General features: G+C 36.6%; 50 protein-coding genes (1 of these 50 running past the window's edge). 25 read left to right on the top strand and 25 right to left on the bottom strand.

Translation table 11 applies throughout. The annotated features are described in order from the left end of the window. A partial coding sequence (locus J5J03_RS00315) for a carbohydrate kinase family protein (protein ID WP_231710532.1) occupies positions 1–1,132 on the top strand: 1,132 nt, incomplete at its 5' end. A gap of 89 nt (positions 1,133–1,221) precedes the next feature. On the opposite strand, the gene J5J03_RS00320 is transcribed toward J5J03_RS00315, so the two are convergent. Beyond that, entirely contained in the window at positions 1,222–1,368 is a 147-nt protein-coding gene (locus J5J03_RS00320; RefSeq protein ID WP_208585557.1) for a BH0509 family protein, read from the bottom strand. Positions 1,369–1,649: 281 nt separating this feature from the next. Here J5J03_RS00320 and J5J03_RS00325 point away from each other — a divergent pair, with 281 nt between their 5' ends. After that, positions 1,650–2,933, top strand: a complete 1,284-nt coding sequence (locus J5J03_RS00325; protein ID WP_208585558.1) for an NCS2 family permease — start codon at positions 1,650–1,652, stop codon at positions 2,931–2,933. Between the two features lie 114 nt (positions 2,934–3,047). Here the strand turns inward: J5J03_RS00325 and J5J03_RS00330 are convergent, their stop codons facing one another. Further along, on the bottom strand, positions 3,048–3,962 hold the full coding sequence (locus tag J5J03_RS00330) for a VOC family protein (protein ID WP_208585559.1): 915 nt from the start codon (positions 3,960–3,962) through the stop codon (positions 3,048–3,050). 158 nt (positions 3,963–4,120) lie between these two features. Between J5J03_RS00330 and J5J03_RS00335 the strand changes: the two genes are divergently transcribed. Next, complete coding sequence (locus J5J03_RS00335) at positions 4,121–4,966, top strand: metallophosphoesterase family protein (RefSeq protein WP_208585560.1); 846 nt, start codon at positions 4,121–4,123, stop codon at positions 4,964–4,966. A gap of 86 nt (positions 4,967–5,052) precedes the next feature. On the opposite strand, the gene codA is transcribed toward J5J03_RS00335, so the two are convergent. Both codA and codB read right to left on the bottom strand, forming a co-directional pair. Continuing rightward, entirely contained in the window at positions 5,053–6,309 is a 1,257-nt protein-coding gene (gene codA / locus J5J03_RS00340) for a cytosine deaminase (protein ID WP_208585561.1), read from the bottom strand. A gap of 3 nt (positions 6,310–6,312) precedes the next feature. Continuing rightward, positions 6,313–7,566, bottom strand: coding sequence for a cytosine permease (codB, locus tag J5J03_RS00345; RefSeq protein ID WP_208585562.1), 1,254 nt, complete (start codon positions 7,564–7,566; stop codon positions 6,313–6,315). 769 nt (positions 7,567–8,335) lie between these two features. On the opposite strand from codB, the gene J5J03_RS00350 reads away from it, so the two are divergent. The 6 genes from J5J03_RS00350 to J5J03_RS00375 all read left to right on the top strand — a co-directional run bounded on the left by J5J03_RS00350 (position 8,336) and on the right by J5J03_RS00375 (position 12,286). Continuing rightward, on the top strand, positions 8,336–8,599 hold the full coding sequence (locus J5J03_RS00350; RefSeq protein WP_208585563.1) for a hypothetical protein: 264 nt from the start codon (positions 8,336–8,338) through the stop codon (positions 8,597–8,599). Positions 8,600–8,672: 73 nt separating this feature from the next. Beyond that, positions 8,673–9,440 (top strand): ATP-binding cassette domain-containing protein, encoded by a 768-nt coding sequence (locus J5J03_RS00355; RefSeq protein ID WP_208585564.1) that lies wholly within the window; start codon positions 8,673–8,675, stop codon positions 9,438–9,440. A gap of 556 nt (positions 9,441–9,996) precedes the next feature. Next, positions 9,997–10,809 (top strand): hypothetical protein, encoded by an 813-nt coding sequence (locus J5J03_RS00360; protein WP_208585565.1) that lies wholly within the window; start codon positions 9,997–9,999, stop codon positions 10,807–10,809. Then, the gene (locus tag J5J03_RS00365) at positions 10,806–11,201 is read left to right on the top strand and encodes a metalloprotease family protein (protein WP_208585566.1); all 396 of its coding nucleotides are present in this window, start codon (positions 10,806–10,808) and stop codon (positions 11,199–11,201) included. The genes J5J03_RS00360 and J5J03_RS00365 overlap by 4 nt, the downstream gene beginning before the upstream one ends. Continuing rightward, the gene (locus tag J5J03_RS00370; protein ID WP_208585567.1) at positions 11,185–11,463 is read left to right on the top strand and encodes a hypothetical protein; all 279 of its coding nucleotides are present in this window, start codon (positions 11,185–11,187) and stop codon (positions 11,461–11,463) included. The genes J5J03_RS00365 and J5J03_RS00370 overlap by 17 nt, the downstream gene beginning before the upstream one ends. Positions 11,464–11,893: 430 nt before the next feature. Then, complete coding sequence (locus tag J5J03_RS00375) at positions 11,894–12,286, top strand: PTS sugar transporter subunit IIA (RefSeq protein ID WP_208585568.1); 393 nt, start codon at positions 11,894–11,896, stop codon at positions 12,284–12,286. A 213-nt stretch (positions 12,287–12,499) separates the two neighbouring features. Here J5J03_RS00375 and J5J03_RS00380 read toward each other — a convergent pair whose 3' ends face one another. The 7 genes from J5J03_RS00380 to J5J03_RS00410 form a co-directional block, all read right to left on the bottom strand. After that, a complete protein-coding gene (locus J5J03_RS00380; protein ID WP_208585569.1) occupies positions 12,500–14,020 on the bottom strand; it encodes a CehA/McbA family metallohydrolase in 1,521 nt (506 codons plus the stop codon). Between the two features lie 15 nt (positions 14,021–14,035). Further along, entirely contained in the window at positions 14,036–15,298 is a 1,263-nt protein-coding gene (locus J5J03_RS00385) for a hypothetical protein (RefSeq protein ID WP_208585570.1), read from the bottom strand. Between the two features lie 20 nt (positions 15,299–15,318). Further along, on the bottom strand, positions 15,319–16,155 hold the full coding sequence (locus J5J03_RS00390) for an ABC transporter permease (RefSeq protein WP_208585571.1): 837 nt from the start codon (positions 16,153–16,155) through the stop codon (positions 15,319–15,321). After that, positions 16,152–17,297, bottom strand: coding sequence for an extracellular solute-binding protein (locus J5J03_RS00395; protein ID WP_208585572.1), 1,146 nt, complete (start codon positions 17,295–17,297; stop codon positions 16,152–16,154). The genes J5J03_RS00390 and J5J03_RS00395 overlap by 4 nt, the downstream gene beginning before the upstream one ends. Continuing rightward, positions 17,284–18,357: an ABC transporter ATP-binding protein gene (locus J5J03_RS00400; RefSeq protein ID WP_208585573.1), complete on the bottom strand. Its 1,074-nt coding sequence runs from the start codon at positions 18,355–18,357 to the stop codon at positions 17,284–17,286. The genes J5J03_RS00395 and J5J03_RS00400 overlap by 14 nt, the downstream gene beginning before the upstream one ends. Before the next feature lie 15 nt (positions 18,358–18,372). Beyond that, entirely contained in the window at positions 18,373–19,194 is an 822-nt protein-coding gene (locus J5J03_RS00405; protein WP_331460392.1) for an ABC transporter permease, read from the bottom strand. A gap of 225 nt (positions 19,195–19,419) precedes the next feature. Continuing rightward, on the bottom strand, positions 19,420–20,133 hold the full coding sequence (locus J5J03_RS00410; protein WP_208585575.1) for a GntR family transcriptional regulator: 714 nt from the start codon (positions 20,131–20,133) through the stop codon (positions 19,420–19,422). 230 nt (positions 20,134–20,363) lie between these two features. Between J5J03_RS00410 and J5J03_RS00415 the strand changes: the two genes are divergently transcribed. The 7 genes from J5J03_RS00415 to J5J03_RS00445 all read left to right on the top strand — a co-directional run bounded on the left by J5J03_RS00415 (position 20,364) and on the right by J5J03_RS00445 (position 31,029). Next, positions 20,364–21,179, top strand: a complete 816-nt coding sequence (locus J5J03_RS00415; RefSeq protein WP_208585576.1) for a ZIP family metal transporter — start codon at positions 20,364–20,366, stop codon at positions 21,177–21,179. Positions 21,180–21,401: 222 nt separating this feature from the next. Then, the gene (locus J5J03_RS00420) at positions 21,402–22,721 is read left to right on the top strand and encodes an extracellular solute-binding protein (protein WP_208585577.1); all 1,320 of its coding nucleotides are present in this window, start codon (positions 21,402–21,404) and stop codon (positions 22,719–22,721) included. 114 nt (positions 22,722–22,835) lie between these two features. Further along, a complete protein-coding gene (locus J5J03_RS00425) occupies positions 22,836–24,647 on the top strand; it encodes a sensor histidine kinase (RefSeq protein WP_208585578.1) in 1,812 nt (603 codons plus the stop codon). Next, positions 24,619–26,130, top strand: coding sequence for a response regulator transcription factor (locus J5J03_RS00430; RefSeq protein WP_208585579.1), 1,512 nt, complete (start codon positions 24,619–24,621; stop codon positions 26,128–26,130). Before J5J03_RS00425 ends, J5J03_RS00430 begins: the two co-directional genes overlap by 29 nt. Before the next feature lie 84 nt (positions 26,131–26,214). Next, entirely contained in the window at positions 26,215–27,090 is an 876-nt protein-coding gene (locus tag J5J03_RS00435) for a carbohydrate ABC transporter permease (RefSeq protein ID WP_208585580.1), read from the top strand. Further along, positions 27,090–27,962, top strand: a complete 873-nt coding sequence (locus J5J03_RS00440) for a carbohydrate ABC transporter permease (RefSeq protein ID WP_208585581.1) — start codon at positions 27,090–27,092, stop codon at positions 27,960–27,962. The genes J5J03_RS00435 and J5J03_RS00440 overlap by 1 nt, the downstream gene beginning before the upstream one ends. A 13-nt stretch (positions 27,963–27,975) precedes the next feature. Next, a complete protein-coding gene (locus tag J5J03_RS00445) occupies positions 27,976–31,029 on the top strand; it encodes a beta-galactosidase (RefSeq protein WP_208585582.1) in 3,054 nt (1,017 codons plus the stop codon). A gap of 286 nt (positions 31,030–31,315) precedes the next feature. Here the strand turns inward: J5J03_RS00445 and J5J03_RS00450 are convergent, their stop codons facing one another. Continuing rightward, the gene (locus tag J5J03_RS00450) at positions 31,316–31,513 is read right to left on the bottom strand and encodes a hypothetical protein (RefSeq protein WP_208585583.1); all 198 of its coding nucleotides are present in this window, start codon (positions 31,511–31,513) and stop codon (positions 31,316–31,318) included. A 292-nt stretch (positions 31,514–31,805) separates the two neighbouring features. On the opposite strand from J5J03_RS00450, the gene J5J03_RS00455 reads away from it, so the two are divergent. After that, complete coding sequence (locus tag J5J03_RS00455) at positions 31,806–34,316, top strand: rhamnogalacturonan lyase (protein WP_208585665.1); 2,511 nt, start codon at positions 31,806–31,808, stop codon at positions 34,314–34,316. 303 nt (positions 34,317–34,619) lie between these two features. Here J5J03_RS00455 and J5J03_RS00460 read toward each other — a convergent pair whose 3' ends face one another. The 5 genes from J5J03_RS00460 to J5J03_RS00480 form a co-directional block, all read right to left on the bottom strand. Beyond that, a complete protein-coding gene (locus J5J03_RS00460; RefSeq protein WP_208585584.1) occupies positions 34,620–35,087 on the bottom strand; it encodes a UPF0158 family protein in 468 nt (155 codons plus the stop codon). A 540-nt stretch (positions 35,088–35,627) separates the two neighbouring features. Further along, positions 35,628–36,707, bottom strand: coding sequence for an MBL fold metallo-hydrolase (locus tag J5J03_RS00465; RefSeq protein WP_208585585.1), 1,080 nt, complete (start codon positions 36,705–36,707; stop codon positions 35,628–35,630). Continuing rightward, on the bottom strand, positions 36,707–38,359 hold the full coding sequence (locus J5J03_RS00470) for an ABC transporter permease (RefSeq protein ID WP_208585586.1): 1,653 nt from the start codon (positions 38,357–38,359) through the stop codon (positions 36,707–36,709). The genes J5J03_RS00465 and J5J03_RS00470 overlap by 1 nt, the downstream gene beginning before the upstream one ends. Positions 38,360–38,398: 39 nt before the next feature. Continuing rightward, positions 38,399–39,415: an ABC transporter substrate-binding protein gene (locus J5J03_RS00475; RefSeq protein ID WP_208585587.1), complete on the bottom strand. Its 1,017-nt coding sequence runs from the start codon at positions 39,413–39,415 to the stop codon at positions 38,399–38,401. Between the two features lie 3 nt (positions 39,416–39,418). Beyond that, positions 39,419–40,387, bottom strand: coding sequence for an ABC transporter ATP-binding protein (locus J5J03_RS00480; protein ID WP_208585588.1), 969 nt, complete (start codon positions 40,385–40,387; stop codon positions 39,419–39,421). Between the two features lie 147 nt (positions 40,388–40,534). Here J5J03_RS00480 and J5J03_RS00485 point away from each other — a divergent pair, with 147 nt between their 5' ends. Beyond that, positions 40,535–41,428: a LysR family transcriptional regulator gene (locus J5J03_RS00485; RefSeq protein ID WP_208585589.1), complete on the top strand. Its 894-nt coding sequence runs from the start codon at positions 40,535–40,537 to the stop codon at positions 41,426–41,428. Positions 41,429–41,519: 91 nt separating this feature from the next. Here the strand turns inward: J5J03_RS00485 and hpaB are convergent, their stop codons facing one another. Continuing rightward, positions 41,520–42,947, bottom strand: a complete 1,428-nt coding sequence (hpaB, locus tag J5J03_RS00490; RefSeq protein ID WP_208585590.1) for a 4-hydroxyphenylacetate 3-monooxygenase, oxygenase component — start codon at positions 42,945–42,947, stop codon at positions 41,520–41,522. Positions 42,948–43,262: 315 nt separating this feature from the next. On the opposite strand from hpaB, the gene J5J03_RS00495 reads away from it, so the two are divergent. The 3 genes from J5J03_RS00495 to J5J03_RS00505 are packed head-to-tail and all read left to right on the top strand — an operon-like array spanning position 43,263 to position 46,932. Next, complete coding sequence (locus J5J03_RS00495; protein WP_208585591.1) at positions 43,263–44,126, top strand: helix-turn-helix transcriptional regulator; 864 nt, start codon at positions 43,263–43,265, stop codon at positions 44,124–44,126. A 60-nt stretch (positions 44,127–44,186) separates the two neighbouring features. Next, positions 44,187–46,475, top strand: coding sequence for an Ig-like domain-containing protein (locus tag J5J03_RS00500; protein WP_208585592.1), 2,289 nt, complete (start codon positions 44,187–44,189; stop codon positions 46,473–46,475). A 31-nt stretch (positions 46,476–46,506) separates the two neighbouring features. Further along, entirely contained in the window at positions 46,507–46,932 is a 426-nt protein-coding gene (locus tag J5J03_RS00505) for a sulfatase/phosphatase domain-containing protein (RefSeq protein ID WP_331460395.1), read from the top strand. A 212-nt stretch (positions 46,933–47,144) separates the two neighbouring features. Here the strand turns inward: J5J03_RS00505 and J5J03_RS00510 are convergent, their stop codons facing one another. From J5J03_RS00510 to J5J03_RS00520, 3 genes are all read right to left on the bottom strand, one after another. Then, entirely contained in the window at positions 47,145–47,450 is a 306-nt protein-coding gene (locus J5J03_RS00510; protein WP_208585593.1) for a nucleotidyltransferase domain-containing protein, read from the bottom strand. Further along, complete coding sequence (locus tag J5J03_RS00515; RefSeq protein WP_331460394.1) at positions 47,414–47,692, bottom strand: nucleotidyltransferase substrate binding protein; 279 nt, start codon at positions 47,690–47,692, stop codon at positions 47,414–47,416. Before J5J03_RS00515 ends, J5J03_RS00510 begins: the two co-directional genes overlap by 37 nt. Positions 47,693–47,842: 150 nt before the next feature. Continuing rightward, positions 47,843–48,691, bottom strand: a complete 849-nt coding sequence (locus tag J5J03_RS00520) for a CvfB family protein (RefSeq protein ID WP_208585595.1) — start codon at positions 48,689–48,691, stop codon at positions 47,843–47,845. Positions 48,692–49,264: 573 nt separating this feature from the next. Here J5J03_RS00520 and J5J03_RS00525 point away from each other — a divergent pair. Both J5J03_RS00525 and J5J03_RS00530 read left to right on the top strand, forming a co-directional pair. After that, a complete protein-coding gene (locus tag J5J03_RS00525; RefSeq protein ID WP_208585596.1) occupies positions 49,265–50,593 on the top strand; it encodes a S8 family peptidase in 1,329 nt (442 codons plus the stop codon). A gap of 253 nt (positions 50,594–50,846) precedes the next feature. After that, positions 50,847–51,284 (top strand): GNAT family N-acetyltransferase, encoded by a 438-nt coding sequence (locus J5J03_RS00530; RefSeq protein ID WP_208585597.1) that lies wholly within the window; start codon positions 50,847–50,849, stop codon positions 51,282–51,284. A gap of 743 nt (positions 51,285–52,027) precedes the next feature. Here the strand turns inward: J5J03_RS00530 and J5J03_RS00535 are convergent. Together J5J03_RS00535 and J5J03_RS00540 are read right to left on the bottom strand one after the other, a co-directional pair. Continuing rightward, entirely contained in the window at positions 52,028–52,450 is a 423-nt protein-coding gene (locus J5J03_RS00535; RefSeq protein ID WP_208585598.1) for a CotY/CotZ family spore coat protein, read from the bottom strand. A 73-nt stretch (positions 52,451–52,523) separates the two neighbouring features. Next, complete coding sequence (locus J5J03_RS00540; protein WP_208585599.1) at positions 52,524–53,756, bottom strand: ATP-grasp domain-containing protein; 1,233 nt, start codon at positions 53,754–53,756, stop codon at positions 52,524–52,526. A 410-nt stretch (positions 53,757–54,166) separates the two neighbouring features. On the opposite strand from J5J03_RS00540, the gene J5J03_RS00545 reads away from it, so the two are divergent. Both J5J03_RS00545 and J5J03_RS00550 read left to right on the top strand, forming a co-directional pair. Beyond that, positions 54,167–55,381, top strand: a complete 1,215-nt coding sequence (locus J5J03_RS00545) for an ATP-grasp domain-containing protein (RefSeq protein ID WP_208585600.1) — start codon at positions 54,167–54,169, stop codon at positions 55,379–55,381. 27 nt (positions 55,382–55,408) lie between these two features. Further along, positions 55,409–56,434 (top strand): YheC/YheD family endospore coat-associated protein, encoded by a 1,026-nt coding sequence (locus tag J5J03_RS00550; protein ID WP_208585601.1) that lies wholly within the window; start codon positions 55,409–55,411, stop codon positions 56,432–56,434. Between the two features lie 249 nt (positions 56,435–56,683). Here J5J03_RS00550 and clpP read toward each other — a convergent pair whose 3' ends face one another. Both clpP and J5J03_RS00560 read right to left on the bottom strand, forming a co-directional pair. Beyond that, on the bottom strand, positions 56,684–57,268 hold the full coding sequence (gene clpP, locus J5J03_RS00555) for an ATP-dependent Clp endopeptidase proteolytic subunit ClpP (RefSeq protein WP_208585602.1): 585 nt from the start codon (positions 57,266–57,268) through the stop codon (positions 56,684–56,686). 16 nt (positions 57,269–57,284) lie between these two features. Beyond that, positions 57,285–57,671, bottom strand: partial view of a sigma-70 family RNA polymerase sigma factor gene (locus J5J03_RS00560; RefSeq protein WP_208585603.1) — the 3' portion only. It continues 261 nt past the right edge of the window; the window shows 387 of its 648 coding nt (coding positions 262–648); the start codon falls outside the window, past its right edge — the gene reads right to left on this strand; the stop codon is at positions 57,285–57,287.

Here is a 57,671-nt window from a genome sequence, read left to right on the forward strand (position 1 = left end):
GCGAAGTGGGCAAGCCGAAGCGGTTGTTACGACTATTAATCATGTCAAAATAACTACTTTGAACAGGACCGGGTGGGTTTTCCCGGTTTTTCTTAAGTATGGAACCTATTTAAACAAACTAAATAAACTTGTAAAAGCGAAAAATATGCTAGAAGTTGGTGAAATAATGGTAGATGTAACAGCATTAGGTGAGATGATAGTAGATTTTACACCAAACGGAGTTAGTGAGCATGGGTATCCAATATTTACAGCCAATCCAGGAGGAGCTCCTGGTAATCTATTGGTTGCGTTATCTCGATTAGGTAAAGAAACATCATTTATTGGCTCGGTTGGGAATGATCAGTTTGGAAATATGCTTAAAAATACATTGTATGAAAATCGGATTATTACATCTGGGATGGTTTTTTCCGATATACATACTTCACTCGCGTTTGTTCATATAGATGAAAATGGCGAGCGTGCATTTAGTTTTTGCAGAAATCCTGGAGCTGATACCATGTTATCAAAAGAAGATCTAAAACCTGAATCGATTGCTCAAACGAAGATATTGCATGTGGGATCTCTTTCTATGACGAACGAGCCATCTAGAGAAGCTACGCAAACAGCTTTAAAAATAGCTAAGGAAAATGAAATAATCATTTCATATGATCCGAATCTTAGACTTGATTTATGGGATTCTTTAGAAGCGGCAAAAAAGAGAATAGTAGAATTATTATCTTATGCAGATATAGTAAAACTATCAGATGAAGAATTAACTTTTATTACAGGTACGAACAATGTGGAGAAAGGTGCTAAATTGATATTTCAGCAATATGGTGTAGCTTTACTTTTTATTACGGCTGGTAGTTCAGGGAGTTATTGTTGTAAAAGGGATTCTACTTTGTTTGAACCAGGATTATCGATAACTGCTGTAGATACAACTGGATGTGGAGATGCTTTCTTTGCGGGGGTTCTTTACAAGATATTAGAAAACAACATGCAATATCAAAGAATTTCAGAAAAGACTATGAGTGAATTACTTCTCTTCGGAAACGCTATGGGTGCATATGTTGCTCAAAAACAAGGAGGTATTCCAGCGCTTCCAAATTTTTCGGAAATAAATAAGTTTATATCAGAGTTAAAAGAAAAGTAATTACTTAAGCTAGTGGGACACTGAATTTTTGTCATTTAAAAACAGCTCTCAGAATTAACCAACTAAGAGCTGTGTACATTAAACTAATATCACATTAAATCATATACAGATTCCTCGAAATAGAGCCAGTGAAAATATTCTATTTGTTCGTCTGTCATGTTGAAGATTGTTTCTTCAGTGAATTTATTTTTCTCTAGTAGTTGTTCTATTTTGTCGTTTCTTTCTAATTGGCTCATATGAAGTCCTCCTCATGCTCTTGTTTCAAAGAGTTATGCATTAATGAAGCGTTTTCATGTTGTTATCTTTATTGTAAATCGCAATTCGAGATAATACAAATATCAATTTGAGAACGATTGGACATGAAGTGATGCGAGGTTGTTATAGTTAAGAGAATTCCTGTGATTACTAGGCCAATTGACAAATTAGAGTTGACAACTTTTCTAAATTTAATACAATATAAGTTGGCTCTTTTATTAGAGCGGGTCGGGAGAGGGATAATTGAATAGAAGGAATTACATTGAGAAAAGATATTTTTCAATTAAAACAACATGAGACGAGCGTAAAGCAAGAATTGTCTGCAGGATTAATCGGGTTTTTCACGATTGCATACATTATTGCAGTGAATTCCTTGATTTTATCAGAAGCAGGTGTTCCTTTAGAGGGAGCGGTACTAGGAACAATTCTTACTTCTTTTGTCGGTTGTCTGATAATGGGGCTATATGCTAATGCGCCAATTCTAGTTGTTCCGGGAATGGGTATCAATGCGATGTTTGCCTACACGCTTGTACAGTCCATGGAGCTAACGTGGCAGCAAGCTCTCGGAGTTACCACTGTGTCTGGTCTTGTTTTCACGCTGATTGCCTTTTCATCGCTGACAACGGTGATAAAAAATGCGATTCCGGAATCGATTAAGCTGGCGATCAATATCGGAATTGGACTATTTCTTATGTTGATCGGCTTAGAGAAGGGGCATCTAGTTGAGCGAGGCGATCAATCTATTATTGCCTTAGGAGACTTCAGTGAGCCTGCTGTTTTTGCGACGATTCTTACGTTTATCATTGCGTTAGTATTATTTGTTCGCAATGTCAAAGGTAACTTCTTATGGACAATTCTGTTTGGAACTGGAATTGCTTTTTTATTAGGAGTACTACCTTCTAAAACAAATGAGTCATTCTCGTTGCAAGGATATCAGGAAGTATTGGGGGCTTTTTCTTTTACCGGTTGGTCAACATTACCCTATTTAGTTGCGGTATTTTCGATTACTATGGTTGTGTTATTTGAGAATGTTGGTTTAACGTATAGCCATGTAGTTGCAACGAATCGCCCAGAGAAGTTTAAAAAAGCTTTTCAAGCAAATGGAATCTCGGTAATGTTATCTGGTCTTTTTGGCTCGAGTCCGACCGTATCAACTGCGGAAACAACCGCAGCTATTACTGCAGGTGGCCGTACAGGATTAACGACGATTACGACAGGATTCTTGTTTTTAATTGTTACGTTTTTTATTCCATATATCCAAATGATTCCTTCCAATGCGATTGCACCGGTGTTGATGATCATCGGGGGACTTATGATTCAAGATATAAAGAAATTAGATTTACGTGATCTAAGTGAGTCTTTCCCTGCGATTTTTATTATTGTGATGATCCCTTTCACCTATAGCATTGCAGATGGAATTGCGATTGGATTTATTCTTTATGTGATTTTGAAATTAAGTACAGGGAGTGCACGAAAGGTATCCTTCACACTTTACGTGATCGCTTGTCTGTTTTTACTTCATTTCATTATTCACTTTGCTGTTTGAGTCTTTGAATTTTCAAAGGCTCTTTTTTTATAGTAGAAAGCATTACTATAGTATAAAAAAAGGAAGGCTATTCGCTATGCTTAACGATAAGCCTTCTTTTTCTTATGGATATTGTTACCTCGTATACGCTTTTTGCAACTCCACCAGATCAAGCTTCTTCATTTTAAGTGTTGCTTGATTAACACGGTCAATTTGTTCAGGTTTGCCTTTTCTCATGATTTCGTCCATTTCTGTTGGCACTATCTGCCATGAAATTCCGTACTTATCTTTTAACCATCCGCATTGTTCGGATTCAGGAACCGCAGACAGTTTGTCCCAGTAGTAATCAATCTCATCTTGTGTGTCGCAATATACCATGAATGAGACTGCTTCATTGAAGCTGAATGCATGATCTAGGGCACTGTCCATTGCTGCAAACCAATTATTTTCAAGCATGAAGTCAGCAAACATAATTGTTCCTTCCTTGTCAGGCTCCATCCCTCGAGGATAGCGGGCAATTTGACCCTGCCGTGAATGTTTAAATAAGGACAAATAAAAATGAATCGCCTCTTCTGCTTTTCCGCATTTATCTCCAACAAACATTAGCGATGGAACTATTGTAGGGCGCTCTTCACTTACTGGATCGGAAAGGATTAATTGCCAAGATAAACCATACTTGTCTTGAATCCAACCATATTTCTCGCTAAATAGATATTTATCAAGTGGCATTAATATGGTGCCACCTTCGGACAATTGGTTCCAAACCTCATCTAATTTTTCACTCGCGTCCTTCACGCTTGAAGGATCAAAATTAACCATGAAAGACACCGACGGGTTGAATGTGAAATAAGGCCCCGCACTAATTGCCATGAATTGGTGTCCCCACAGCTCAAATGAGACTAAATCAGCGTCACCTGATGGTGTGTCTTTAAGCACTACACGATTCGTAATTTTGGAGTCAGGAAAAATGGTAGTATAAAATGCTGCTGCTTCATTCGCTTCTTTGTCAAACCATAAGTGGGGAACGATGCTTTGATATGGTATCGTCATACTGAACCCTCCTTTTTTTTGTTTAGTTTACCATCTTGATTTTATTTAGGTTTCTTATATATTGCTATATACAACAGGTCTTAAATTTACGTTTTTCTTACTAAATGTTCATGTTGCATTAACATTAGTAAGTTATCCTTAGCGTAAGGAGGGATTAGATGAAATTTGCTGTAATAGGTGACTTGCATTTTCCAAAAGTTGATTCGAGTGTTGAAGGATTGGAAGAAGCGAAGGGGGATTTCTATCGTTCTTTTCTAGAACTTTTTCTTGGTAATGAAGCGGATCTACATATTTCACTAGGTGATTTAACCCATTATGGTACTACAGATGAGCTTGAAGATGTTTATCAGATCATCAATAGTCAAGGTAGAAATTTCTATCATGTATTAGGTAATCATGATTTGTATGCACAATCTATTGAAAATGTCTTAAAAATAACTGGTCAGCCATTATATCATACCATTGCTAAAGGAAATGCGGTTTTTGCCTTTTTGAATACTGCCAAAGAAATGGACTATGAGGACTGGGGTGGTTCGATCAATCAAGAGCAATTGGCTTGGCTGGAAGAAGTCGTCGAAGCATCTGGAACAAAACCACTATTTGTCTTTGCACACCATCCGGTATACAATACAACCTCCCGCTCTGATATCGATAAATTATCTATCGACTCCAACATAGATATGTGGCGTGTCTTAGAAAAGAAAAAAGGGCAAGCTGTTTACTTTAATGGTCATAATCATCAAAACTCTATAGTGCACCAAGGTAATTGGACATTTGTTCAAATTGCGGCATGTTTAGATGAGCAAGCATGGCGCGCGGTAGAGCTCACAGATAATTACATCATCATTTCCCATCATAAAGTCTCTAATCCTCTAATGTCGAACCAAGCAGCATTTGTGTCCGAGCATATGAATTATTTTCATCCTTCCTCGGAAGCGGCAGGTACAGAGAAAGATATACAATGTGTACTTCCTGTTCATACAGTTAGTGAAATAACATCTTAACATGTATAAATAATATATAGTGCTAGTTAAAAGGGATTGTCCTAGGTCTATCAAAGGCTTAAGACAATCCCTTTACACGGTGCACATTATCTTTCGAAATCGATTGTTTCTTCTGTATCTAAATAAATAGCAGTTTCTCTTGGTTTCGTGCCTGCTAGTTTTACACCATTTCGATAAGATGCTAACACTTCTGCTTGTTTTCGAACCGCATCATAAATATTGTTAGCATTTAGGATGATGAAATTAGCTGGTTTGCCAACTTCCATTCCGTATTTATCTTGGATATCTAATGTTACCGCACTATTTTCGGTAATGAAATTAAAGGCATCTATAATCTGATGGTATCCCATTAAATGTGTCACATGTATTCCCATATGTAATACTTGTAGCATATTCCCTGTTCCAAGAGGATACCATGGGTCAAAAATATCATCATGCCCAAAACTAACGTTAATTCCTGCTTCCGTTAATTCTTTCACACGCGTTATACCACGTCGTTTTGGATAATCATCAAAGCGCCCTTGTAAGTGAATGTTAACAAGTGGGTTAGCAATAAAATTAATATTAGCAAGCCCAAGAAGCTTCATCAATTTCGATACATATGCACTATTATAGGAATGCATAGCAGTTGTATGGCTAGCTGTAACTCTACTGCCTAAGTTACGTTTATATGCTTCTGCAGCGACAACCTCAATAAATCGAGATTGCTCATCATCGATCTCATCACAATGAATATCGACTAAACGATTATATTTTTCTGCTAAATCGAACGCAATTTTCATCGATTCCACACCATTTTCACGAGTGAATTCAAAGTGTGGAATGCCACCAACGACATCTGCACCCATTCTTAATGCTTCCTCTACAAGCTCAGCACCATTTGGATAAGATAGATAGCCTTCTTGAGGGAATGCAACCAACTGAAGGTCAATGTATTCCCTCATTTCCTCTTTTACTTCCAACAATGCTTTCATCGCAGTCAACGATGGATCACATACATCGACATGTGTTCGAACATGCTGGATACCTTGTGCAATTTGCCATTTTAATGCTTTTGTCGCTCTTGCTTTGACGTCTGCAATAGTTAGTGATTTCTTTCGTTCAGCCCAAGTAGAAATCCCTTCGAAAAGTGTACCACTTTCATTCCATTTGGGCTCACCTGCTGTTAATGTCGTATCAAGGTGAACATGGGGTTCAATAAAAGGAGCACTCACTAATTTACCCTCTATATCTAGTGCGCCTTCTATGTCTTTTGCTTCTTCTATTTTCGAAAACTTTCCATTTTCGATATAGATATTCCATAGCCCTTCTCGTTTTGGCAATGTTGCATTTTGAATAATCACAATTTATACCTCTTTTCCTAACACTATACTTTTCTCTGTTTTAAATACTTTCTCTGTGACTAGTGTCAAACCTACATATAACATAATTGCACCGATAATACCATTTAATGGTGGGATTCCTGGTAACCATTGTGCTGCTACAAATCCACCTATCCAAGCAATAATAGCAGGCCAACGAATCACTTGAAACGTCATTTCTTCTATTGCCGGATAGCGACCTTTTCTTAATAAGAAGAAGTCAGCTAATAGTATAGCACCAATGGGTGGAAGTGCTGCTCCAAGTAAGGTTAACCAACCAACAAAATTATTATATAGCCACATCGCAAAGATAGTCCCGACAATTCCATTGAAGATGACTACTTTACTTTTCTTAATTTTTGTTATATTGGAAAAGCCTAGGCCTGAAGCGTATAAGGAATTATCGTTTGTTGTCCAAATATTTAATCCTAATACGATAATGGCTGGTACAATTAAGCCTTGGACAAACATTACTTCTGATATATCACCGAGACCAGTTGAAATGGCACCTACCGCACCGAAGAGAAACATTAATGAGTTACCGATAAAAAAGGCGATTAAGGTTGTGATAACTGCAGTCTTTTTTGTCTTAGCAAAGCGAGCAAAGTCTGGTGTTAATGTCCCACCACTTGCGAATGATCCTACACAGATTGTAAGTGCTGCAGCTAAGCTTATCGTTGCTTCCGGTTGATAGGCAAATAATGCAGATAGCCCACCTAAATCATTTATCGCAATACCAACAGACACACTTCCAAGGATCGCAATTGCTGGAACTGCGATCAAGCTTAGAATGGCTAATGCCTTCATTCCAAAGAAAGCAGAAAAAGTCATGACAATTCCCGAAATAATGATTAATGTTAACATATCAATTCCAGTTACTTTATTAACTGGTACGGCAAACATAGCTAATCCAACACCAAACCAGCCTACTTGTGTGGTACTTAATAAAAAAGAAGCTAGATAAGATCCTTTCTCACCAAAGGCATAACGTGCAAGTAAGTGAGTAGATAAGCCTGTTTTAGCGGCTATATAAGCGAGTCCACCTGTATATAATCCGAGAATCAGGTTTCCAAGTAAAACCATCCATATAAATTCTACCATCGTTAAACCAAGTCCTAATTCTCCGCCAGAAAGCATACTTGCAGAGAAGAAAGTAAACCCGAGCATCACGACAAACATTTTTAAAAAGCCATTTCGATAGGATTGTGGTACAGCTTGAAGTGAAAATTCTTTATCCATTATAAGTTCCCCCTTGTCCTGTTACTGGTACCAGCGTCGAGCAGTTAATTCGATAATAAGCTAAGTGGAATTCTCATACTAGTAGTTTGGAAGATTTCCGACCAAGCTTCATATCAAAAAAAGCTTCCTGCCCGACTGACAAGAAGCTTTTGACAAATAGATACGTGTGTCTTGTAAATATATACACATGTAGCCTATTTTCAAATCCGTTGTCCTTGTCAGCCTCACGGGACTGAATTAAAGGTACCAATATTTAATTGCAGTTATTATCTCAAGATTGTCGAGCTTTGTCAATAACAGAGAATCATGGATTATCCAGATTGCTGATCCGTATCATCATGTTCTTAGTTCATGCTATGTTTGTCTGCATGCTATAATAAAATCATAAAATATAAACGCTAAATAAAATCTCCAGCATTGAAAAGTTATACCGACATTAATAGTGTTTTTACATTTTTTACCGAATATTAATGTTGAATTAATATAACTGTGGTATCCTATGAGTAAGAATAAATGAAAGTAGAGCGCGTCCAACGTCAAAAACTTATCACCCCGAGATATAAAAACTTCCAATAAGAAATAACTTCATAACATTGATTTGTTCCTTCTCTAGAATGTCAATCCTTTGTCATGACATAACACAATTCTTATTTACTTTTTGTTTACATCCTAAACTTAGGGTGTGACAATAGATGGTTCCATAAATAAACAACAGGGACTACAAAAGATATATGGAACTTTCAATTAATGAAGAAAGGAGGGTTGCATTATGACTACTGCTATAAACAAATCATCTCTATTATTATTTACTGTATTATTGGATTTTATTGCTAGAGTATTAAATGTAGGTCAAGAATTAGCTGCTTCAGATAAGGTTCAAAAAAATGCAGGCTGGTGGGTTGTTGTCTACATGGTTGTTGCAATTGTAGGTATAGCACTTTTAATGTGGGTATGTCAAACATATGGTAATGGTGCTGATTATGGTGGAAAATTCAAGATAGGTCCGGTATCCCTTTCAGTGTGGTGTAAGTAATCCACCAGAGAGGCTAACTATTGACTTTATATAGTTAGCCTCTTTCCAAATTACCGCATTAGGAGTGTAAAATATGATTTCTTTATATATTAAGAAAAAAAAATACAATGCTTTTGAACTAAATGATATATCAATGGAAATTATACCTGGAAACATTAATCTATTGTTAGGACATAATGGTGCAGGTAAAACTACTATTATTAAATCATTGTTTGGTCTTATTGAGTTTGACGGGGAGCTTATAGTAGATAATCGTCAATTTTCCTTTGATTCTCAAGAAGATGTAAATTATTTTAAAAGTCAAATTGCCTATTTACCGGATAATATTTCTTTGTTAGATTATTTAACACCGACGGAATATTTCCAATTAATGAAATCTTCAAATGGAGTTGAAACCACTAATGAGTACTTAGAAAATTTAATTGAAATTTTTAATTTAGAAAAGTACATGAACGTTCCAATTAGGAACCTTTCACATGGAAATAAAAAGAAAACACAAATTGTATCTCAATTGTTTAGAGGAACTAATTTTCTAGTTTTTGATGAACCGACAAACGGTTTGGATCCTGATATGATCATCACACTAAAGCGGGTATTAGATAAACTTAAATCTCAAGGGGTAGGCATTCTCATCTCGACACATGATTTGAATTTTGGTAAAGATTTATTTGATCATATTGTGATATTAAGAGATGGGATGATGAAATTAAACAGTACGAAGGAAGAAGTAAAAAGTAAGTTTGGTAATATTATGCTAGAGGATTTATACACAAAAGTAAATAAAGACTATTACAAATATATTGAGAGGTTATTAGATGAACTTAATATATCAGGTAGTTAAGAATGTCGAAGTTAAGAAAATTACTGAAAAGGTAAGATCCTTCATAATCAATAATCCATCCCATTCGCTATTAATAGCTTTAGGTTTAATCCTACTCTACGCAATATACGGGGCGGCATCATTACAAATAATCACACATCTGGAATTAGAGCTAAAAGTAATTTTTATTAATTTAGTTAAGATAAGTTTAATCGTAAGCACATTCTTTGTCATTATATTTAGAAATATATTTAAAACAAATGATTTTGTGTTTTTCTATTTAAATACAAGGATAAAAGCTTATCAAATTATATTAAGTAGGATCCTATTACCATCCGTTTTCTACTATATTTTATTAGTTTTGGCCTCACTACCAGTTATGATCAGTGTGATTATCAAAGACTACACTATTGATCTTGCCTACTTATTATTGTTACTCGTAATATTTATTATTAGCTATTTTCTTTGCTTTACAATTTGGATGGTTGTCAATATTTTTATTGTCAAGTTCACGGGTGTGAAGGAAAGGTTTTGGTTAAATACTTTTATAAAAGTAGCTGTAATAGCGGGTCTAATTATGATCATTAACCCTTTAGAAGTATTATTAGGGGGAAATTCATTACTTCATTTCATTGTAATCATTTTGTTAGGCATCAGCGTTTCTTTTTTATTCGTTAAACTCTCTTTAAAATTTTTAAATAATTGTTTTATGCAAAAAGATGCAGGCACCCTTTCACCAAAATACACTCCAAAGAAATTAGACTATAACAGTAAGTTCCTACTTCAAAGCAAACTAGAAACAATACATTTCTTTCGTAATCAAGTTTTTGTGGAGCAAGGATTTTTCTTCATTATTTTAATGGTTCTGGTCATCGGTCTTTATTATAGTTTAGAATTAGTTAATTTTTCACTGATTTATTCAATGTTAATTAATTTTGGTTTGAAAGAAATCATGTTGCTGTTGCCGTTAACTATTGGAATTCATTTTAAAGAATATATGCAAGCAATTTATTCGTTGAATATCGGGAAGTATCAGTATTTTTTATCGAGATTATTGATCATTTATCTATTAAACTGCATCACTTACTTTCTATTTATAATGATTAGTTATACTGTTACTAGAATGGAAGTGTATGGGATACTTGAAACTTTTATTAGTATAGCGTTTATTACGATGTTATCTACTATGGTTGGTTTTGTAATCAAAATAAATGAACTAAACAAAGTATACGTCATCATTATATTATTAATTTCCGTAAATATTTTTGACATGTTTATAAAACAGTTATTGAATCATCCAATCCTTGTCCAGTTTACATATATATCACTTGCTGTAATGTTATTTCTTATCATCGAAACTGTCTATTTAAGGAGACCAATAGTGAAATGACGTTATTAACGTTTTTGATACAATTAATGCTTGCTACATTACTCGTGCTGATTGTACATGAAATAGGACATATTATTCCCATCATGCTATTTAATATTTTGGAAGGGAAGCCGTTCTATTACTTTGGTATTGAAATTAATCTTAAATATTTTTATGTTACTCACGAGAAGTTCGATAACATCATTAGAAATTTAATTGTAGCCATTTCGGGTTGTTTGTTTCCGATATTTGTAGCCATTTTATTGTTTAATATTATTGAAACACCTTTTACAAGTTTGTTCATATTATTAGCTTTTGGTAACTTGGCAATGCTACATCCTAATTTACCAGACGGAAAGAATATTATAAATATCTTAACAGAAATGAGGGATAATAGTGGCAAAAATATTTAAGGCTATATCGAGTGGGTTGAGTGTTACATTTTTATATGTTTTAGTTGTTTTTATTACACCGATTATTCTATTGTTACTAGAATCAAATGTCTCATCTAATCCTACAATTTTTGGCTTATCTCTTTATAATATTGAAGTAGAGGACACTACATTTACTACTGAAGCTACATTTTTTGGAATTTGTATATCCTTTTTATTAGGGTTAATCATTCACTTTGCAATACAGTATTTATTCGGATCTAGGAAGTCTGCAATAGAATAATTATTTAAGAGGATTGTCAGCGAACCGGTTTAAAGGGAGAAATATTGCATAACAGTGAGTCAAGGAGTTCAAGTCTATATTTAGAATAATAAATAAACAATAGCAAAATAGATAGCTCGTTTCCCCTGATTAATTCGTAAAAAGTTGAACAGGGGTTTTGTGTTTTCGTAAATCTACTAGGAGACAACGTTCGCTTTATTGATTAGTTATTTTTAAGACTAGTGTTCACTTAGTGAGTAGGAAAAGCATTATATCTATACTAGTCATTGTTTTGTATGTTCTTTACATAATCTATTTCGAGATTTTTTCCTTCGCATAACTTCTTCCTCCATATGAGGGTTATCAGCTTCACCAATACAATTTATCAAATATCGACTTTATTGTTAGTTCCATACCAATACCAGAAAAGCTACCAGTACAAGTAATAGAAGTGAATGCGATTTTAGGAGATCAAGATATAAGTAGAATTGAAAAGCTTGTGCTAGATGAGAACCAAATGGTTGATGCTTATATAGATGAACAGATGATATTTATTCAAAGACAAGATCTACAGACGAGGGAAGCAGTATTAGTGTATATGGCAGCACAATTAGATTCTATGGACTTGGTAGAGGAAGGATTTTTAGATGCCGTGTTAGAACGTGAAGAGATAGCGCCAACTTCATTTGGTAATTTGGTAGCAATACCACATCCAATTACTCCAAAAACAGATAAAACGTTTATCGCTATTTGTACATTAGAAAAACCGATAACATGGGTGAATAAACAGGTACAGTTTGTCTGTATGCTCTGTGTAAAGAAAGATAGTCAAGAAGATTTATAAGCGATGTATAAATGGTTAGAAAAAGTAATTGATAGCCGTTCTATCGTACAACGATTAGTAAAGGCGAAATCATTTGATGAGATATGAGAGATTTTGTTGTTTGATGATAAATAATGTTTCGGGGAATGAACTACCGGTAAAATAAGCTAGAGAAAAGCAATGTAAAGTATGTTCCATCCTTCTATTGTACTTCACATTGCTTTAATTGTGTTTTTATTGAAAATAAATCGGATTGGTGAATGCGATTAATTTTTCTTGCTTATTATATAATTCCCCGCGTATCCATGTAAGTGAATCAGCATCAAGTGGCATTTCCATCACATCTTTATTAAACTTTCCCTTCATGATTAATCCTTTATTAGAAACAAGCTTATACCATGCATGCTCAGGAGCTTCTTGCATTTCTAAGGATAATTTTAGTGGTGATGAATTCTTTCTCACAGTATCACCGATTGTATAAGTCGTTTGTGCTTGTTTGATTTTTAACATAAGTACCGCTTGATAGGAAATAGAGATTCTTCCTTCACGAATCGATTGTAAAAAGTCCTGGCGAAATGTATCCGAATTTTTGGGCATATGGACATATGTAATAGCGTAGTTTGCATAAGGATCATTGTTGTGGTGCCAATCGCGTCCCGCTGTTGCTGGCATACGGTATCCTTTGTTTAGGAGAGCTGTCCAAAAGTCGAGCGCTTTTTGATTATAGAAAGAAATACTCGGATGATTCCCATTCCAAACCTCCATAAAATCAAAATCATGGATATCTTCTATCTGAAACTCCCAATGACAGCCTGTTCCTATAGGGTTACCGATACGAAACGGATGAGCAATCCCAGCGATTGCCCCAAGGTTATGTATGTGTGCTAAACCTTTATGAACATCGGTTGGTCCGATTTTACGCCAATCTGTGTAGGTAAGCGTTGAATAGCCAAATGTTAACATATGACCGAAGAAAGTGGTCCACTCTAGCCCATATAGCAGTTGAAGCGAAGTTTTGTTTCGTTGCTCTTCCATTTCATGTAGGGGACTTGTTGTATTATGGTCAGTAATCGCAAGTACATCTAAGTTTTGTTGTTCTGCAATCTCGACCATCTCAGGAACGGTTTGCTGTCCGTCACTGTGAAAAGTATGGGCGTGTAATTCAGCTGCTACCCACTTATATTCTGATGCTTTATGATTGATTGATTCACCACTTTCTTGTACTAAATTCTCCGGAATATTGCCGATATGCATTGGATTCTGCCAAGGTATATGTATCGGGTTTGTTGATTGCCTTTTATCAGTCTTAATCGTTAAAGAAAATTGACACATGTCCGTGACAATGGCATGAACACTGATAGTAACTGACCATAACCCAGATGGTAAGGAGCCATTCAACATACCTGGAGAAGAAGCTTCTTGAGCAATCAAGACATGTTGGGTTGATGCATGACAATGCCTTGCACCGCGAAATCCATTTGAATCATCGACTGACAATGTAAGTAAGTTTTTTAATGGGCTATATTTATCAAAAAGCTCGTCTGTCTCATTTTGTTCTGGTAATAGGTTATAGCGTGTGAAAGCTTCTGAAATAATAGCTTTTTGTTTTGCCTCATTATTTTCCAATGTGTCAGGGGAGAAGTGAAAATCAATCGAAAGTGCTTCAGATTCTTCTGGTACATAAAAAGTATAGGTTAAATGGGAATGTATACTTGCTTGTGTAAGTTCTGCTTTCGTTTGAAATAAAATGGTCATACTAATTACTCCTAACTATCTGTGCCAAATATTATGTTCTGTTTGATGTTGATTAAGTGAATAGGTTTCCTGTTTATGAAGACATGTTTGTAATCCTGTTTCTTTGTGATAGGTAAAAACCTTTAACCCTTTGACAGTGACATTCTCTATTTCTTTATTAATAAGGCGAACATTGATTTTAGAAATCTGAGAGAAATCTACGATGAGTGGTAGATAGATTGCAACAGTAAAATGATGATCAGGACCTGTGTATGCCGCGTCAAAGGGTCCAAGCTTCATTTGATGATAGGAACTGCTATACCAATGATCGTCTCCTTCTAATTGACAAGCAAAATCAATGGTTACCTGTCCAAGTGGAACATCCCAAATGGATGATTGAATAAATAAGAAGGAAGACAATGTTTCTAACTGATTATATGGTGGCTGTTTATCTGTTAGCTGTCGTTTTGCTTCCCATTCCATCACATCATTCACATATGGAAAACGATCCATTACAAATTCTCTTGGTTCTTCTTTTGGCTTCCATTGTCTAGGCAGGAAGGAGAAGTGATATTGACTGGTAATTTCATCTGTAAAATTACCATTACCTGTAGCAGTTTGCATAATCGGGCGCTTTCCGTTCTTATAAGCTTTCGTATATTTTGTATCAATATGGTGTGCTCCTTGATAAATAGCATGGTCAATTGAATTATCTTCAAAGAGATATACTCTTATCATATATTCAATATCGAGCAGTCGGCCCCATTTAGCCATTAACATCATAGCAGGAGTTCCTTCATCTTCATGACTAAACACCATATGATATTCGATTATCTTTCCTTTCTCCCATTCGTCGATACGATAAAGCATTTCTAATGGAGTATCTGTATATAAATTGTCATATTTACCATAAATTTTCCTTCCATGCAAAATAGGGGCATGCTGAAGTGCAAGTAAGTCATTGCCTGTAGGTGTTAGCCTTTCTATTTCGATCGCTTCAATTAAAATCGTATGCTCTTCAGTGAAAGGTTCAACTTGAAGTTGATAACTTCCTGCTTGCCATTCCCCTAAATACCGTTCATATCGGAAACTTTCATGTCCATAAAAAAGAATAATGTCCTGGTGATGCAAATCATCGATCCATAACCGAACCATTGCTGCTTCATTTCCTTCCTCAGACCATGAAGTTGAACTACTAACGGTTAATGTTATAGAGTAGAATCCTGAATCAGGAAGATTAACAACAAAAGTCTGTCTTTCTGTTAATGGAGCAGGCCTATCAAGTAGTTGAATTGTCATAGTAACCTCCTAATAAACATTTACTTCATTTCTTTCTTGGATTCTTTTATATTACTGTAAATATAAAAGTAACCAACAATCGAACATAATAAAAACATAAACACGGCTAAACTGCTTGATTGCTCGATCTCGTTAAAAACAGAGAAATGTTGTTGCATAGAAACACCAAGCATTTGTGGCGCATTTTTATCAATTAAGAAAGGTGCTGTAAAACTTCCGACAATTCCCATAAATAAAAAGGTAAGTGCTACGAGCATCGTACGATAGGACAAAGGTAAAATAAAGTGCCAAAATAACCGCCATTGATTGGCACCAGCATCCTTTGCGCCTTCAATAATCGAATTTGGGATCGATTGTAAAGCTGAGATTAATAGCATCGTTGTAAAAGGGATATTAAACCAAATGTTAATCATTAATAGACCTTTCACATTATAAATAATAGTAGGCATATGTTCATCACCAATAATTCGAGCTACCCATCCATTATCTCGATAAAAGTTGATAAAGCCATATACAGCAATAACTCCTGGTATAAACATTGGAATCAAATATGTTTTGTTTATCCATTTCGCGACAGTACTTTGACTGAAACGCAAGTAGATGGCAATGGAATAAGCAATTATTAATACAAAAACACAAGAAAGGATTGTGACCGTTAAAGTATGGCGAATATTAGTTAAAATAAGTGGCTCTGTAAAAATATAAATATAATGTTCGAATGTAAACTGGCCGTCTTCACCTGTAAAGCTTGTTTTAATAGACGACCAAACAGGATACATCACAAGAATGAGCAAGATTAGGAAAGAGGGCATAACAAGCCCTATTCCTAATAATGTTGCTTTCCATTTCTTACTCATTGTGCAGCGACCTCTTTTTGCCATTGTTCGGTTAATTTACTACCAAGTTCGCCACCATTAAAAATACGATAACCATCCATCACATCAGCAAATTTCTCTTGATCTTCTTCAGATAAGAGATCCCATTTGATTCCTGGATATCCATACATTTGATCCATCACAATTTCTTGTACATCTAACGTTAGTACATAGTTTAAAAATTCTTCGGCAGCCTTTTTCCGTTCTTGATCATCGTTATTCGCTAGCATTAGATAAGCAGGGCCACCTGTAAAAGCAGGTTGTATTTGCTTTAATTTAATAGTTTCTGGTAAGAGCCCTTTGTTGATTTGTTCTAATGCCATGTCTGACCAAGCAGGAATCATATCTACTTCACCATTTGCCAATAAATCTAAGGTACCTTGATTTTTCTTCGGATAGACACCTTCTTGGTACATGTAAGGGCCAAGTTCATTTAACAAATCAAAGCCTTGATCCCAATCTTCCATAATACTTTCATCTTGAATATTCATAGCATCATCTTCTAGTTGGTTGTAGACAGTAGTTAACACAAATGAACTACCAGACCCCCCCGTAGTAGGGTCATTATATGCAAAACGACCTGGATGATCTTTAATCCATTGGTATAGCTCTTCTGCAGTATCTGGTACATCTGTCACTTTGTCTTCATTGTATGCAAGTACAACTGAAGAAGCGCGATAGGGAACAGCTAGATCATTTGCACCTGCTAGATTTTCTTCTTGAACATTGCTTAAATTTTCCACATTATGAGATGTTAAAGGATAGAAAATATCTCCCGTTTCCTTACCGCGCAGAATATCTTCAAGTGATCCTTCATAAATATCAACCTCAGAATCATTACCGGATTCTTTCGCTGCAAGGATTCGGTCCATTGTTGATTGTCCTCCTGTCCCTGAAGGAACAAAGACAAATTTCACATCAATATCGTCATGTTCTTCTTCAAACATCGGAACAACGGTTTCCCAGAATTCCTCCACATTCTTTGAACCTGAGCTGTATAAGGAGATTTCGGTTTTTCCTGATGCGTCTGCCTCATTCCCATTACTACAAGCAACTAATGATAATGCACTGAAACCAATGATTGCTCCTGCGGCTAACTGCTTTACTCCATTAAATATTTTCATATACTTCCATCCTCCTATTATTTAGTACTTCTCCCGTTTCCTTAAAAACTAAAAAGTTATTTAATTGAATGGGAATGGTACTTTTTAATACAAATTGCTCCATTTGTTGACGGTCTACGAACATCTTGAGTGAACCAATCATAGTCTTTAACGTTATTTCGGCAAAATGGCCAAGCATCATGATTTTGTCTATTTGTGCTTCGATATTCCTTGTATTGGCAGTGGCAAGTTGTATGTCTTCTGGACGAATGCCGATTGTGACATCTCCTGTATACGCATCATTATGGATAAAGGTTAAATCACCAATTTGTATCGTGTTATTTACCGACTTTCCTTTGATGAAATTCATTCTTCCAATAAATTGTGCAACAAATAAGGAATTAGGTGCATTATAGACTTCTTGTGGATTATCGATCTGTTCAATGTGTCCATTGTTCATGACGACAATTTTGTCCGAGATCGATAATGCTTCTTCTTGATCATGTGTAACAAAAAGCATCGTTAAATTTCGTTTTGATTGTATTTCTCTTAATTCTTCCCGGAGTTCATGACGTAGCTTTGCATCTAAGGCACTGAAAGGCTCGTCCAACAGTAATACTTCTGGTTCGAGTAATAGTGCACGTGCTAAAGCAATTCGTTGTTGCTGACCACCAGATAATTCACTAGGATATTTCTTTTCCATCCCTGTTAAATGAACAAGTGTTAATACTTCTTCTACTTTCATTTGTATTTCTTTCTTTTTTACTTTTTTTAATTTTAAGCTGAAAGCTAAATTATCGAATACGGTCATATGTGGCCATAAGTTATAACTTTGAAATACCATAGCACTTGGTCGTTTTTCTGAAGGTAAATGATGTACTTCTTTGTTACTGATTTTGATCGCACCACTCGTTGGATCAATAAAACCACCAACACTTCGTAATACGGTTGTTTTTCCACATCCAGAAGGACCTAATAGCGTAACGAGCTCACCTTCATTAACGTGAAAATCAATATTTTGAACACCTTCACCAGTAGGATAAATTTTAGATAAATTTTCGATTGATAGTTTGATAGTCAACCATCCATCACTCCTTTATTTCATTTTAAATCCATTTGCAAAAGTATCTGCACCAACAAAACGTCTTGCTGCAAATAATAGAATAATTGTTGGTAATGTCAGAATGACCGAGAAAACTGCCCCAGCTGTACTTGGATAATCGGCAATGATTGAATACATGATGACAGGCATTGTTTGATAGTTTGGAACCCCGACTAAAAATGTTCCTTCTGCTTCATTGAGTGAAGATAAGAAGGTGAATACGCATGCTACAATAATGCCAGGTTTAGCCATAGGCAAAGTAATGTGCCAGAAAACACGAATTGGTGAAGCACCAGCATCTCTTGCTGCTTCTTCTTGCGACTTATGTACATTTTCAAAAGCAGCGGAAGGTATCCATGTCATAAACATCAATGTGTTGATGATATGAATCAGAATAATTCCGGTGAATGTATTCATCAAATTCATTTGGTAGAAGAGTACTGCAATAGCAACATATAAGCCCATTTTTGGAAAAGCATTTGTTAACAAAAAGGAAAATAAGAAAAAACGGCGGAAAGGAAATTGGATCCGAGCAAAAGCGTATGCTGCTGGAATACAGATTATTAAGGAAATCAATGTGACAATTGCTGCGATAAGAAAAGATAACCACATGGATCGAACTAAAGAGTCATCCTGCAAAACGAATGACCACCAATCGAGCGACCATACTTTCGGAAGTATGTCAGGGTATTGCCATTCACCTGCAAATGCTAGCAAAAGAAGGTTGAGCAATGGTCCGAAGAAAAACAACATGAATAAACAAAGGAAAATAAACTCGATGATTTTTCGTTTGCCAAAAGTTCGTAAATACCACACGTCTACACCTCCTTTTAATAATAATAGATAAGAAGTATAGACTTTATAGGGGGATAATGGTTTCTGATGAAGGAAACCAATTGTATTTCTATTGAGAAGTCTATACATCTTATAGTGATACTTTAACATGCGATTATTAAGCGAAAATTATAGTATTGTATAAACTTTGTAAATTATAAAAAAGTAAAAGCCCCTCTATGAGCGGCTTTAACAAAAGAGAAGTAGTTAATTTTTGGTTCTCGTAATAAAAAATTTAAAGACATCATTGCGAAAATAATCCAATGAATAGAGAACGGGTGTATGATGCTGATCATAATGTATCTGTTTCAATAATAGAACTGTCGTAGCAGGGTGAATTAGTAGCTTTTGACAATTAGGATCAGTGTGTAACGGAACAACGATTTCGGTAGAAGCATTAGTAATTTCAATATTATGTACATTTTGTAAGTATTGAAAGAGTGAACCAATTGTTTCTTTTTTTAATATAAGATCTCCAACTAAATTGCTAGAAAGAACATTTTTGGAAAAAACAACAGGCTCATGATTCGCCGTTCTAATTCGTTCATGAACAATTACCTGCTCTTCTTGTTGTAGTTGTAACAATTCTTTCCATTCATCAGTAGGAATTTCTGTTCTTAGTTTTTCCCTTCTTTCGCCGTCCTCTAATCCAGCATGCATAATCATCGATGTTACACTCATAAGATTTTCTAAACTGTTTGGGAGTGAGGGGAGAGGATTGACTACAAATGTACCGACACCATGACGGACAACTACTCTGCCTTCTTGTTCAAGCAGTTTAATGGCGGAGCGAATGGTTTCTCTGCTTACTTTAAATTGCTTAGCTAAGGTCATTTCTGGTGGTAAACGCTCCCCAATTGGATATCTGCCGTCTTCTATAGCAGTTTTTAAAGATTCTTTAATTTCTTGATAAATCGCCATTGAAAATCCATCCTTTTAGAATATCTGTTGTCTAGACTTTATGTTTGATTATATCACAGTATCGACAACTGTCACTGATCGAATCGAAATTATTGAGAATGTAAAACAGTCTTAAAATAGAAAGTTTTCAACTACTTCCTTTTTAAAGAATTGTGTTATGCTCGTCATTGGTGGATAATGGAATTGTTGAAAATCTTACTTTATTTTGAGGATGGTGATCTTTCTTCATCATGATTGATTTTTTTCAGAATTTTAATCCAATCATACAAGCACTTATTGCTACTTTATTTACTTGGGGAATGACTGCATTAGGAGCGAGTCTCGTTTTTGCAACGAAAAGTATCAATCAACGATTAATGGATAGTATGTTGGGATTTGCTGGTGGTGTCATGATTGCTGCTAGTTATTGGTCTTTATTAGGCCCATCGATTGAATTATCTGAAGGAAACACTATTGGAGCATGGTTTCCAGCAGCTATTGGTTTTATGTTAGGTGGTGTTTTCTTATGGGGGATTGATAAGATTTTACCCCACCTACACCCTAATACCCCTGTTGAGGAAGCGGAAGGAATTCATCAGAAAAAAAGAAAAAGAAGTACACTGCTAGTTCTTGCGATCACGTTGCATAATATCCCAGAGGGTTTGGCAGTTGGTATTGCTTTCGGTGCCCTTGCAAATGGCGGAACAGAAGCTTCTCTAGCCGGTGCTATGACATTAGCACTTGGAATTGGTATTCAAAATTTTCCTGAGGGTGTAGCAGTTTCGATGCCATTAAGAGCAGAAGGCATGTCCCGAGCTAAAAGCTTTCAATATGGCCAATTTTCGGGAATGGTCGAACCGATTGCCGCTGTCATTGGTGCATTTGCTGTTTCCTTTATTGAACCGTTATTACCATACGCATTAAGCTTTGCGGCTGGTGCGATGATCTTTGTCGTAGCAGAAGAAGTGATTCCGAGTTCACAAGAAAAAGGTAATAAAGATTTGGCTTCGATGAGTCTAATGATCGGGTTTACATTAATGATGATTCTTGATGTGGCATTAGGTTAATTGATTCTTCCCCCAAGAACAGAAACACGAGCATCCATCTTGATGTTCGTGTTTTGTCATAGTTAGCATGCTATAGGAGCTTGTAATTTCGTTCTTATAGATGGATGTATTTTTTATGGATTATAAATTATTGGATATTATATTAACTTTGTTGGATTTTTTAGATTGATAGGATGTGAGATAATCCTTTTTGAAAGCGATAACAAAATGGAGGGTTGATTTATGAGAAAGTGGAGCAATCGTGTATTTTTAGGAATAGTTATTCTATTTATTAGCTTCTTAGCAGCATGTTCAGGAGATAGCGGAGAGGAAACGTCATCTGATGATGGAGATAGTAATGCAAATGGCGATGCTGTCGAATTGACATTTTGGAAGTCAGAAGATGTTGGTCGAGCAGATTACCAAGCATTTATGGATATCGTAGAAAAATTTGATGAAGAGCATCCGGACATTGATCTTCAGGTAGATACGACACCTAATGCAGATTACCGAACTCGCTTAAATACCCAGGCTGCTGGTGGACAATTACCTGATGTGTTCCAAGTATGGCCGGGAGCTGAGTTAGAGCCGCTTGTTGAGGGTGACGCCGTTCAACCCATTGATGACATTGTCAGCTATTGGACAGAAGAAACAGGATTATTGGATGAGGAGGATTTTGAAGACTTTTCGGTAGATGGTGCTCCTTATGCTGTACCTGCTAACACCAATCCAACACATATGATCTTTTATGATAAAGATATGTTAGCAGATGCTGGATATGAAGAGTTTCCAACAACATATGAAGAATTCCTTCAACTTATAGATGACCTAAATGCAAATGATATTACACCAATGGCATTAGGTAACTCAGATGCATGGGTCTTGCAATCGGTTTATATATCTACGATTGCTGACCGTTTTACTGGAAATGATTTCTTAGAAGGTGTGGCTAATGGTGAAAGAGCATTTACAGATTCTGATTTTGTGCAATCATTGGAAGTAATCGATGAACTAGTGAAAAAAGAAGCATTTAATGAAGATTTGAACACAATAGACAGTTCACAAATGATTGACTATTTCCTTCAAGGAAAAGCAGCCATGGTAATGGACGGTAACTGGGGGATTTCTGCCATTTTAGAAAATATGCCGGAAGATAAAAATGTTGGCGTTTCGATGATTCCTTTAAATGACAAAAAGACAATGTCAACGGTAGCGGGAACAGGTGTTGCGATCAACAGTGAGTTGGAAGGTGAAAAGTTAGAGGCGGCACATACATTCTTGCAATATGTTTACAATCAAGATTTGTGGGAAGAACTGATCAAGGTTGGACGTCCGATTATAGCAAATGTAGAGGTACCAGATGATGCAGAACTTCATCCACTACAAGAAGAGATGCTCGACTTAATTGCAGAGTCTGATCCAGCACCAGTTTATGATGCAACATTGATCCCTGCAGTGAACGATCAATTAGAAAATGAACTGCAATCGATAACGGTCGGTGGTTCGACTCCTGAAGAAGCAGCTGAAAATATTCAACGTGTACAAGAAAGTGAACAGCAGTAGTTGATAGCATGAGCAAATAAGTAGAGTGTCTTACGGGATACTCTACTTTTTGCGCATATGAAAGTGTTATACTCTACTTATTACTAACGATAGAGTAAATAGGAGCAATTAAACATGCAATTTATTGAATATATTAAAAACAGCTTAAAATGGAAATCGGTTATCATTTTTCTTTTGCTTGTCACCATTCCAAGTGGACTAATCGGATCAATTGTTCTCTATCAATCTAACAAAATATTAAAAGAACAGATAATCACGACGACTCATCGGAATTTGAATAATATGGAGTCCCAACTGAATAATGTGATCGATGAAGTGGAAGAAATTTCAAGGTATATGATTTACAGCCATGAATTTCGTGACTTTATGACGTCGCCGGCAGTTACAGGGGAAGACTATAACCACTTAAATCAAGTTCGTAGCAATCTCAATGGTTTTTTCGTTTTCCACCAATCGGAAAAAGATTACTTTCATTCTGTTGAAATTGAAGGGCAAAACAAGCAGGTGCTGTCCGTTGGTGAGACTGTCGAAGGAAATGAAGCTCGATGGATTGATCAAGCGAAGAAGAGAGAAGGAGAAATACTGTGGACCACACCTTATCCTTTGTATAATCAACGAATTAGTCAAGATGAAGAAGTGATCAGCCTCTATCGAGTTATTAACAATCTATATAATATTAGAGAACCGATTGGACTTATCCGCATCCGTCTTGATTTGCAATCACTATATCAACATGTGACAGACGGTTTTACAACTGAACAGCACCAAGCATTTCTCGTTCATAACCAGAAACAAAATATTACGTCTTCAGATATCGGACCGGAATTTAGCTATCAAGCATTTATAGATCATATTCATGCAGAAGGAGAAAGTTTCCAGCTAGAATCAAACGGTGATGTTTATTATGGTGTTTCAAGATTTATCGAGCCAATTGATATGCATTTGGTATCGGTAGTCAGTGAAACCTATATTTTATCAGAAATGAAAGAGATTCGCTCTACTTTTGGTTATATGATTTTGATCGCAGTGTTTATGGGATTAATGACATTTGCAGGGTTTGTATTCTTTGTCGTTCGTCCGATTTTGGAATTAACAAGAGAAACAAAACGGTTGGAGCTTGGCGACTTTACTGCACAGGTGAAAGTTCGATCAAAAGATGAGGTTGGTCAGCTAGGATATCGATTTAATTCAATGGTCGAGCAAATTCAGCGATTAATTGACAATAAATATAAGCTTGAAATTCAAAATAAACATTCAGAATTGAAAGCGTTACAAAGTCAGATTAATCCCCACTTTCTTTATAATACACTAGACATGATTCGTTGGACAGCTCGATTAGAAAAGGCACCGGAAACGAGTAAAAGCATTGAGGATTTATCGACGCTGTTTCGGATTACACTTAGTCAGGGCAAAGTATGGATTCCATTAAAGGATGAGCTAAAATATGTCCAAAGCTATATGGAGCTGCAAAAGAAACGGTTAGGTAATACTTTTCAGTATGCCATTTTTATCGAGGCAGGATTAGCCGATAGTATCGTTCTTAAATTAATACTGGAACCACTTGTAGAAAATTGCTTTAAACATGGTTTTCCTCAATCACAGGAAAATAAAAATATTACGATCCGTTGCTATCTGAACGATGATGTATTGATTGTTGACTGTTTAGATAATGGTAATGGAATAGATACGGAAAAGGTTAGGAAGTTGCTTCATGCGACAGAAGAACAAGACAGTTATGCTTTAAAAAATGTTCATGATCGTATAACCAATGCTTTTGGTCAGGATTACGGGATTGAGTTGATAGAAGTGCAAGTAGGTGCATGTGTCAGATTAAACCTTCCATGGATAAAAGATGAACGTATGTTGAACCAGCTAATAGAAGGAGATGACAGAAGAAATGACATTAAAGATGTTGATCGTAGATGATGAACCGTTAATATGCCAAGGATTATCCAATACGGTTCCTTGGGAGGAAGCGGGTATCGATGTGGTCGGGGCTGCTCATAATGGCAAGAAAGCATTGGAAATAATGGAGAAAGAGAAGGTTGATATCGTGATTACGGATGTCTATATGCCTGAAATGGATGGCCTCCATTTATCGAAAGCAATTGTTGATTGTTTCCCTGAAGTAAATATTATTATGATTAGTGGTTATGAGGAATTTGAGTATGCGCGTCAAGCACTTCGTATTGGGGTCCAGGATTATTTATTAAAACCGGTTGATATTGATGAATTAATGGCATTAGTCAAGCAGGTAAAACAACAATTGAAAGACATTAGAAAGGAGGAACAGGTCAAGCAAGAAACATTGTTAACCAACTATTTGACTCAGCAACTATTTCAGCTCCCGGATACCTATCATCTCACAGAAAAAATCCAGGACCAAGTATTTCCGTTTCGTCTGATGTTGCTTGAGACCATAAATTATTATAAAAAGAAGCAATCATTATTATCTTCAAAGCATGTAAAACATGTTATGGATAAATGGGAGGTTTCTTTTATTTCTATCGAGACACATGAAAACCAACTTTTCCTGTTTCTTTATGACGAAGAGGAAATCTCGGATCAAACAATCAACAATCTCACTTCTTCTATTATGGAAACCTTGGATAATGAAGTTTTCATGGCTATATCCTCTGGGTGTTATGATTTATATCAGGTATCCAATCTTTATCAAGAATTAAACAAAAGATTAAGCTATTATCGAGGGACAACCAGAAAATTAGTGACTGATTTAGAAGCTATCCCGTCTGAAAAAGATTACGATTTGAATAAACAATTAGTTGCAGAGATTAGCAATGCGGTTTTTCAACAGGACAAAGCAGAAGCAATGAAAAAGGCAACTCAGCTCTTTACTGAATTATCGCAACAACAATTAACCCATGGACAAATAAAGAAGGCATGTCTGGATCTGCTAGATTCTATCAAAGCAAAAGGTCAAGAGACTACCTTTGAGCAGCAGACTTTTAGGCTGAATAAAGAAATCGATTTACTTGTTTTTAATAGTGTAGAAGCTCTTCAAGCTTTATTATTAGAGGATTTAGGAGAAATGATCGATTATCTACAGAGTTGGTGCGACAATCACTGGATCATTCAACAAGCTAAGCAATATATCGAGAAAAATTATCAGAAGGATATTAAAGCAGTAGAAGTCGCGGAAGCTCATTATATTACCCCCAATTATTTCAGTATGCTTTTTAAACAAAAGACAGGTTACAATTACTCAGAATATCTCAATACAATCCGGATTAATAAGGCGAAAGAATTGCTCACCGAAACCTCTAACAAAGTGTTTGAAATAGCGGAGTATGTTGGCTACAGAGAGTATAAATATTTTGTTCAAGTATTTAAAAACTATGTCGGGATCACTCCTACTCAATTTCGTCGGCTCCATTCCATAGAAAAGTAGATATAATGTTAACTTTATAGGATTTTAGAAAAATGTAAGCCCTTTTATAATGGAGAAAAGTTAGTAGTTGCAGGGAGTGATTACATGCATTTATTAAAGAAACCGTGGATAATCGCGGTGGGTGTTATACCAGCTTTGACTATTTATTTGATTTTCAGCATTGTTCCAATCTTTATTTCTTTCTATTATTCGTTTATGTCATGGAATGGCTTTTCGGAAATGCAGTTTATTGGTTTAGCCAATTTTAAAGAAGTATTTCAGGATTCCGTTTTTTGGGTATCGGTACGGAACAATATATTAGTTGTCCTTGCGTCTGTATTTGGCCAAATTCCGATTGCATTAGCATTAGCGCTATTGTTAAATCGAAAAATTAAAGGTGCTAAATTTTTTCGAACGATCGGATTTATGCCAGTCGTTATTTCTACTGTTGTTATTTCGATTACCTGGCGTATGATCTACAATTCGGAATATGGTATGATTAATAATTTTTTGGAAGCAATAGGTTTAGGCTTTCTTCAGCAAAACTGGCTTGGTGATCCAACCTGGGCAATGGTTGCTGTTTGTATGACGATTATTTGGCAGTTTGTTGGTCTTTACTTTATTATTTTTCTATCTGCTTTGCAAACGGTGCCAAGCGAAATATTAGAAGCAGCCGATTTGGATGGTGCCTCCGAATGGCAGAAAACTATTCATGTGGTGCTGCCCTCGATATGGAATATTATTTTAATTTCGATCGTTCTGTGCATCAGCGGAAGCTTGAAAACCTTTGATTTAATTTTCGTAATGACTTCAGGTGGGCCAGCCAATTCAACAGAGGTCATGGCTACTTATATGTATGGCAAAACCTTTGAGGGGCTTCGTTATGGGTATGGTAGCGCGATTTCTGTATTAATATTTGTCTTTAGTATTGCCCTTATCCTGATAACAACTAAATTACTCCGTAGAAGAGAGGTGAGGTAATGCGTGAATCAGCGGTTCATTATGATACTGTTTCTAAACAGGCACGCAAGAAAAAAATCGTCAAACGCAGTACGATTTATTTGATTTTATTTTTGTTTACCATTGTCAATGCTTATCCGATATTTTGGATGATTATGAATTCGTTTAAAACAGGTCAGGAATTTTCTTTTGATCCATTTGGTTTGCCAGACGAGTGGGTGTTTACCAACTATGTGGAAGCATGGGTAACTGCCAACATTGGTTCATATTTCTTTAATAGTTTATTTGTCGGGATTGTCGCTTTACTTATTTGCATATTAGTGGGTGCATTTGCTTCGTACTTCTTGTCTCGCTTTCAATTTAGAGGAAGAAATATGTTATATGGTTTTTTTGTTGTCGGTTTATTAGTGCCCATTCATGCTACATTGGTCCCGATGTTTATCTTAATGCAAAAGCTCGGCTTCCTCAATACACATTTGGCACTGATTTTTCCTTATGTTGCATTTAATTTACCGATTACAATTTTTCTTTTAACTAGTTTTATGAGTTCATTTCCGAAAGAAATTGAAGAATCAGCAATTATGGATGGTTGTGGTCCTTTTCGAATTTTTTGGTCAATTATTTTGCCAATGAGTCGTCCCGCTCTAGCCACTGCTGTTATCTTAAACTTTATTAATAACTGGAATGAATTCTCGTTTGCCTTAGTATTGATTAATGATAAAGCCTTAAGCACATTACCACTAGGCTTAGCGAATTTTGCGGGTGAGTATACAACAAATTATACTGCACAAATGGCAGGGTTAACGCTCGTATTAATTCCAACGATTTTGTTCTATTTAATCATGGAAAAACAAATCGTAAACGGCATGACACAAGGAGCTGTGAAAGGTTAGAGGAGGATTATTGGTGACAAAGACATTGGTTTTTTATGATGAACGATTTCCATATGATGGTGTCAGACCTTCTAATAGATGGTTGCAACAATTAAATGATTCATTTGAGGTGGTAAATGCAAAGCAATTACCAGAAGCGTTAGGTGATCATCAATTCAATAGTTACGTGCATTTACATGGTCCATATTTTCCAAAAGAAGCATGGCCTAATTTATTTGCCTTTTTCAAAAAAGGGCATGGTTTACTTCATATCGGAGGTGCTCCGTTTCGTAAACCAGTTCATATATCAGAACAAGGAGAATGGGAAGTAGAAAGAGCACAAACAGCTTATCATCGACAATTACAAATACATGAAGTATTACCGGTTAATGATGCCCCCATTGAAAAATTAGCTGCTGATAAGAAAATACCTGTAATGGAAGGAAAAGAGTCACTTTTTTCGGTTGAGTCGACACATAATCTGATCCTACATGTAACACGTTATCGAGATCGACCAGAAGAGAATGGCTCCAGTGGCCCGATGGATGTTCATATTCACCCACTACTGAAAGGAATTTCTCAAGATAATCGAGAAGTAGCTGCACCGGTAGTATTATTAGAAAATACGAAGGGTGATTTTGCTGGGGGCAGGTGGTTATTGATTAATCAGACGGTTGACGATCGTTTCTGGCACAATGGTGGATTAGAAGCAATTGCAGAGTGGGCAACTTTCACTGAAAAAGGTGTAACAGAAATCTGGGTTAAACCAAATTATGCAACATATGAGCCGGGTGACAAGGCGTCCATTACGATTCAAATCGAAAGAATGGTTCAGCAAACAGAGGAATGGCAATTTGATATGACAGTCACACACGAATCAAAATTAGTCTGGTCAGGGAATGAAACAATAACAGCTACGGATGAGCTGCAATATTTGCGAATACCAGTAGATGTAGCTATTCAAACAGGACAGTACCTGATTGAATGTTTTGCTTCTTCTAAGTCAGGTGAGAAGCGTATGTATACACAAGGATTCTGGGGAAATGATTCAGAGTTATTACAACAGGGAAGTGTTATGGAAGCTAGAAGAGATTACTTTTGGAAAGATGGCAGACCTTTTCCGATTGTAGGGCAAACCTATATGACTTCTGATGTTGCACGTAAGTTTATCTTTATGCCGAATGTAGCGGCTTGGGACCAGGACATGGCCACTATGAAAGAGGCAGGGATTAACTTTATTCGCACAGGACTTTGGACGGCATGGCGCCACCTGATGTTTATCGATGGTCACCCATCTGAAGAGGTATTGCGGGCAATTGATGCTTTTCTACTTACTGCTAAAAAGTATGATATCGAAGTAACCTTTAATTTTTTTGCCTTTACACCAATTGCTTATGAGGGAGAGAATCCGTACCTTGATCCTCGTAGTGTAAAAGCACAGAAACGGTTTATTCGTGCATTGGTACTAAGACATGCAGAAACAACTAATGTGCAATGGGATTTAATTAATGAACCATCGATGTTTGATCCGAAGCGCTACTTCCAAGGCCCACGCTCGGCACAGGATCGTTTTGAGCATGCCGCATTTGTGAAATGGTTGCAAGAAAGGCACGAATCGATTACGAAACTTCAGGAACGCTGGGATAGGACACCAGAGGAATTACCGAACTTTGAGTCCGTTGTATTACCAGAGCAGGAAGAAATCAATTTTGACATCGAGGATATGAAGCAACCGAAGCAAGGTCTATGTTGGCTAGATTATACGTTATTTACGATGGATATGCATAATCAGTGGGCACAAGAATTAACAGCAACGATTAAGTCGATAACTTCCAAGCAATTAGTAACAGTTGGTCAGGATGAAGCTTTATACAGTCAACGACCAACCCCGTTTTTCTATCAGGAAGCTGTAGATTATACGACAGTCCATTCGTGGTGGTTGATGGATCAGCTTGTCTGGGATGGTATCTTTACAAAAACACCATTTAAACCGAATCTAATTCAGGAAACAGGTATTATGTATGTGGAAACAGCGGAGAGTAAAGCGAAACGTTCAGAAGAAGAATTGCGTAATATTTTGGAGCGGAAATATACCTACTCCTTTTCTACTGGTGGGGCTGGTGCTGTACAGTGGTTATGGAATACGAATTTTTACATGAATAATACCAATGAATCCAATATTGGTGCACTTCGAGCAGATGGCACACAAAAACCGGAAGCAGATGTCTCGTATGATTTTGGAAGGTTTATCGGTGAAATCCGTGATTTGTTTGTTAATCGTCAATTAGAAGAAGTTGCCGTCGTGTTTCCATATTCAAATGACTTTTCCAATCGTAAATTTGCTTTTGACGCTACTACAAAATTAACGAGAGTGCTTGCTTATCAAATGAATGTACCATTTCGAGCAATGGGTGAGTATCATCTGGAGGCATTGGAAGAACAGCCGCCGAAATTATTGATTGTACCTAGTGCCCATAATTTTAGCAAGGAAGCAGCAGGAGAAATATTTCACTATGTCAAGAAGACTGGCGCGACTCTTTTATGGACAGGACCATTAGGGCTTGATGAGTACTGGGAGCATTCACAGAAGTTAGGAGATTATCAGTTATCTAATGTAGTACGTGAAGAGATCTTAAAGATTGATGGCATCAATTATCCAGTTTCCTTTGGTGATCGTCGAATCGGGGAAGTAAATAAAGAAATAGTAGATAATAATTGTCTAATAGAAAGAGAACTGGGTAAAGGTAAATTGATTTGGTCTCCACTACCAGTTGAATTGAATGAACGTACTGATGTGTTAATAGCTTTATATCAAAAAGCAATTGCTAGTGCAGGTGTAAAATCGGAAATAGAATGGCTCGAAGGTGGCGATCTTCCGGGGATCTATGGAAGGAAATTGACTTTCCAAGATGGGTATCTGTATACATTTGTCTCTGAGTATGCCGTTGATAATCACGTAAAAATAAAGGAACCTGAAACTGGGCGAATATATCAGTTTACGTTGGAAAAAGAACGGTCTGTTTTATTTGCAACAGATAAGCAAGGTAATATTAAAGCATCCTATCGGGAATTGAAAATAAAGACTTAAAGTTAACGACCCCATCCTAGTGTAGGCTGGGGCCTTTTTATTATATAATAACGATTGAATAGTAAGATATTGTTGATAAACAGGGATAACCAACAAATCCAATAAGCAAGCGGTAAGATTTGTAGAATAAATGGAGATAACCAACAAATCTAATAAGCGAGCAGTAAGATTTGTAGAATAAATTAAGATAACCAACAAATCTAATTAGTAAGTACTAAGATATGTTGAATAAGTAGGAATAAACAACAAATCAAAGTGTTCTTCCTATGTTTTGTCGCAAAAATAACTAATCATTCTCTTTCTGAAAGACATTAGAAATAATGACTAGAATGATGCCAATGATTATCGCAGGTATAGAGAAGGAATACACACTCGCAGGAACATCTTGAATGATACCTAATGTTTCGTTAAACATAAAGCCTAGAATAAATATGAGAAAACCTAACCAAAAAAGTACTTTGCCGAACAGAGTATGTTTTTTCATCAAATTCTCCTTTATCATCGCAAACTCATGTCTAGTTTAACATATTTCGATGTATAAGAACTTGTCCTCTGTTTTTTAATCATTTTCCTCTGATATTTGGAATTACTGAATCTGTTTTCTCTGTTATAATCATGTTCACGAAGGGAGGCAAGTAGGTTGAGCTAAGTAAACTTTCTTACACCAAAAAAATGTAAGCGTTTACTATATGCTGTGAAAAGTTTCAAAAAATTAGAGGAGTGATTATTTGAGCAACCGATCGTTCACGAAAAAAGTATTTAGTTCAATCACAGCCATGACTTTACTTCTATCAGGTGCAGCAAGTGTATCAGCAAATGAACATAACCCAAACGAACAAACGAATGTAATGGAAGGTATTCAGCTAGAGAATTTAGACAGAGGATTAGTAGCTGCTTCTACCTCTGAAGGTGTGTTTTTAAGCTGGCGACTTCTAGCAAATGAAGTATTCGGATATTCAGATAATGGTTTAACAGGTGTGGATTTCAACGTTTATCGAAACGGTGAAAAAGTGGCAACTGTTGAAGATAGTACTAACTATTTAGATACAACAGGTTCCTCTGATGATCAATATGTCGTCCGTGCTACTGTAGATGGGGAAGAAATCGATGAGAGTGAAACAACTATACCTTGGGACGAAGGGTATTATGATTTACCTTTACAAAAACCAGCGGACGGTGAAACTCCGGTTGGGGAGTCATACACGTATCATGCAAATGATATGAGTGTTGGCGATGTGAATGGTGATGGTCAGTATGAATATGTCGTAAAATGGGAACCAAGCAATTCTAAAGATGTATCACAGGTGGGTTACACAGGCAGTACCTACTTAGATACGTACACTTTAGATGGAGAACTACTTTATCGAATTGATTTAGGCGTTAATATTCGCTCCGGAGCACACTATACGCAATTTTTAGTTTATGACTTTGATGGGAATGGAAAATCGGAAATCATGTTTAAAACCGCTCCTGGAACAAGGGTAATCACGTACGATGAAGATGGCGAGGTAGCTTCAGAAGAATATATTACCATGCCTGAAGAGGACATCGAAGCAGGATTTAGTCACAGTGACGATTATCGAATGAGTAGCGATGATTATTATGAGCATGTTGTTGAATTATTTATGAGCTGGCATGAGCAGGAAGAAGTTGAAAAAGGTGACTGGCCGGCTACATTGGAAGAAGCTTTTGACTTGGAACCGCAATATGATTATCCCTTATCTAGAGAGAATGCAGAAAGTTTAGCTGATTACTTTATGGATGAGTATGCCCCGTCACGAAGCGGTAATAATGATCTTAGAAACTTCGAGGGCTTTATTTTAGAAGGACCAGAATATTTATCCGTGTTTGACGGTGAAACAGGAGACGAGTTAGAAACGATTCATTATAAACCAGCACGTGAGGACGACGGCTTGCGATGGGGAGACTATGCGATGGCTAGAATCGAACCAGGAAATCGTGTTGATCGCTTTTTAGCTGGTGTTGCTTACTTAGATGGACAAAATCCTTCGGCAGTATTTGCAAGAGGCTACTATACTAGATCAACCATTATCACCTATAATTGGGATGGTGAAAGTTTAAGTGAAAATTGGTATGTAGATAGCGGATGGACACCAATGAGCAACCCATTTAATGATGGGCCTCATGGTGTAGATGGAACGGACGAAGAGTTTGGTACGATAACAACACAAGGTTTTCACTCTTTAAGTGCAGCAGATGTCGATGGAGATGGTAAGCATGAAATTGTTTATGGTGGTGCAACAATCGATCATGATGGATCATTGTTGTATAGTACGTTCGCTGAAATGCCAGAAGAAGGAGCAGCGGAAGGTATGGCACGATTAGGCCATGGTGATGCGATGCATGTAGCTGACATTGATCCAAATCGCCCTGGATTAGAAATGTTCATGGTATTTGAAGGTGGAGCTTGGGCGCCTTATGGCTATGCACTCCGTGATGCAGCAACTGGTGAAGTGATTTATGGTGGTTATACTGGTCGCGATACTGGTCGTGGTATGATTGGAGACGTTCTCCCTGATGAACCAGGATTAGAAACATGGGCAGTTGGCATGCATACAGCAGATGGAAGAGAAATTGCTGATAATTGGCGAGATATTCCGGGAACGAACATGAGTATTAGGTGGTCGGGAGATATGACAACACAAATTATTAATGGCTCCAGAGATCAAACACCAACAATCGACCACTGGCAAAAGGGAACGGTGCTAACTGCTGAAGGGACGAGAACGAACAATTGGACAAAAGGAAATCCGAGCTTAGTAGCTGATATATTTGGAGATTGGCGAGAAGAGTTACTTGTAAGAACAGAGGATAGCTCATCAATTCGAATCTACTTAAGTACGGAAGTGACGGATCGCAAGCTTTATACGTTAATGCATGATCCACAATATCGGGCAGAAGTGGCTAGACAAAATACGAGCTATAATCAGCCGGCATACACGAGCTTTTACCTTGCCTCTGACATGGATTGGTCTCAAGTACCAATAAGAGATATGTGGATGCCAACCGATACATCAGCTCTACAGGATTTAATGGATCGTTATATTGATTCAGGCGATTTAACAGGTCCATTAGCGAAGCTATTGACTAACACGTATCGCCAAGCAGTTCATCATTATGAAAAAGGTTCAATAGATCAAACAAGTAAGTTTATTGAAAAGTATTTGACTCAAATCGAGAAACGATCGATGCAGAAACATATAACAGCAGATGCTAAGAAGGTATTAGTGAAATCGGCTGAAACTTTTCTTGAGCGATTGAAATAGTAGAAGGAGATCGCTAGTGTCAACAGTTCTGCGGACATATATTCCGTTATTTCAGATAAAAATAATAATTTGAAGGTGTTCATGGACATCTGTTCCGTTATTTGTTTAAATAAGTGCTCATACAACGTTATTTGCACTTCATAACGGAATAGATGTCCGCTAAATTTTTCAATAAGCAAACATTAGGAGGAATAGCGTACTAAATGTCCGTAATGATTGCAGTAGGGGATGATAGATAGCTTCTATTTAGCGATATCCATCGGGAAAAGTTAGGAATTGTATACCATCAATTTTATACCTTCCTCAATCCTTATAATCAATATCAAACCTATCACAAAATTCAATTGCGTATTCCTTATAACACTGACTACGGTAATCATACCATTCTTGAGATAAGCCAAATGCTGAGATAGTATCTTTAAATCGGCGAAATGCACCACGACCTTTAATCTTATCTAGTAATACTTCTCGTTTTTGGGAATCTTTAACTTGCAAACAGAAATTTTCAATCATCTCGTATTCATCGATTTCAAATGAGGAAGGTAAAGCTATATACTTATCCTCTTCATCTTCTAAAATATCGATGGCGAGTTCGATTTGTTCTTGATGCCATTCAGGTAAATCATCATATTCCTCGATATTTTCAGCTTTACGGAAAAATTCGTTTAGTACAGAAACAACATTCCCACTCGATTTGTTGACGAAAAATCCCATTTCGTCAGAGTTAAACTCCAATACATCGACTAGCTCTTGTAACGATACTTTGCTCATCAAGTTATCCTCCTTTTTAATTCATTGCTCAGAGAGAATTTTGTTTTCTATCACGGTGCTGACCGTTCTATTAATGTAATCTTCACTCCATGATAACAATTTTATCGTGAACCTTTCCAATGATAATGAAAAAATGAATTACTTTGACTGAACCGTATCAATAAACGCGTTGACACTTCGCTTATTTTTTAATTTATTTCCAGATAACATCAATAAGGTATCTGGGAGAGTACAAAAGGAAATAGAAAAGTTTCTTGAAGAGAAGAATATTGAAACGAAAGCATTTGGTCGTGAGTAAAAACAAAATGAGATTATACCATGGAAAGAAAATACATTTGTAACTGCTAGACTAAACTAGACAGATTATAATTGATAGATTCGAACTCTATTTGATCCCCAATTACCTCCTATCTGTTAACGTTTGTAAGCCCCCACTTTAAGCTCAAGGAAGTTAAAGTGGGGGATAACAGATGCTAACACCCCGCAAAGTTTCGCTAATAAGCAGTAGGGGTTGAAATATCCACTGATTAAAGTCTCACTTTATTGAATAAGGTTATCAAGGATATAATTTACGGATCGTAACCCATCTAGAATGATGTTCAAATCATTTCTCTCACTATGGAAAAAAATATATTTTTTTGCATCGATTGTTCTCACTAATTCTTTTAAGTCTTTACGATCAGGATGTGATTTATAAAAAGGTGATTTTTCATCCTGATAAACAGCAGTTTTTATTTCATGAAAGCCAGCTGCTTTATCTAATAATAGATAGATCCCCATTTCTTTTTTTCCCTCATAGATGGTTACACGCTCACTTTGCATCAGTGCATCTAATTCATTGATTTTTTCTTTACGTATGTTATCAGGATTTTTGAGATAACACTGTAAATGCTCCATTAATCCATGATCGATCACAAAGTTTCTATCAGGAAGTGCATGAAAGAGCAAAAATAAGAGATCACAGGCTTTTCCAGAGATTGTAATCGGAATCAGATAGCTTTCAGATGGATCTTTTAGTATCGACAAGATATTGTGGATACTTTTCTCATAAGGCATGGTTTGAGCAGCATGCCCACTATCTATCAATGCGACATCATAAGAAAGCATAGCAGGTGTATCTGTTACTAATAGCGGGGAAGAAAGTGCGATATCCCCGGAAAAAAAGATAGATCGCTCATTTATATAAAGGCTGTACCATACACTTCCGAGCATGTGCCCACTATAACCCCAAATAAATGAAAGATTTTCTGATAAAGTAATCAGCTTCCCTCTTGTATGTTTGTCAAAAGAGCGAAAACGCAAAGCATCTAGTGATGTAGTTTGCCATTTTGGTATGATGTTTTGCATTTGCTGTAGACTGGTTTCACTCATCCATACGTCACCCTGGAAGCCCTTTTCCGCTAATAAGGGTAGTGCACCAATGTGATCGTTATGAATGTGAGAGATAAATACTGCTTGCATCGATTGTGCTATTTCTTCTGTAATGACTGGATATACTTCTGGGTTTCCATTTCTTACGCCGCAATCGAGCATAATGCGTGTGTTGGTTGCTTGGTCTGTCACTAAAAAGCAGTTTCGACCATATTCTCGTACTCCTCCAAGCACGGTCACATCTATCATTAGTTTGTGTGTAACGCCTTTCGTTGTAAGAGTTCAATGAGAAAAATGCAAAGCACCGTTAATAATACCGTGATTACTGCCATTGCCATTCCTTTTGATACATCACCTTGTTCAAATTGGCTATAAATAAAGGTGGCACTAGTTTCCACTGATGGAGGGAGAATAAGTAAAGAACCAACTAATTCACGCATCGAAATAATAAATGTCATCATCCATCCAGCTAATATCCCTTGTCCCAATAGCGGTAACCATACTTTTAATAAAATCATCCAGTAGTTGTGAGCGAACACTGCATTGGAATGGTGAATAGATGGATGAAGCTGGGACAATGCTGATTTCGTATATTGAACAGAATAAGGTAAAAATAGCACAATATAAGTAATGATTGGCATCCAGTTAGTATTATAGATGGTTGCTGGAAGCCATCCTGCATTCCAGAATAGAATCAGGCCAACGACAAAGACAATACCAGGAATAATATTGGACAATAGACTAGTAAAATCAAGGAACTGTTGTGACTTCTTTTTGGCATCTTTAATATATAGTGCAGCACAAAATCCGATAAGAGCGGCTATAGTAGAAGCAACAAAGGCAAAGTTAATACTATTCATAAGCGCTGTGAAGCTAGATGAACCAACAGTGAATAGCTCAGCATAGTGACTGAGTGTTACATTACTTAAACTAAGCGGCTCTCCGCGAACTTTTAATAGGGAAGTGGCAATGATAGAAAAATAGGGTACTCCAATCGATAGTCCGATGATAGTAAGAACATATCCGCTAGAAAAGATCCGAATAAGCAGTGAATCTTTCAGTTGGTTAGAACTCATTGATTTACCAGAATGGGTGCCATACGTATATTTACGACTAATAACATTTTGGATATACCAAATCACCATACAGACGCTAAGCAATAGTAAAGATAAGCTGGTGGCTGCGGATATATTAATCGGCCAGCGTGATAAATAGGCATGAATCTCTGTTGTAAAAACGTCATAGCCAATTCTTTTTCCAAAAGTGGCAGGTGTTCCGAATTCAGCTAATGTTTTGATGAAGACGAGTAATGCTGCCATCACATAGCTTGAAATCAGTAATGGTAAAATCACTCGGATCCAGTTCAAGACAGGGTTACCACCATAAATCATTGTTGCATCTTGAAAAGAACCGTCAATTCTCATCAGAGCATTTTTCAGCATTAAATAAAGAAAAGGATACAGATGCATGCTCATAATAAAGACCATTCCAGCTACACTGAAAAAGGTGAATGGTGCCTCTGTAGCAAAAATTTGCTCATAATAACCATTGTGTTGCATAAACAAAATCCAACCCATTGAGCCAATATATGGTGGTGTCATAAAAGGAATGATAAAGATGATATCTAACCATTCACTTTTGACCAGAAATGTTTTGGTTCTGATAATAGCAAGCGGAAGTGCTATACATGTAGTAAGTGCGATAACATATACACCAAGTAATAGTGAATTTTTCATGGTTTGGACAATGCTATTATTTTGTAAAACGGATAATAATGAGTCAAATGACAAAGTGCCATTCTCAAAAAAAGTATAGCCGAGCACCGCAATAAGTGGTGCTACAGCTAAGATAGTAAGTATGATAAACAACGCCGTAAAAGGGGCATGTCTACGTACAATCATACGTATTCCTCCATTATCTTACGTCATCACGTAGAAGTTTTAATTCATTGATGAAAATTTGTTTAATGTTTCTATCTGTTTTTCCTCGATATTTTCCAAGTCTAATGGAAGTGTCGGTATATCACTTAAAGGAGCGCGGTTATTCAATTCAATCTCATCATTACTAGGTAAAATATAAGCATCTGCAACCAATTGTTGCGCAGTGTCAGATAAAAGGAAGTCTATATATGCTTGCGCACCTTCTACATTGTGGGCATCTGCTAGTATACCTGCAGCACGTGGGCTGATAACTGTACCACTTTCCGGATAGTAAATATCAACTGGTTCACCACTGTCTTTTGCTTTATAAGTCATATAATCTACTGCTGAAACAACGACATCATTATCCCCTGTAATGACAGAGTTTAATGCTTCTTTGTTAGCGCCTGCTATGAGTAAATCGTTGTCTAACCAGCTTTGGACCGTTTCCCAACCATTATCATTTTGATTCGTTAAGCCAAATAGAAAATCGACAGCAGAACCGGAAGAAGTTGGGTCAGGCATTGCGACACGTCCTTGCCATTCTGGATCACTAAATTCATCCCAATCAGCATTAAGTGACTTTACTTGATTCGTGTTATAAGCAACACCAAGAGCAGCAGCACTGTATCCATAATAATAATGATCAGAATCGCTCCATTCAGGGTTCGTGCTTTCACCGTTTTCCGATTTATAAGCTTGTAGTTTATCTTCAGATTTTAATCCTTCCATCGACGGAACAGAAGCAAGTACAACAACATCTGCAACTGGATTATTTGCTTCTGCTTCTAAACGAGATAGAATTTTTCCTGTAGTACTTTGGAACATTTCAACCTTAATACCTGTTTCTTCTTCGAAAGCTTCTTGAATATTTTCTGCAAGTCCTCCTGGACCAGCAGAATAAACGGTAATGGTATTTTCATCAGTAGAAGTGTTGTTTTCTGCACCTGAAGCTTCCTCAGAGTCAGCTCCACAAGCACTTAGAAGTAATGTGGAAGTAAAGATACCTGCCATCGCAGTTCGTTTTAATTTTTTCATAGGTTACGCCTCCTGTTTTCTTAGAGAATGAATATTATTTTCTTCAACATAAAGCTTAATTTTAGCGCCTTGTTTATGAGGATGATGATCATAAAATTTCCACAACTGACCATTTGTCTCGACAAAGATGACATAACGGTCACCTTCATACGTGCTTTTTTTCACAACCCCCGATCTTAATGTTGTATTTGTATGTGGATAAAGATGAACATTTTCTGGACGAATCATTTTCTCTTTATCCTCAACCCAGTTGGTCTTGCCAATGAAGTTCGCTACAAATGGATTTGCTGGAGTATGATAGATTTCTTCAGGTGAACCTGTTTGGACAACTTCTCCAGTATCCATCACAATCATGCTGTCTGACATCGCCATTGCTTCTGTTTGATCATGCGTGACAAAGATTGCTTGTGCACCAATCGATTGGACGATGGTTAGAATTTCCTCACGCATCTGTTCACGTAAGATTGCATCGAGTGCGCTGAGCGCTTCATCGAAAAGGATAAGTTTCGGATTAATGGCAATAGCTCGAGCCAATGCAACACGCTGTTGTTGTCCTCCTGATAATTCCCCAGGTTTCATGGCTGCCTTTGCATCTAGTTTTACTTTTAACAGGGCATCATGAACGATATCAGCTCGTTCAGGTTTGGGTAGTTTTCCTCGAAGACCGAATGCGACATTTTCAAAGACTGTCATGTGCGGCCATAGCCCAAAATCTTGAAATACCATGGCAATTTGGCGCTTGTTTGGTTGTACATTGATTTTCTTTGACTTTGAAAAAATGGTCTTGTCATCGAAAGAGATGTCTCCAGCTGTAGGTTCTGTCAGCCCTGCTAACATTTTTAATAGTGTTGTTTTGCCACAACCTGATTGACCAAGAATCGTAACAAAGGTATCTTCTATTGTTAAATCAATCGGTTTTACTGCTTGTATATTGCCGTATTTCTTCTCGATGCCTTTTAAGCGAATAATCATGTTATCCTCTCCTCATTTTCTCCTCACAATTAAGTGTAGAGAACAATTGTTTAGAGAATATTAACTAACTGTTAACATTGAATTAAAAAGAATCTGATAGAATCAACATATCGTTAGAAAAAATCTAAAATACTTTAGGAGGATAAAGTGAATATTCAAAAATTACATGTATTGATCTCATTGGTAGAAACGAGGAAAATGACAGATACAGCCAATTTACTAGGTTTATCTACACCTACTGTATCTTTCCATATTAAATCATTGGAGGAAGAGTACGGCATTAAGCTTTTTCGCACCAATGCGGGAGGGTACAGACTAACGGATGCGGGAGAGATGCTCTATCACTATGCCAAGCAATTGAGTCAAATCAATGATGCGTTAGAAAAAAGTGTGGAAGATTATAAGAATGGGAAAAACGGATCTATTAAACTAGGGGCAAGTGGTGTACCTGCCCAACTTTTTATGCCTGAATTAATTCACCAGTTGGCTGAACGGTATCCACGTATCAAGGTATCATTAGATGTTAAAACAGCCCCAGAAATAGAAAAAAAACTACTATTTCAAGAACTAGATTGTGGGTTAGTAATGGAAACGGGAAATAAGGAACCAGACCTTGTATATGAACCAATCACGAGTGACAAAATTGTCTTGGCGTTTAGCAAGACGCATCCTTTTGCTGGGAAGGAAGGCTTAGGCGAAAGTGAATTATCTCATCAAACATTGCTCGTGCATAGGTTATCAAGTTCAACAGGACATTTCTCCAAGTCATGGTTGCAAGAGCAAAAGTTACAAATGGAAATGATTCAACTAGATTCTGTTTCGACGATTATTAAGATGCTGTCTTACGGAAAAACCGTAGCACTGATTTCGAAAAGATTAATAGAAAAAGAAGATCATTTAGCTTATATTGAATTTGAAAATCCAGACTTAGAAAGGCAAATTCATTTTGTGTACCATCGTAACTTATGGATAAGCGGTCCGTTTCGGTATTTTCAGGAGCTTGTTTTGGGGGTGAGTGAGAGTTCAGAAATCACGAACTGATATGAACTTGGTCATTCAATTTTAGACCTTCAATAGACGGTTTGGTTTAGAAGGTACAAAAAAGACGGGAACAGCCCTTCATCTCCCGTCTTTAATCATATGTCAAAAAATTGTTAATATAGTCTGTATGTTTTGTAAAATCATATTGTTTGTATAGCTCACTTGCTAATCGATTCGGGCTTCCGAGAAAAAAGCGTTCATATTGGGTCTGTCTACTGCCAAATGAACTCATTGTGGCATCCCAAGCTAAACGAAATAATTGGACACGATTTTTTGCTTCTAGTGTGGCACTTTGCAAATATTGATCTAGGTCGTCTCTAATCTCGGACTCAAAATCAGCTTCAGTTGGAATAGATACCAGTCCGCTAGATCCTAGTAATTGAACAATCTCCGTTAGTCGAGCATATACTTTTTGAAAAGTAGAGGTCGCTACTTGTAAAGGGGTGAGTTCTGGACGCATTAGTTCAAATTCGTCTCTTTTTGCATTGGCTTCTGCTTTGATTAATAAGGCTTCCATAGTTTCTAGTGCTGTTATCATTTCAGCCATCATTTCTTGAACATGGGGATATTCACTAATATTAATCGTATTGACAATAGCCTTTGCCAATCCCACCATGAATTCTGTTTTAATAACCTGTCTGCTAACTATTTGATGCAAGGTAAAGGGAGCAAATGCACTTGCATTCTTAAAGGTGTTGGATACTTCTATATTGTTATAAAAGAATACTCTTTCCCATGGGATGACTACATGATCAAATACCACCAAACTATCTGATTCTTCAAACCGAGAGCTTAGAGGATAATTGTAAGTTGAATCACCATCAACAAAAGAATCGCGGCTAATGAACTTTAATCCTTTTGTATCACTTGGAATAGAGAATGCAAATGCGAATGCTTGATCAGTGATGCCTCCTGGGGAAAATACAAGAATTTCATCGGTGATGCCGCCTTGAGTGGCTAGTAAGCGAGCCCCTTTTATTACGATTCCATCTTCTTTTTCTGCTACGACTTTCGCTGCGATCGGATCTTTGGAGTCCTCAAAGTATAGTTGTGAACGATTAACCTGTGGATTTATAAACGTATGTGTAAAAGATAAATCCTCTTCTCTTGCCTTTTCATAAAAATTAATCAAATGTTGGGGGAAGCAATTTTCTTTATCATTCAATAGTTGAGCCGAAGCAGCAAAAGTCATTAAAACAGTATTCATATAATCAGGACTCCTGCCAAGCATACCTCCACTTACCTTCGCCCACTGTTGAATCATTTTTCTACGCTTCATAAGATCTTCCGTTGTGGTTGGCTGTAAGTAAGAGGTACCAACTAAATTTCCCGTTACAGGTGAGGGATAGGTCATGATGTCTTTTTTATGTTGTAGATCGTAAAGGTTGGCCTGACTATTGATGACCCCTTTAAAGGAAGGATGTTCAAAGATGTTAGTAACTATTTCACCATTGTGCCAAAGTTCGACTTGTCGTTTCTTTATTCGATTTCTGTATTCTTCCCCTGTTATTGCTGGCATACTTCCGCCCCCTTATCACAAAAAAATAAACTCATATTAGTATATTTTCGAAGGGGGAATATGTTCCGGTTGAGCAAATAGATGAAACAGGTTACGACACAATTGAGAAAAAGGGAAGGAGCCCGCGTAATTGATGTGATACGCAAATATAGTAAGTGTTTAATGTCCCGTTACAAGTGAAGGTAAACGAGATATTTCCTTTGTCATACTCACGATTTCAATACCTTAGACTTAGGTATTATTGCACTTCCCCTATGATGGGGAATTCGATATGCTAAACTTACTTTCCGGAACAAAAATGGAGGAGGGATAGTCTTGGTAGAGAAGGTAAATGTGTCTTTACGAAATCGGTCTTTTTATATCGATTATTCCCGTGGATATGAGAATAGCCGTGATATGCAACATTATCATCTTCATCAGGATTACGAAATTTTTTATTTGCTTGAAGGGGAGAAAGTTTTCTTGATAAATGGTGAGAAATATGTAGCAAAAAAAGATACTTTGATGCTGATAAATAAAAACATCCTACATAAAACTATTGTTAATGATCATAACTATCAACGAATCGTCCTGAATTTCCGAGATTGTTTTCTATTGGAAAATGACCAAACCCTTCTTTCTTCTTTGTTTAACAATGGACCTCACCTGCTCTCGGTTAAAAATCCTACCATATTTCAAGCGATATTAGATAAGATGTTAGAAGAATATTTTCTCGATAATCCTGACAGTGATCGTTACTTACAGTTACTTCTGTCACAACTACTTATGGAATGTGATCGTCTGATTCGAAGTCAAACGTCCATGGAACATACAACCGCTAATCGTCATCAACACGCATTAATAGATGATGTGATCACCTATATAAATGAACGCTTTTACCAAGATATCACGTTGTCCATTCTTGCTGATACGTTTTTTCTCCATGAGCAATCGATAAGTAAATTATTTAAACAATCTATTGGATGTAGTTTTACAGAATACTTGAATGCGGTACGTATTACGGAAGCGAAAAGGCTACTAACAGAAACAAAAATGAAAATCAATCAAATTACGAGGAAGGTTGGCTACACCAACCATGTTCATTTTTGGAGAATCTTTAAGAAGTTCACTGGCATGTCACCAAATAACTATCGAGAACAAGAAACAGCAAATTGTAAGCGTTTTATAAATAAAACATAAAAAAATGTAATGAAGCGACTGGTAAAATTAAACTAATAAATGATGGAGGTGAATACTGAAATGAAACAGTTGAAGCAGATCAGGCGCATGTGGGTGATTGCAATCATCATGATCTTACTGGTCCTATTGATGGAAGTTGAAATGGTACAAGCAGAAGAAGCTGAGGACGAGAAGGTACTTGCTTTCCCTGGAGCAGAGGGCGGAGGAAAATATACATCTGGTGGAAGAGGGTATGACGTATATGAAGTCACCACAACAGAGGACTATGGTGAAGGGGAAGAGCCGATTGAGGGATCACTCAGAGATGCGGTAAGTAACGATAATCGTACAATCGTTTTTCGTGTGTCAGGCACCATTCATTTGGAACAACCATTACGAATTAACAGAAAAAACCTGACGATCGCGGGGCAAACAGCACCTGGGGACGGTATTACCGTAGCAGGCTATGGCACAGACATTAGTAACTCCGAAAATCTCATTATCAGATATCTGAGATTTCGCCCGGGGAGTGCTAATATTCACACGGAGTTTGATGCATTTGGTGGGCGAGATATAAAAAATGCCATTATTGATCATGTTTCTGCAAGCTGGGGGATTGATGAGGCTTTTTCTTTATATCGAAATGAAAATACAACAGTACAATGGAGTATTATAAGTGAAAGTCTGTTAATCTCTGGTCATTCGAAAGGCAGACATGGTTACGGTGGAATCTGGGGCGGACATAATGCGACATTCAGCAATAATTTAATCGCAACCCATATCAGTCGTACGCCTGCACTTGGTAATAGTGGCAATACGATTCATCCAGTAGCCAATGATGAGCTGGTTAATAATGTCATTTATAATTGGGGATTTAACTCCATGTATGGTGGGGAAAACCAGCGAAATAACATTATGAACAACTACTATAAGCCGGGGCCGTCAACTTATGACAATGTCAGCCAGCGAATTATCAGTCCTGGCCGTGATGGTGAACCAGGCTGGTTTTATATTGATGGTAATGTGATGCATCATAATGAAGCTGTCACGGCTGATAATTATTTAGGGATAGAAGATGTTAAAGAGGATGTTACCTTTGGAGACGAACCTTATCCTGTTGCCTATCAGGATGAGTTAAATGTGAAACCGGCAGAAGAAGCATATGAGCTTGTGTTAAAAAGAGCGGGTGCAACTTTGCCGAAAAGAGATCCAGTAGATGCACGTATCGTTAATGATGTCAAAAATGGTACAGGTCGTATCATTAACAATGAATGGGAGGTAGGTGGCTTACCAGAAATGAAATCAGAAGAAGCACCAGTTGATAGTGACCATGATGGAATACCGGATGCGTGGGAGATTGAAAATGGACTTGATCCTGAAAATCCAGAGGATGGAAAGGAGATCACGGAATCTGGATATTCCCACTTGGAGCTGTATCTGAATGCCTTAGTAGATATGGAACACGAACCAGGAAACCCGGATGTAGCGTTAGTTTCTCCTCGTGTCAATAGTATTCATGAGACAAATAAGGATATCACTTTTAACGTCAAACTGGAAAACAAAAAAGACATTGAGAAAGTAGAATACTATCGCAATGATGAAAAAATGGGAGAAAGTTCAGGAAAGTCATTCTCTTTCACATGGGAAAATGCTCTCGAAGGAACATGGTATGTCTCTGCTAAAGCAATCGATAAAGACGGAAATGCTACTCAGACTACATCTGCTCCCATTTATGTTAATACGAAAAATCAATCTGGTGAATGGAAATCGAAAGACATCGGAGGAGTTGCAGTTAAAGGTAACGCTAGTCTTGAAGATGATGCTCTAACAGTAAAAGGCACCGGTCGTATAATCGGAGATAAAGATGAATTTCAATTTACTTATCAAAAATTGAAAGGTGATGGGTCTTTAACCGCAAAAGTTTCTGATATAACCAAATTAAATAACAATGCGATATCTGGTTTAATGGTGAGAGATCAACTATCACCTAATGCCAAAACAGCGATGATCAGTACTTCTGTTGTAAAAGCAGACCGCCAAGATACTTTATATGCGATACATTTTTCATCGAGAGATGAGAAAGGAGCAGATATCATTGCACCGGGTGAACACGATAGACCGGAAGAAAATGGCGTTCCGTCCCTATTAAACACTGATATTCCTTATTGGTTAAAAATCGAACGAGAAGGTAATCAGATGACAGGATATGCATCTGAAGACGGAGAAAACTGGGTAGAAGTCGGTCAACAGCAAATCAATATGTCCGACAACATTTATATCGGATTTGCAGTTGATGGATCACAAAACCCTAACCAGTTGATTCACTATACTACGGCAACCTTTACAGATATAGAACTGGTAAAACAGTAGTTGAATCAGAGTAAAAACCACGCCACTTCTAATTGATTTTGCGCCGACGTTATTAGATGCAGCTGGTATTGATGTACCAGAAGAACTGTCAGGAAGATCCTTTTTACCGTTAGTTACGAATAAAGCTACAGATTGGCAAAATGAAGTCTATATTCAAATTAGTGAATCACAAGTAGGCAGAGTAATCAGAACCCAAAGGTGGAAGTATAGTGTTTCCAATAAGTCAATCGATCCGGTTACCGTATACCAAGAAGAATTTTTATATGATTTGGAAGCAGATCCTTATGAATTAACTAATTTAATCGAGCTTAAATCACACAGAGAGGTCAAAGAATATTTGCGTGAGAGATTATTAGACTACATTCGGAGAGTAGAAGGAGAAACACCAGAAATTAGAAGTGCTGCTGAAGTGGAAAGTGGTCAGCGGAAGGTGTTGCCGGCGGACATGGGTTATTAATCAATTATATTGATAATGTTAATTTCTTTTGTTCCAGGATACCATATGATAGAAAAATGAAATCACAAGTACAAGATTGTAAAAAATAGTATCTGTCATTAAGTAAAAATAATGAAGCATTTTGTTGAATGACAGATACTTTTTGCAATTTAAGCTATATTGCAACCTGTTCATGAGACAGTTTAATGTGGTTTAAATTTAACCTTATTGATTTAGCTAGAGGTGTAAATGACTTTTCCAAATTCGTCTATATGCTCTCGTAATAGTTGATTTTCTAATTGGTCATAATGAACAATATCGAAGAAATAAGGAAGTGGATATCTTTCTTCCAATAGGTCATGTAATTGTAATAATGTAGATTGACTGATATGATCTCCAACTACAGCTAGATCTATATCAGATCCTTTTTTATAATTTCCTACTGCTCTGCTACCAAAAATGATTGCTTGCTCTATCTCGGGGTGTTGTTTTAATGCTGCTATTATACATTGTTGATCTCTTTCCAATAAACCAAACATATACTATCTTTCCTTTTTAATCGCTCATATAATTGGTGTAATATCGGGACAAATTCACTTCTGATTTGTTCGACTAGTTTAATCACTAATTGTTCATCGTAGGTATGAGTAGTTATGTTTCTGTGAGCGAGTGCATCAATCCAAGTATGCCCAATATCAATTAGTTCAATGATATGTATTTTCTGTATATACTTCATCACTTTCCTCTTGTTCATTCTCACTATCATTGCTACATTTATCATTAACTGAGTTTTATATACATATATTCCACTTTATCAACTGTTGTATCAAAAATACCTTTGATACAACAGCTTCTGCCTATCAAAGGTATTTTGATTATTTGACTTAAGATGCCGATCTTATATGGCAGAAAAATCTTGAGACAAGCGCTGTTACTTAGCGATCAAGTAAGTTTTTCCATCACGCTGTTCAATTTTCCTTTCTTTCATTAACTTGCCAAGTGCACGTTTGAATGCTGCTTTACTAATGTTAAATGTATCGCGGATATCTTCAGGATCACTTTTATCGGAAAACGGAATCACGCCACCACTTTCTTCTAAATTTGCCAATATTGCATCAGCATCTTCACCCATACTGTGCTGTTTTAATGGGCGTAGTGATACATTTAATGTTCCGTCATGCTTCACTTCAATTACGCGCCCCTCTACTAGTTCACCTAGCCGTGGTTCTTCTTTCCGCTCGGTGTGATGGATAAACCCACGATATCCCTCTTCTGTAATGCATACAGCACCTTCTCTATCTGTCCGATAGATGCGACCACTAATGGTTTTATTTAACAAACCATCCGGTGCAAATTCAAATTTCCTTTCCAAAACTCCTTCTGTTGCAGGAATTGCGAGAAGGCGTCCTTTACGATCTTTTCCTAATGTAACATAAAGCTTGTCGCCTACTATTGGCCATACGTCTTCAAACAATGGCAGATCATCTTTTGATACGAGAATTTCTTTTGATGTTCCAATGTCAACAAATACACCCAAGTGCGTTAATACCGCCACAACTTCTGCCCAGTCGTACGTATCGATTTGAACAGTTGGTAGTTGTGTAGTTGCAACAGTTTGTCCTTTTTTATCTAGGTAAAGAAAAACATCAACAGGTTGTCCGGCTTCACGTTCTGAGTCTGTTTCATTATGGTGTAAGAGTATATCGTCTTCTAAAACATAGCCGGTATCGATTTTTCTTAGTACCTCCAACGTTTGGATCGTACCTATTTGCTTATTCATTTCAAGACCTTCTTTCTTCAGTTATATGTATTGGAAAAGGGGTACTCTTACTATTAAGAGTACCCCTTTGATTTCTAAAGTAACACATAAGATTTTTTATTTTTTAATATCCCTATTTACTAGGGTGGGAAATTTCATTTTTTGAATTTCACTTAACCGCGGTACATGTTCCACTGGGAATTTTCTAACTTAAGCAACATAAGCCCTACCTGCTCTTACGTCCTTGCGACCCCTTAGTCGCGCCAGTGTGAATAAGCATCTTCGAAAAACTTTCCATAGAATGCCAGATACACTTATTTGTTACTTCACTTTGTTAACTTAACTATAATCTCACAAATAAATAGGAATGTCAACTACTTAAATCCGTTTTCTCGGGTCTATGTCTATATTTTATGATTCTTTAGTAGCCTTTCTTCGCTGCTATTTTATCACAGGCGATAACCAATCCTTTCATTAGTGGAAGTCTTACTTTTCTTGCAAATTCGCCTATTTTCGACGTTTTATGGACAATCATGGATTCCAAAACCCTCAGATACTCATAGCTTGTAGAAAAAGTAGAAATGAGGGGATAATTTGTTTGGATATTCTATGATTCAGACGGTACGTAACCATGCGAGTAAACTGGATCGTCCTTTGCGTGATGAATTAATTAATTTATATCGTCCTTTTAAATATACACCGTGTTTTTTGCATCGATTAGCTGAGAAAAGGTTAAAGCGAAAGAAAAAGCTGTCGGTTATTGTTCAGTTTCATCCAGAGGCTTTTGAATCGGGCTGTCATCAAATAGAAGAGATTACCAAAAAATATAGGAAAAATAAATTATATCATTATCATTCAAGAATTACCTGTTGTTCCGCTGATATGACCCCTGACAGCTTGGATGAGATACTATCGAAATGTAAGCATATCAAAAAGATTTATAAGAATAAAGAAGTTCACGCTTTATTAGATGTTGCGGTTGAATCAGCCAACGCGAAACAAGTAGTTCGAAATAATACAACATTAACTGGACAAGGGACCAAAATTGCAATAGTTGATACAGGGGTATATCCTCATCAAGATTTAACAGGGAGAATCACTGATTTTGTGGATTTTGTCAATAATCGCTCTGAACCATATGATGATAACGGTCATGGAACACATTGCGCAGGAGATGCAGCTGGTAATGGTTCTGCTTCTTCTGGAGCTTACGCAGGACCAGCTCCAGAAGCAAACATTGCAGGTGTAAAAGTATTGAATAATGGAGGATCTGGTACTTTAGATACGATTATCCAAGGTGTTGAATGGTGTATCCAATATAATGAAAATAATCCGGATACTCCGATTGACATCATGAGTATGTCCCTCGGAACAGAGCCACAGGATTATGGAGAAGAAGATCGGGATCCATTGGTTCAAATTGTAGAGGAAGCATGGAGGAATGGGATTACTGTCTGTGTTGCAGCTGGTAATAGCGGACCTGACCCACAAACTATTTCAAGTCCAGGTCTGAGTGATCGTGTTATTACCGTCGGAGCATTAGATGATCGTGATACCGCAGATACTCGCGGAGATGATGACGTAGCAAGTTTCTCCAGTAGAGGGCCAACGATTTATGGTGAAGTAAAACCAGATATTCTAGCACCTGGTGTAGATATTATATCATTGCGTTCTCCAAATTCTTATATGGATAGACTGCAAAAATCAAGTCGTGTCGGAGAGGATTACTTTACCATGTCAGGTACGTCGATGGCGACACCAATATGTGCTGGAGTTGTTAGTTTGATGAAGCAACAGAACCCAGAATTAACACCTGAAGAGATAAAAGAATTATTGAAAAACGGAGTGGATTTGTGGGAAGACCGTGATAGTAACATCTATGGTGCTGGTTATATCAACGCAGAAAACTCTATACCACAGTAGAAGTTGAAGTGGAGCGGTAAATGGGGACATGCCGCTTTTAGATGAATGAAATGAATTAAAAAGGCTACCATCTCGAGTTATCATTTTATATCTCGGGTGGTAGCTTTTCATCATTGATAGTAGAACAATTCTTATTCTCTAACATATGCTTTATTAAGGTCATTAACAACCTGATAAGAGTTTTCTAACCATCAGTGAGGGGCAAATAAGCCGTTGTGATGGAATTTCTAAAGTGTGAGAATGGGGCGTAAGTATGATTAGAAAGGCAACGAATAGAGAAGTGCAGTTTATTCTATCCAAAGCGAAGGATGCAGCAAATGAAGGTACGCTATCTAAAAAAGCTATAAGTCAGGAACAGGCCGTGCAAATGGCGTTATTGACACTTGAGCAAAACGGATATTATTTAGTATATGAAAATGTGAATCGAGATATTGCCGGGTGGATTCTATTGGGAGAAAATATAGATTACATCACAAATTTACCCCATGCATTTATTTTTGAACTGTATGTTTTACCCAAATACCGGAATTTAGGGATAGCTAAGCAATTATTACAAGCTTCGATAATGGAAAGTAAGCTTTATGGTTTTAAAGAAATTCGTCTCAACGTATTTGCTAATAACTTCGCAAAAGAAATATATAATCGAGTCGGTTTTCAAGATTTGAATACAATTATGTATAAAAATCTGTAGTTAATGACAACTGAAATTGATGCAGCAATTGAAACTACTGTTTATTACGGTTCTAAACGTCTGTAAGCTACGTATTTTATGTTTCAAGTAGTTTAGGGATAACAGACGCTAATACTCTAATAAGTCTCGCTAATGATCAGTGGGGATGAAGCCCTCACTGATCATAGTTTATATGTTGACTTTGCATTAACTACAACTGTTGAAGAGGCTACTAAACATAAATGGGTATTAGAAGATGAGCTATCATCTAGTGAATAAATGATGATAACGTAGAAGAGTGTCTTCAATTGGAATATCAATTATTATCGAAACTATATTCACCAGACCAATGGCTATGTAGCATTCTATAGTTATAAAATGTTGTAATAGAGAAGTAAGCCTTTGTGCAGGAAGGGAGTATTATCGTGAAGAAACTTATGTTAGATTCAAAAGAATTTAAGAGAATGATTTATAATGTACATATCCAATAGCTTCATTTATATTCTCCCTTCAAGTGCTCGAAAAAGCATGGAAAAATGGATAGGTACAACCTAATTAAAAAATGTTAAATTTCTTTGGAGGGTTATTCTGTTAGGTTTATCTGTAACCGACTTTACCATCGCTTCTAAATAAGCTTCCCTATCATTCTGTCATATTCCAATTATATCCAATAGTCTAAATCTATCGCATGGAGGAAGATTCGAATAGTTCTTCCATTAATCCATCATAAAGAGCCTTATTACAAAATTACTACTAAGGTACTATTAGTATTTCGGTTCTATAATCGGCAGTGGGCGATTGACAAGTTTAGGAGGGAGTGGCGTTATGATGCAAAAGCAAGATAAATCAACCATTATACGTTGATCTGTTTTTTTTATTGAATAAACATCTTGCATACAATCGGTAATACATCCATCCATATCGTAGGCTTTTAGTAAAGTTAAGCTGGCACAACAACGATCACTTTCAATATCTTCTATTCTAAATATTGATGTAGAAAAGCACTCATTCTCTTCAACTCCGAATACCCGAAAGCTGCATAGATGAGAGTTAGTTAACATAAACGGAATAGTATCCATACCATGAGGATTACAAACAAATTGATAGGATTCACCAGCTAATTGCTTTTGTTCTTTCAAGAGCTTTTCCAAGCTATTACATATGCAGTTTTTTCTTTTACAGCTCATGCTTTACCCTCCTTACTTGTTTAGTTTACTAATATTCTATTTTTGGAAATTGGTGTGGGTTTTTGTTGCAATATTATTCATCTAGTGGCTGTAAGTAAAATCGAATTTGACTGGCTGCATGAATGGCAATCGCTTTTGCTTCCCCTTTCGTATTGCCTTCCGACATGACATATCCGTAACGGTTCCCCATAGAACGTGGCGGAAATAAGAGTTGACCTTTTCGTGGTTTTATAAAAACATCTAAAACACCATTATGCTTTTTGGCACGATTTTTACCTGTAACTTTTAATAAATTTCCCACAGAATGAACAATAATATAGTGTGTATATATACATTTTTCAAATGCCTTTGTTAGATCTGGAGCTTTCCCTAAGTATAGTCGAATTGTTTGTTCAACTAAGTTAATTCCATAAGCTTCTTCAATCATACGGTTCATGGCTCCACCTGAAATTCTCGGATTGGTTTCAATCAGTTTCCATTCTTCATTAACGTGCCGTAACTCTATATGACAAGCTCCATTTTCCATTTCAAAATCCGTTACCACCCGTTTTACTGTCTTGATTAATCCATCAAAAGTCGAAGGTTCAATCTCTGAAGATATACTGTAACCAGTAATAATAAATCGCTCACCAATGGTAATATCTTGTTCGATAACAGCAACAATATGAATTTCCCCTTTATGAACGATGACTTCAACCAAATATTGCGGCCCAATGATGTATTCTTCAATCAGTACCGGTTGATTGGGATAAATTTTTCGCAAGGATCTTATTCCTTGCTTTAACTCCTTTTTATTATTAACTAAAACGACATCTTTTGAGCCTGTGGACTTTGGAGATTTTATAATAAGTGGAAGTTCTTCCTTATATGCCTCAATCCAATTATCTACTGAATCATCTTCATTTAGTTCAATAAATGAAGGGGTGTATTCCTTTTCTCGTAATAACCGTCTTGTTAACATTTTATCTTCCATTGCTTTGACAGCATCTAATGAAATAGGATTCGTCTTACAGAATTCTTTAGATAACTGAGAGGCTAAGTATACATAAGAATCAATAAAGCTAGTAATGCAATGAATTTCTAAGCCTTCATTTATCTTTTTGATTACTAACTCCCGCATTTTTTCTCTATTTGTGAGATTAACAATGAGAATTTCATCTATATCTGGAAACTCTTCTCTTTGATTTAAAAATTTCTTTCGTCTTGTAAACAGCACAACAGAATAACCTAAACGCTTCGCTGCCTTTATTGCTTCCCGGCTCGATCCCGATTTATTTGTATCTAGAAAAATGATAGCTTTCTCCATCTTACCGAACACCCTCTCAGCAAATAACTACATCCATTTATCGTAGTGTAACTGGCTGTAAGACTCCCACTTCAAGAAATAAGGGAACACGTCATGTCTAAGTGGGAGATCCAACAGCCAGTAACGGCCCGATTGGTTCAACTAACGTTCAGTGCGGGATGGAAAAAACCCCCACTGAACGAAGTTTCACTTTATATTTAATATATTATGCAATAACAACTTAACGTGTATTTTATATAAAAATAATAGATATATGCCTATAGAGAAAAGTGCTAATCAAAAAGCAGCCCCAATAATTAAATTTCATTAACTTTTTGTCGATGAAGAGAACTACCCATACATTTTAATCAATTTCTAAGTACTATAGTAAAAGTTAACACTATATTTTTAATGAATAGGTGAGTGCAACTATGAAGTCCATTGTGTTTTTGGGATCAAATAAATCGGGATCAAGTCGGGAAGCGATAAAAGCTGCGGAAAGGCTAGGGTATTTTACCATTCTTCTTACTGATCGAGAAAAGTTTTTAGAACAGCGAACAGAATTTCCCGACGTTCACAAAATGGTGTATATCGACGTACACGACAATGAAGTCATTCAACAAGAAATTAAAACTTTTCAAGAACTTGGTCTACAAATAATAGCTATTATAAGCCTTATTGAACCTCATGTTTATCAAGCTGCGAAACTGTCTGAACAACTCTGTAATACTAAAGGTTCGACAGAAGCTATATACTTAATGGAGGATAAAATTAGGACACGAGAGATTTTAAAAGGGCATCCTGCATCTTTCTTCTACTCGGTATTTACTAAAGAAGATAAACTTGATCAGTTCACTAAAAAATATATTAGCAAACTTCCTCTTATTGTTAAGACACCTAACTCAACAGGGTCCAAAGATGTCATTCTAGCAACGAATGAACAAGAGTTTAAGGATGCAATCGAACAACTATTCCAACAAGGCAATCAATCCCCCATTTTAATCGAAGAATATTTAGAAGGCCCACAATATTTAGTGGAAGTACTGGTAGAAAATGATAGTGTTCATATCATTGGAATAATCGAACAGGTCATTGAACAGGGAGAGCGATTTATTATAACTGGCTATAGTTTACTACCGACTTTGGGGAGAGAACAACTAGATGAGTTGTATGATGTAATAGATTCAATTTGTAAAAGAATAAAACTAAGGGATGGAGCAGCTCATTTTGAATTAAGAAGAATAGAAGAAAAATGGAAACTTGTTGAAGCGAATCCACGGATATCAGGTGGAGTTGTAAATCGTTTAATCAAGGTTGGAACTGGATTAGATTTATGTGAGGAAACCATTAAACTAATTCTCGGTGAAAAGACAAAGGGCTCCCCTCTTTTTTTACAATACGCACATGCCCAATATTTGACAGTAGACAAAAAAGGAAAATTGGTAAAGGTAACAGGCAAGAATCGAGCTTCTAAACATGATGGTGTGGTGGAAGTCTATATCAAACCTCGTAAAGGCCAAAGATTACAGCCACCAATGTCAATGGGGCACCGTTATGGTTATGTACTGGCAGTTGCTGAAGATAAGGAAAAGGCAATTCAAATAACGCGTGAGGCTGCTAAAGAGATCTCGTTTCATCTTGATTGAATTAAAAATGAAAGGACGTGAACTCTATTGATTACGCTTGGTATGCTCCATTATCGTAAAGATCCCCAAACAGTATTTAAATCCTACACGTATGCGGCTGCAGCAAAAATGGAAGATTGTAATTTTTTTTATTTTACCCCTGGTATGGTAGATATGGACAAAGAAAAAATCAAAGGCCTTTTTTATGAAAATGGAGATTGGATAGAAAAGAAAGTGCCATATCCTGATGTCATATATAATGCAGGTGGTGCCAAAACAAAGATGCAAATAAATGTACACGATCACCTTAGCGAAAGAATTCCTTTCACTAGTCATCCAATTGGTGACAAAATGTCTGTCTTTAACCGTATAATGAAAGGTAAAGATTTCGCACAATATTTAATACCCTCGGAAAAAATTCTTAGCCATCGACGTGTCTTTGAGTTAATTGACAAGTATAAGGAGTTAGTGATTAAACCAGTTGCTGGTGCGCAGGGTATAGGCATTTTATCAATAAAAAAGAAGGATAATTTATTTGAATTAGAAGAAAACAAAAATACAATTACATTATCAAAGACTGATCTTGAAGATAAACTTACCGATTTATTAATCCAAGATGATGCCTTTTTAGCTCAACCATATATTGAAAGTAAAACAACAGACGGATTGTCTTTAGACTTACGTTTACATGTGCAGAAAAGTAGGGAAGGAATGTGGATACTCACGACTATTTTCCCTAGAATTGCAGCTAAAGGGATCGTTACGAATATTCATAGTGGGGGATATGTTAGTGATTTTACTATTTTCTTAAAGACACAATTTGGTGATGAGTATTATAATATGAAACGCTATTTAGAACGATTTGCTGTCCTCTTTGCTAATCATTTTGACAGCCTATATGAGGAACCTTTAGATGAATTGGGTATAGATGTCTGTTTGGATAATAAAGGTAAAATATGGATATTAGAAGTGAACTGGCGACCGGGCATTCCCATTTTATTCCGTGGAGAAATAGATGTAGCCAAAAATACTATTTTATATTGTAAATACTTGGCGGAACAGATGGAAAATTGAGTATTGTAAATGGGGGATGAAAAAGAGTTATCCATTCATATAATCTTACGAAAGTAACAACAGACAGGAGATCACAGCAAGAAAAAGATTCTAATAAAGAAAATAGTCAAACTAAAGATAATTTTGAAATAAATTAATGTTAGAATCAACGGTACATCTAAACACTATTGTAAAAATTAAAAGGCTTAACTGATTCTAGATGATAAGCCTTTTAATTTATAATGAAACGCCCTTATACAACTTAATTCATCAACTTTTCTTTTTGATAATTTGATCGATGATCCCATATTCCAAAGCTTCCTGTGCGCTTAAGAAATAATCACGCTCTGTATCTTTTACTACTTTTTCAACGGATTGACCTGTACGCTCGGAGATTATTTCGTTAATGTGACTTTTGAGTTTTAAGATTCTTCGAGCCGTAATTTCAATTTCTGTTGCCTGCCCTTTTGTTCCGCCAATAGGCTGATGCAGCATTATTTCACTATTAGGAAGTGCATATCTTTTTCCTTTCGTCCCCGCAAGCAGCAGCAAGGCTCCGAAAGATGCAGCCATTCCTGTGCAAATTGTTCTAACATCTGGTTTGACAAACTCCATTGTATCAAATATGGAAAATCCTGCAGATGTGGAACCCCCTGGGCTGTTAATATAAATGGAAATATCCTTTTCAGAATTATCAGCTTCCAAAAACAATAGTTGAGCTGTTACAATATTCGCCACCTGATCATTAATTTCATCGCCAATGATAATAATTCGATCCTTTAATAAACGTGAGTAGATATCATAGGAACGTTCTCCATGACTTGATTGTTCAATGACATACGGAATCGTAGCCATATCATTTCCTCCTTTTCTATGCGGCCATAGAATATATATTGAGAGGCGAATATGAGTGCGTTGGTTTCGCAAGCATAGGTGTTTCTGCCAATGAATGTAAGGTGGAAATACAATCAATCAATATAACCGGATCATCTGCCCGAAGTGATTGGTATAACAAGGCATACAATTTCTCTCTCTCTTCTTCCTGCCAAAATGAATCGATGGACTGAAGGGAAGTGCTATTGTTTAATCTCTTTCTTGCTCTGTGCAGGGTTGATTTGACTGCCATTTCTGTTGTATCCAGTAAATCAGCTATTTCCTTTGATTGATAACTGAATGCTTCCTTCAACATGAAAATAACTGCTTGTTTTGGGGTTAGATTATTCACTAATAACTTCGCTAAATCAATCAATCGGTCTGC

The sequence above is a fragment of the Gracilibacillus suaedae genome, assembly GCF_017599345.1.
GTDB classification, from domain to species: Bacteria; Bacillota; Bacilli; order Bacillales; family Amphibacillaceae; genus Gracilibacillus; species Gracilibacillus suaedae.

What these genes read in the sequence shown, in the direction of transcription:
- J5J03_RS00320 (WP_208585557.1), bottom strand. Translation starts at nt 1,368, where the DNA reads ATGAGCCAATTAGAAAGAAACGACAAAATAGAACAACTACTAGAGAAA.
- J5J03_RS00330 (WP_208585559.1), bottom strand. Translation starts at nt 3,962, where the DNA reads ATGACGATACCATATCAAAGCATCGTTCCCCACTTATGGTTTGACAAA.
- J5J03_RS00335 (WP_208585560.1), top strand. Translation starts at nt 4,121, where the DNA reads ATGAAATTTGCTGTAATAGGTGACTTGCATTTTCCAAAAGTTGATTCG.
- codB (WP_208585562.1), bottom strand. Translation starts at nt 7,566, where the DNA reads ATGGATAAAGAATTTTCACTTCAAGCTGTACCACAATCCTATCGAAAT.
- J5J03_RS00350 (WP_208585563.1), top strand. Translation starts at nt 8,336, where the DNA reads ATGACTACTGCTATAAACAAATCATCTCTATTATTATTTACTGTATTA.
- J5J03_RS00355 (WP_208585564.1), top strand. Translation starts at nt 8,673, where the DNA reads ATGATTTCTTTATATATTAAGAAAAAAAAATACAATGCTTTTGAACTA.
- J5J03_RS00360 (WP_208585565.1), top strand. Translation starts at nt 9,997, where the DNA reads ATGATCATTAACCCTTTAGAAGTATTATTAGGGGGAAATTCATTACTT.
- J5J03_RS00365 (WP_208585566.1), top strand. Translation starts at nt 10,806, where the DNA reads ATGACGTTATTAACGTTTTTGATACAATTAATGCTTGCTACATTACTC.
- J5J03_RS00380 (WP_208585569.1), bottom strand. Translation starts at nt 14,020, where the DNA reads ATGACCATTTTATTTCAAACGAAAGCAGAACTTACACAAGCAAGTATA.
- J5J03_RS00385 (WP_208585570.1), bottom strand. Translation starts at nt 15,298, where the DNA reads ATGACAATTCAACTACTTGATAGGCCTGCTCCATTAACAGAAAGACAG.
- J5J03_RS00390 (WP_208585571.1), bottom strand. Translation starts at nt 16,155, where the DNA reads ATGAGTAAGAAATGGAAAGCAACATTATTAGGAATAGGGCTTGTTATG.
- J5J03_RS00395 (WP_208585572.1), bottom strand. Translation starts at nt 17,297, where the DNA reads ATGAAAATATTTAATGGAGTAAAGCAGTTAGCCGCAGGAGCAATCATT.
- J5J03_RS00410 (WP_208585575.1), bottom strand. Translation starts at nt 20,133, where the DNA reads ATGGCGATTTATCAAGAAATTAAAGAATCTTTAAAAACTGCTATAGAA.
- J5J03_RS00415 (WP_208585576.1), top strand. Translation starts at nt 20,364, where the DNA reads ATGATTGATTTTTTTCAGAATTTTAATCCAATCATACAAGCACTTATT.
- J5J03_RS00420 (WP_208585577.1), top strand. Translation starts at nt 21,402, where the DNA reads ATGAGAAAGTGGAGCAATCGTGTATTTTTAGGAATAGTTATTCTATTT.
- J5J03_RS00425 (WP_208585578.1), top strand. Translation starts at nt 22,836, where the DNA reads ATGCAATTTATTGAATATATTAAAAACAGCTTAAAATGGAAATCGGTT.
- J5J03_RS00430 (WP_208585579.1), top strand. Translation starts at nt 24,619, where the DNA reads ATGACATTAAAGATGTTGATCGTAGATGATGAACCGTTAATATGCCAA.
- J5J03_RS00435 (WP_208585580.1), top strand. Translation starts at nt 26,215, where the DNA reads ATGCATTTATTAAAGAAACCGTGGATAATCGCGGTGGGTGTTATACCA.
- J5J03_RS00440 (WP_208585581.1), top strand. Translation starts at nt 27,090, where the DNA reads ATGCGTGAATCAGCGGTTCATTATGATACTGTTTCTAAACAGGCACGC.
- J5J03_RS00450 (WP_208585583.1), bottom strand. Translation starts at nt 31,513, where the DNA reads ATGAAAAAACATACTCTGTTCGGCAAAGTACTTTTTTGGTTAGGTTTT.
- J5J03_RS00455 (WP_208585665.1), top strand. Translation starts at nt 31,806, where the DNA reads ATGACTTTACTTCTATCAGGTGCAGCAAGTGTATCAGCAAATGAACAT.
- J5J03_RS00460 (WP_208585584.1), bottom strand. Translation starts at nt 35,087, where the DNA reads ATGAGCAAAGTATCGTTACAAGAGCTAGTCGATGTATTGGAGTTTAAC.
- J5J03_RS00465 (WP_208585585.1), bottom strand. Translation starts at nt 36,707, where the DNA reads ATGATAGATGTGACCGTGCTTGGAGGAGTACGAGAATATGGTCGAAAC.
- J5J03_RS00470 (WP_208585586.1), bottom strand. Translation starts at nt 38,359, where the DNA reads ATGATTGTACGTAGACATGCCCCTTTTACGGCGTTGTTTATCATACTT.
- J5J03_RS00475 (WP_208585587.1), bottom strand. Translation starts at nt 39,415, where the DNA reads ATGAAAAAATTAAAACGAACTGCGATGGCAGGTATCTTTACTTCCACA.
- J5J03_RS00480 (WP_208585588.1), bottom strand. Translation starts at nt 40,387, where the DNA reads ATGATTATTCGCTTAAAAGGCATCGAGAAGAAATACGGCAATATACAA.
- hpaB (WP_208585590.1), bottom strand. Translation starts at nt 42,947, where the DNA reads ATGCCAGCAATAACAGGGGAAGAATACAGAAATCGAATAAAGAAACGA.
- J5J03_RS00500 (WP_208585592.1), top strand. Translation starts at nt 44,187, where the DNA reads ATGAAACAGTTGAAGCAGATCAGGCGCATGTGGGTGATTGCAATCATC.
- J5J03_RS00510 (WP_208585593.1), bottom strand. Translation starts at nt 47,450, where the DNA reads ATGTTTGGTTTATTGGAAAGAGATCAACAATGTATAATAGCAGCATTA.
- J5J03_RS00515 (WP_331460394.1), bottom strand. Translation starts at nt 47,692, where the DNA reads ATGATAAATGTAGCAATGATAGTGAGAATGAACAAGAGGAAAGTGATG.
- J5J03_RS00520 (WP_208585595.1), bottom strand. Translation starts at nt 48,691, where the DNA reads ATGAATAAGCAAATAGGTACGATCCAAACGTTGGAGGTACTAAGAAAA.
- J5J03_RS00530 (WP_208585597.1), top strand. Translation starts at nt 50,847, where the DNA reads ATGATTAGAAAGGCAACGAATAGAGAAGTGCAGTTTATTCTATCCAAA.
- J5J03_RS00535 (WP_208585598.1), bottom strand. Translation starts at nt 52,450, where the DNA reads ATGAGCTGTAAAAGAAAAAACTGCATATGTAATAGCTTGGAAAAGCTC.
- J5J03_RS00540 (WP_208585599.1), bottom strand. Translation starts at nt 53,756, where the DNA reads ATGGAGAAAGCTATCATTTTTCTAGATACAAATAAATCGGGATCGAGC.
- J5J03_RS00545 (WP_208585600.1), top strand. Translation starts at nt 54,167, where the DNA reads ATGAAGTCCATTGTGTTTTTGGGATCAAATAAATCGGGATCAAGTCGG.
- clpP (WP_208585602.1), bottom strand. Translation starts at nt 57,268, where the DNA reads ATGGCTACGATTCCGTATGTCATTGAACAATCAAGTCATGGAGAACGT.